The sequence below is a fragment of the Borborobacter arsenicus genome (assembly GCF_003934165.1).
GTDB classification, from domain to species: domain Bacteria; phylum Pseudomonadota; class Alphaproteobacteria; order Rhizobiales; family Rhizobiaceae; genus Pseudaminobacter; species Pseudaminobacter arsenicus.
Window position 1 is genome coordinate 450237 of the sequence record NZ_ML133508.1, and the last position, 57671, is coordinate 507907.

47 protein-coding genes, 1 tRNA gene and 1 pseudogene (2 of these 49 cut by a window edge) are annotated in these 57671 nt (G+C 62.3%); 26 read left to right on the top strand and 23 right to left on the bottom strand.

The features are described from left to right. The 3 genes in view from proC to EET67_RS02290 are tightly spaced (at most 56 nt apart) and all read right to left on the bottom strand, a layout consistent with a single transcriptional unit that may run on beyond the window. On the bottom strand, positions 1–170 hold the 5' end (the start) of the coding sequence (proC, locus tag EET67_RS02280; protein WP_128624565.1) for a pyrroline-5-carboxylate reductase. 646 nt of this gene lie to the left of the window's left edge; only the first 170 of its 816 coding nucleotides appear in the window; its start codon is at positions 168–170; the stop codon falls past the left edge of the window. 56 nt (positions 171–226) lie between these two features. Next, positions 227–1546 (bottom strand): O-antigen ligase family protein, encoded by a 1320-nt coding sequence (locus EET67_RS02285; RefSeq protein WP_128624566.1) that lies wholly within the window; start codon positions 1544–1546, stop codon positions 227–229. Then, positions 1515–2513, bottom strand: a complete 999-nt coding sequence (locus tag EET67_RS02290; protein WP_128624567.1) for a glycosyltransferase family 2 protein — start codon at positions 2511–2513, stop codon at positions 1515–1517. Before EET67_RS02290 ends, EET67_RS02285 begins: the two co-directional genes overlap by 32 nt. 273 nt (positions 2514–2786) lie before the next feature. On the opposite strand from EET67_RS02290, the gene EET67_RS02295 reads away from it, so the two are divergent. The 3 genes from EET67_RS02295 to EET67_RS02305 are packed head-to-tail and all read left to right on the top strand — an operon-like array spanning position 2787 to position 5652. Then, positions 2787–3962, top strand: a complete 1176-nt coding sequence (locus tag EET67_RS02295) for a glycosyltransferase (protein ID WP_128624568.1) — start codon at positions 2787–2789, stop codon at positions 3960–3962. Next, positions 3959–4744: a WecB/TagA/CpsF family glycosyltransferase gene (locus EET67_RS02300; RefSeq protein WP_128624569.1), complete on the top strand. Its 786-nt coding sequence runs from the start codon at positions 3959–3961 to the stop codon at positions 4742–4744. The genes EET67_RS02295 and EET67_RS02300 overlap by 4 nt, the downstream gene beginning before the upstream one ends. 56 nt (positions 4745–4800) lie before the next feature. Then, positions 4801–5652, top strand: a complete 852-nt coding sequence (locus EET67_RS02305) for a DUF6492 family protein (RefSeq protein ID WP_165899773.1) — start codon at positions 4801–4803, stop codon at positions 5650–5652. Here EET67_RS02305 and EET67_RS02310 read toward each other — a convergent pair whose 3' ends face one another. Further along, a complete protein-coding gene (locus EET67_RS02310) occupies positions 5653–6948 on the bottom strand; it encodes a lipopolysaccharide biosynthesis protein (protein ID WP_128624571.1) in 1296 nt (431 codons plus the stop codon). It abuts the gene before it with no gap. A gap of 166 nt (positions 6949–7114) precedes the next feature. Here EET67_RS02310 and EET67_RS02315 point away from each other — a divergent pair, with 166 nt between their 5' ends. The 3 genes from EET67_RS02315 (at position 7115) to EET67_RS02325 (ending at position 11248) form a co-directional block, all read left to right on the top strand. After that, positions 7115–9184: a GumC family protein gene (locus EET67_RS02315; protein ID WP_128624572.1), complete on the top strand. Its 2070-nt coding sequence runs from the start codon at positions 7115–7117 to the stop codon at positions 9182–9184. Between the two features lie 115 nt (positions 9185–9299). Continuing rightward, the gene (folD, locus tag EET67_RS02320; RefSeq protein WP_128624573.1) at positions 9300–10199 is read left to right on the top strand and encodes a bifunctional methylenetetrahydrofolate dehydrogenase/methenyltetrahydrofolate cyclohydrolase FolD; all 900 of its coding nucleotides are present in this window, start codon (positions 9300–9302) and stop codon (positions 10197–10199) included. A gap of 86 nt (positions 10200–10285) precedes the next feature. Continuing rightward, positions 10286–11248 carry a GlxA family transcriptional regulator gene (locus tag EET67_RS02325; RefSeq protein ID WP_128624574.1) on the top strand — a complete coding sequence of 321 codons (963 nt, stop codon included), beginning with the start codon at positions 10286–10288 and terminating at the stop codon, positions 11246–11248. Positions 11249–11303: 55 nt separating this feature from the next. Here the strand turns inward: EET67_RS02325 and edd are convergent, their stop codons facing one another. Genes edd through zwf form a run of 3 tightly spaced genes read right to left on the bottom strand, consistent with a single transcriptional unit; the run spans position 11304 to position 15357 of the window. Further along, positions 11304–13124 carry a phosphogluconate dehydratase gene (gene edd, locus EET67_RS02330; protein WP_128624575.1) on the bottom strand — a complete coding sequence of 607 codons (1821 nt, stop codon included), beginning with the start codon at positions 13122–13124 and terminating at the stop codon, positions 11304–11306. 60 nt (positions 13125–13184) lie between these two features. Next, positions 13185–13883 carry a 6-phosphogluconolactonase gene (gene pgl / locus EET67_RS02335; protein ID WP_128624576.1) on the bottom strand — a complete coding sequence of 233 codons (699 nt, stop codon included), beginning with the start codon at positions 13881–13883 and terminating at the stop codon, positions 13185–13187. Between the two features lie 4 nt (positions 13884–13887). Next, complete coding sequence (gene zwf / locus EET67_RS02340; protein WP_128624577.1) at positions 13888–15357, bottom strand: glucose-6-phosphate dehydrogenase; 1470 nt, start codon at positions 15355–15357, stop codon at positions 13888–13890. A 195-nt stretch (positions 15358–15552) separates the two neighbouring features. On the opposite strand from zwf, the gene EET67_RS02345 reads away from it, so the two are divergent. From EET67_RS02345 to EET67_RS02355, 3 genes and pseudogenes are all read left to right on the top strand, one after another. After that, complete coding sequence (locus EET67_RS02345) at positions 15553–17028, top strand: aldehyde dehydrogenase family protein (protein WP_128624578.1); 1476 nt, start codon at positions 15553–15555, stop codon at positions 17026–17028. Positions 17029–17193: 165 nt separating this feature from the next. Continuing rightward, entirely contained in the window at positions 17194–17943 is a 750-nt protein-coding gene (locus tag EET67_RS02350; protein WP_128624579.1) for an SDR family oxidoreductase, read from the top strand. 92 nt (positions 17944–18035) lie between these two features. Continuing rightward, positions 18036–18638 (top strand): annotated as a pseudogene (locus EET67_RS02355) (cell wall hydrolase); the annotation flags it as partial. Positions 18639–18701: 63 nt separating this feature from the next. Here the strand turns inward: EET67_RS02355 and EET67_RS02360 are convergent. Next, positions 18702–19988 (bottom strand): NAD(P)/FAD-dependent oxidoreductase, encoded by a 1287-nt coding sequence (locus EET67_RS02360; RefSeq protein ID WP_128624581.1) that lies wholly within the window; start codon positions 19986–19988, stop codon positions 18702–18704. 154 nt (positions 19989–20142) lie between these two features. Further along, complete coding sequence (locus EET67_RS02365; protein WP_245450682.1) at positions 20143–21447, bottom strand: glutamine synthetase family protein; 1305 nt, start codon at positions 21445–21447, stop codon at positions 20143–20145. Here EET67_RS02365 and EET67_RS25965 point away from each other — a divergent pair. Then, entirely contained in the window at positions 21332–21592 is a 261-nt protein-coding gene (locus EET67_RS25965) for a hypothetical protein (RefSeq protein WP_245450689.1), read from the top strand. The two genes, EET67_RS02365 and EET67_RS25965, sit on opposite strands and share 116 nt — an antisense overlap. 93 nt (positions 21593–21685) lie before the next feature. Here the strand turns inward: EET67_RS25965 and EET67_RS02370 are convergent, their stop codons facing one another. From EET67_RS02370 to aceA, 3 genes are all read right to left on the bottom strand, one after another. Then, the gene (locus EET67_RS02370) at positions 21686–22129 is read right to left on the bottom strand and encodes a response regulator (RefSeq protein WP_165899774.1); all 444 of its coding nucleotides are present in this window, start codon (positions 22127–22129) and stop codon (positions 21686–21688) included. Positions 22130–22376: 247 nt separating this feature from the next. Further along, positions 22377–22619 carry an SMc00767 family acetate metabolism repressor gene (locus EET67_RS02375; RefSeq protein WP_128624583.1) on the bottom strand — a complete coding sequence of 81 codons (243 nt, stop codon included), beginning with the start codon at positions 22617–22619 and terminating at the stop codon, positions 22377–22379. Positions 22620–22663: 44 nt separating this feature from the next. Beyond that, positions 22664–23953, bottom strand: coding sequence for an isocitrate lyase (gene aceA / locus EET67_RS02380; RefSeq protein WP_128624584.1), 1290 nt, complete (start codon positions 23951–23953; stop codon positions 22664–22666). Positions 23954–24232: 279 nt separating this feature from the next. Here aceA and EET67_RS02385 point away from each other — a divergent pair, with 279 nt between their 5' ends. The 9 genes from EET67_RS02385 (at position 24233) to EET67_RS02425 (ending at position 33167) form a co-directional block, all read left to right on the top strand. Beyond that, positions 24233–25669: a helix-turn-helix domain-containing protein gene (locus EET67_RS02385; protein WP_128624585.1), complete on the top strand. Its 1437-nt coding sequence runs from the start codon at positions 24233–24235 to the stop codon at positions 25667–25669. Positions 25670–25722: 53 nt separating this feature from the next. Next, complete coding sequence (locus EET67_RS02390; RefSeq protein WP_128624586.1) at positions 25723–25980, top strand: type II toxin-antitoxin system ParD family antitoxin; 258 nt, start codon at positions 25723–25725, stop codon at positions 25978–25980. After that, entirely contained in the window at positions 25980–26279 is a 300-nt protein-coding gene (locus EET67_RS02395; RefSeq protein ID WP_128624587.1) for a type II toxin-antitoxin system RelE/ParE family toxin, read from the top strand. Before EET67_RS02390 ends, EET67_RS02395 begins: the two co-directional genes overlap by 1 nt. 154 nt (positions 26280–26433) lie before the next feature. After that, positions 26434–27387 carry a DMT family transporter gene (locus tag EET67_RS02400; protein ID WP_128624588.1) on the top strand — a complete coding sequence of 318 codons (954 nt, stop codon included), beginning with the start codon at positions 26434–26436 and terminating at the stop codon, positions 27385–27387. 156 nt (positions 27388–27543) lie between these two features. Next, on the top strand, positions 27544–28935 hold the full coding sequence (locus EET67_RS02405; protein ID WP_128624683.1) for a glutamine synthetase family protein: 1392 nt from the start codon (positions 27544–27546) through the stop codon (positions 28933–28935). 119 nt (positions 28936–29054) lie between these two features. Beyond that, on the top strand, positions 29055–30152 hold the full coding sequence (locus EET67_RS02410; RefSeq protein ID WP_128624589.1) for a polyamine ABC transporter substrate-binding protein: 1098 nt from the start codon (positions 29055–29057) through the stop codon (positions 30150–30152). Between the two features lie 71 nt (positions 30153–30223). Next, positions 30224–31366 carry an ABC transporter ATP-binding protein gene (locus tag EET67_RS02415; protein WP_128624590.1) on the top strand — a complete coding sequence of 381 codons (1143 nt, stop codon included), beginning with the start codon at positions 30224–30226 and terminating at the stop codon, positions 31364–31366. Between the two features lie 4 nt (positions 31367–31370). Then, complete coding sequence (locus EET67_RS02420; protein WP_128624591.1) at positions 31371–32336, top strand: ABC transporter permease subunit; 966 nt, start codon at positions 31371–31373, stop codon at positions 32334–32336. A gap of 9 nt (positions 32337–32345) precedes the next feature. Continuing rightward, positions 32346–33167: an ABC transporter permease gene (locus tag EET67_RS02425; RefSeq protein ID WP_128624592.1), complete on the top strand. Its 822-nt coding sequence runs from the start codon at positions 32346–32348 to the stop codon at positions 33165–33167. An 11-nt stretch (positions 33168–33178) separates the two neighbouring features. Here EET67_RS02425 and EET67_RS02430 read toward each other — a convergent pair whose 3' ends face one another. After that, positions 33179–35047 (bottom strand): AsmA family protein, encoded by a 1869-nt coding sequence (locus EET67_RS02430; RefSeq protein WP_128624593.1) that lies wholly within the window; start codon positions 35045–35047, stop codon positions 33179–33181. A gap of 230 nt (positions 35048–35277) precedes the next feature. On the opposite strand from EET67_RS02430, the gene EET67_RS02435 reads away from it, so the two are divergent. Then, positions 35278–37236 carry an acetoacetate--CoA ligase gene (locus tag EET67_RS02435; protein WP_128624594.1) on the top strand — a complete coding sequence of 653 codons (1959 nt, stop codon included), beginning with the start codon at positions 35278–35280 and terminating at the stop codon, positions 37234–37236. A gap of 707 nt (positions 37237–37943) precedes the next feature. On the opposite strand, the gene EET67_RS02440 is transcribed toward EET67_RS02435, so the two are convergent. From EET67_RS02440 to EET67_RS02450, 3 genes are all read right to left on the bottom strand, one after another. Beyond that, a complete protein-coding gene (locus EET67_RS02440; protein ID WP_128624595.1) occupies positions 37944–39659 on the bottom strand; it encodes an ABC transporter permease in 1716 nt (571 codons plus the stop codon). Between the two features lie 71 nt (positions 39660–39730). Continuing rightward, positions 39731–40780: a Fe(3+) ABC transporter substrate-binding protein gene (locus tag EET67_RS02445; RefSeq protein WP_128624596.1), complete on the bottom strand. Its 1050-nt coding sequence runs from the start codon at positions 40778–40780 to the stop codon at positions 39731–39733. Between the two features lie 304 nt (positions 40781–41084). After that, positions 41085–44498 (bottom strand): ATP-binding protein, encoded by a 3414-nt coding sequence (locus EET67_RS02450; RefSeq protein ID WP_128624597.1) that lies wholly within the window; start codon positions 44496–44498, stop codon positions 41085–41087. A gap of 249 nt (positions 44499–44747) precedes the next feature. Between EET67_RS02450 and EET67_RS02455 the strand changes: the two genes are divergently transcribed. The 3 genes from EET67_RS02455 to EET67_RS02465 all read left to right on the top strand — a co-directional run bounded on the left by EET67_RS02455 (position 44748) and on the right by EET67_RS02465 (position 48444). Continuing rightward, positions 44748–45212 (top strand): phasin, encoded by a 465-nt coding sequence (locus EET67_RS02455; protein WP_128624598.1) that lies wholly within the window; start codon positions 44748–44750, stop codon positions 45210–45212. A gap of 277 nt (positions 45213–45489) precedes the next feature. Continuing rightward, a tRNA-His gene (locus EET67_RS02460) sits at positions 45490–45566 on the top strand. Positions 45567–46080: 514 nt separating this feature from the next. Further along, the gene (locus tag EET67_RS02465) at positions 46081–48444 is read left to right on the top strand and encodes an arylsulfatase (RefSeq protein ID WP_128624599.1); all 2364 of its coding nucleotides are present in this window, start codon (positions 46081–46083) and stop codon (positions 48442–48444) included. A 129-nt stretch (positions 48445–48573) separates the two neighbouring features. Here the strand turns inward: EET67_RS02465 and EET67_RS02470 are convergent, their stop codons facing one another. Further along, positions 48574–48840, bottom strand: coding sequence for a hypothetical protein (locus tag EET67_RS02470; protein WP_128624600.1), 267 nt, complete (start codon positions 48838–48840; stop codon positions 48574–48576). A 324-nt stretch (positions 48841–49164) separates the two neighbouring features. On the opposite strand from EET67_RS02470, the gene EET67_RS02475 reads away from it, so the two are divergent. Then, positions 49165–49404 carry a hypothetical protein gene (locus EET67_RS02475; protein ID WP_128624601.1) on the top strand — a complete coding sequence of 80 codons (240 nt, stop codon included), beginning with the start codon at positions 49165–49167 and terminating at the stop codon, positions 49402–49404. A 972-nt stretch (positions 49405–50376) separates the two neighbouring features. Here the strand turns inward: EET67_RS02475 and xseA are convergent. Both xseA and EET67_RS02485 read right to left on the bottom strand, forming a co-directional pair. After that, positions 50377–51945, bottom strand: a complete 1569-nt coding sequence (gene xseA, locus EET67_RS02480) for an exodeoxyribonuclease VII large subunit (protein ID WP_128624602.1) — start codon at positions 51943–51945, stop codon at positions 50377–50379. Positions 51946–52027: 82 nt separating this feature from the next. Next, a complete protein-coding gene (locus tag EET67_RS02485; protein ID WP_128624603.1) occupies positions 52028–52981 on the bottom strand; it encodes a LysR substrate-binding domain-containing protein in 954 nt (317 codons plus the stop codon). A gap of 182 nt (positions 52982–53163) precedes the next feature. On the opposite strand from EET67_RS02485, the gene EET67_RS02490 reads away from it, so the two are divergent. Next, the gene (locus EET67_RS02490) at positions 53164–53457 is read left to right on the top strand and encodes a DUF1127 domain-containing protein (RefSeq protein WP_128624604.1); all 294 of its coding nucleotides are present in this window, start codon (positions 53164–53166) and stop codon (positions 53455–53457) included. A gap of 101 nt (positions 53458–53558) precedes the next feature. On the opposite strand, the gene EET67_RS02495 is transcribed toward EET67_RS02490, so the two are convergent. The 4 genes from EET67_RS02495 to EET67_RS02510 form a co-directional block, all read right to left on the bottom strand. Further along, complete coding sequence (locus EET67_RS02495; protein WP_128624605.1) at positions 53559–54431, bottom strand: DUF937 domain-containing protein; 873 nt, start codon at positions 54429–54431, stop codon at positions 53559–53561. Between the two features lie 170 nt (positions 54432–54601). Continuing rightward, complete coding sequence (locus tag EET67_RS02500) at positions 54602–55975, bottom strand: glutamate--cysteine ligase (RefSeq protein ID WP_128624606.1); 1374 nt, start codon at positions 55973–55975, stop codon at positions 54602–54604. A 194-nt stretch (positions 55976–56169) separates the two neighbouring features. Continuing rightward, positions 56170–56904, bottom strand: a complete 735-nt coding sequence (locus EET67_RS02505) for a 16S rRNA (uracil(1498)-N(3))-methyltransferase (protein WP_128624607.1) — start codon at positions 56902–56904, stop codon at positions 56170–56172. A 31-nt stretch (positions 56905–56935) separates the two neighbouring features. Then, positions 56936–57592: a hypothetical protein gene (locus tag EET67_RS02510; protein ID WP_128624608.1), complete on the bottom strand. Its 657-nt coding sequence runs from the start codon at positions 57590–57592 to the stop codon at positions 56936–56938. Between the two features lie 76 nt (positions 57593–57668). Here EET67_RS02510 and EET67_RS02515 point away from each other — a divergent pair, with 76 nt between their 5' ends. Then, positions 57669–57671 carry the beginning of a type 1 glutamine amidotransferase gene (locus EET67_RS02515; RefSeq protein ID WP_128624609.1) on the top strand. Its footprint extends 708 nt past the window's final position, so 3 of the gene's 711 nt are visible here — the first part of the coding sequence; it begins with the start codon at positions 57669–57671; the stop codon falls past the right edge of the window.

The following is a 57671-nucleotide window of genomic DNA, read 5'->3' on the forward strand; positions in this document are numbered from 1 at the left end:
GACGCATCGCCACCGACGGCGCTGCCGAGCTTCTGCGCGCGCGCACGCAACTCTTCATTGGGCTCGATGACAAAGGTTTCCGCCGGCTGCAGCCGGCCCGATTTCAGCCAGCCGGCGAGCATGGCGTATCCCATATTGCCGCAACCGGCGAGCACGACTTTCACGGTCATTTCGATCCTCCAGATCGGTTCTCCTTATCCCCTCTCGCAGAGGCAGGAAAGACCCGTCAGCCGGCGTGGCCGCTTCGTACCGGAAAACGTGCCACCAGCCTCAGCCCGATGATGCTGAAGACAAAAAGCAGCCAGACCGGGTCGGCGCGGCGGAAGAAGAAGCTCTCCAGAAAGGAATTCAGCGCCGTAAACAGCAGCGTCATCATGAAGAAGTCGCCGAGATAGATATTTTCCTTGCGCAGCGGGATGCGCAAATAGTCCCGTGTCGGCGCGACGAAGAAGGCCCAGCATGCCGCAATCAGCGCCGGAATGCCCATGGTCACCGCGATATCGAGATAGCCATTATGGCCGTGCACCATGGTGCGGATGTCCCAGGCGCGGTCGAAGGGTTGGTCGGTATTGGTCAGGAAAGGCGTGCCCCAGAAGCTTTCATAGCCATAACCTAGCCAAGGGCGTTGCGCGATCATTTCGCCGCCGAATTCCCACAGCGTCGTGCGGCCGGTATAGGTCAGGTCCGGCACGATCTGGTAGGCGAGTTGCTTGAGCGGATCTATGAAGACGATGCCGAGCGTGCCCAATGCCGTTACGATGATGGCGAAGAGAAACAGGATCGGCGTCAGGACGCGCATGCCGATCATGCCCGGCAGCGCCACCATCAGGATCGAGAAAGGTACCAGCCCCGCCGTGGTCTTGGAACCGGTGTTCAGCATGAAGATCATGGCGCCGGCGAGAACGACCCCGCCAACGCCCTTCCAGCCGCGCCGGAACAGATAGAGCCCGCCAAAGCTCAGACAGGCCATCACCGGCCCGGCGATGTTCTTGTGCGTGAACACGCCGCGCCACAGGCCGGCATGCTGCGGTTCGGCGGAATCCGCCAGATGCTTCGCCTCGTTGGGGAATATCACCAGTCCGACATAGCACAGGGCAAGAACGGTCAGTCCAGTAAAGGCGATGACGGTGGAGAAGGCTTCGGCATCGCGTGGGATCGCCAGCACGGCAGCCATCACCAGAATGCCGATCAGCGTGAAGGAGGCGGCACGCAGGGCCTCGTCGGGACTGGTCGCATTGAACGCCGACAGCAGGAAAAACCCGATCACCAGCAGAAAGGAGGGGCCGAACAGGGCCGGCAGCACCCGTCGCTCGGCAAAGGTCAACAGCGAAAAGACGGCAAACCCGCCAAGCCCGCCATAGCCAAGCTGGTTGACGACATCGCCGCCAGTGGTCGTCAGTTCCGCGCCGCTCGGCTGGAATGGCCGGAACGACACCATCACCATCGTCAGCAGGATCGCCGCAATTGCCGTCGCGATACGATCGCGCGGGAACGCGTCCGCTATGGTGGCGTGCTCAGTTCTTTTCAGGCTGCCGGTACTGCTCATTGGCATATCCGAACTCCGCCATCACCCGCCCGAGCGCCACATAGATCGGATAGAGCCCGACGGCGGGCCAGCCGGATTTTGCCGCCCATGAGGCTCCGCGAAGCGGCGACAGGCCGAGCAGGGCCAGGCTTTTCAGGAACACTTTGGTATTGGCAAAAGGCGTGCCGGCCCGCTTCTTCTTTTCCACCAGCGTCGAGATGACGCCGTTGCGCAGGCTGCGCTTGCGGATCCAGTCGGCCTCCACGCGCCGTGCAGGTATGGTTTCGTAGACGGGAGCCTCGGCGCACCAGCAAAGCTTGAAGCCGCGCTGCGCTGCCCTGCTCAGGAAGTCCGAATCCCCGCCACCCATGAAATTGAACTTCAGGTCGAGGAAGGGCGGACCCATGGCCGCCAGAACGACGCGCGAAACCAGAAGATTGCCGGATGAGTAAAGCGCGCGCACACGCCCGCTCTGCGTATAGGGAGGAGCAAACACCGGATGGCGCGCCCATTTCTGATGCGCCGCCTCGGCGAATACCGGCACCTGCGGCCCGCCGACGATGTCGGCTTCCAGCGTCTCGGCCGTCAGGCACATGCGTTCCAGCCAGTTTTCGTCGGCGACCTCGTCATCGTCGATCACCAGCAGGTGACGGAAAGCCGGAAAATAGCGGATTGCCGTTTGCCAGCCAGCATTGTAGGCGCTGCAATTGCCGCGTTGATGCGCGATGATCACCATGCCGCTGAAATGCCTGCTGTCGAACAGCGGCACCGCTGCCTGCGCGCCTGCACATGCCTCCGCCTCGTTTTCCATGACAATTACGGCAAAGCGCCGCTGTGTCTGCTGTGCACGCAGCGATTCCAGCGTCGCAAGCAGTTGCTGCGGCCGCTTGAATGTCGGCACGGTCACCACCGCTTCGATCGCGTCGCAATCCAATCCGGGTGTCTTGCCGGCAATCGATATGGCGCCGTCTGATGGCATAAGTGTCATACGTCACACATCTCGAAACCAGAGCATCGGACCGAAAAGTGGAAGCCGGTTATTCGGAATAATCCGATGCTCAGTCAAAGTGTTAGAGCGTCCTTTGTGCGTCTGGTTGGACGCACGGGCTCTAAGTCCACAGCTAACACTGACGGCGATAACGATCCGTTAAACACCTTTCGCGGATCAACTGCGGCCGGCAAGGATCGAGTCAATCTCGCCCGGAAGCTTAATCAACGGTTCACTGCGCTCTGCTAGCGAGTGCAGCATAGGACAGCCATGATGCATCTTCTATTTGCAACGTCGATCGTGCCCGACGGCGCGCTTGGATCGGGTTACGAGATCGCCAATGCGGCGATCATCGACGCATTGCGCCGATCCGGCGCCAGGGTCACGGTGCTCGGCTTCTGCTGGCCCGGCAAGCAGCCTTCCGATCCGCAGAACACTGTCGTGCTCGGTCAGCTCGATGTCCGCACCGACACTGCAAGCGCTGGGCAGAAGTTTGGCTGGCTCGCCAAGGCGACGCTTTCAGGCCTGACCTTCTCCTCCGTCAAGCTGCGGGCCGTTCCGGCCGATCAGATCAGGCAGGCGATCAAAAAGGCAGGCCCCTTCGACGGCTATGTCCTGAATTCGGTGCAATTCGCCGGCGCTTTCGAAAATCTCTTCGAGAACCTGCCATCCATCTTCGTGGCCCATAATGTCGAGCACCAGTCGGCGCTGGAAAACGCCGCCGCCGCGACTGGCCTCCTGCAGCGCTTTCTCTACCGGCGCGAGGCTCGGCTGTTGAAGAGGCTGGAAGAGCGTCTTTGCGCCAAGGCCCGCTTTGTCTTCACTCTGGCGGAGGAGGATCGTGCCGCGCTCGGTGTAGAATCTGATGAAAGATCGGCCGCCCTGCCGCTGGTCACACGCGCCAAGGCGCCGCGTCTGGCTGTCGGTCGCCGGATCGATTGCGATGCCGCGCTGATCGGCACCTGGACCTGGCAGCCGAACCGGATCGGTCTGGACTGGTTTCTTGGCGAGGTCGTGCCGCATCTGCGCAAGGATTTCCGCATCAGGATAGCCGGTAGCCGCCCGGCCGATCTGGCTTCGTTGCATCCGGGGGTCGAATTCGTCGGCCGCGTGCCGGACGCGGAAGCGTTCATCCGCAGCGCTGCGGTGGTGCCGCTGATCAGCCGTGCGGGCACCGGCGTCCAGTTGAAGACCATCGAGACATTCGAATTCGGGTTGCCTTCCGTGGCCACGCGCAATGCGCTTCGTGGTATCGATCATTTGCCGAAAAATTGCGTGGTCTGCGACGATCCCGTCGCCTTTGCCAGGGCGCTGGAACAGGCCGCCGACGCCAGGAGCGATGCCATCGACGGTTCCGCATTCCATCGCCGCCAGCTTTCGGCGCTCGACGCACGGATAGCGCGGGGCCTGGAAACGCTCGGCCACTCACGCCATGAGATCGCTGCATGAACATGCATGCCACCGCACGTTCCATTCCCGGTGTCGCCGCCTCGAAGAATATCCTCGGCATCGCTGTCGCCAGCATCGATTGGGGCGAGGCCATCGCCCTTCTCAAGACCAGCCTGGCCGAGCGTAGATTCACCAAGGTCAGCTTTCTCAACGCCCACAACGCCAATATCGCTTGCGCCGACCGGGAATTCGCCAAGGCGTTGGATGATTTCCTGATCCTGCCCGACGGCATTGGCGTCGATATTGCTGCAAGGCTCCTCTATGGCGCGCCATTTCCCTCCAATCTGAACGGTACGGACTTCGTGCCCGGTTTCCTGCGTGCTACCACCCGGCCGCTGACGGTGGGGCTTCTCGGTGCATCCCGGCGCAATGCCGATGGGGCCGCCCGCAAGCTCTCCGCGCTTGCTCCCCAGCACAGCTTCGCCGTCATCCATGACGGCTATTTCTCGCCCGAACAGGAGCCGGAGATCGTCGCGCGCATCGAGGCGCTGCGCCCAGACGTGCTTCTGGTAGCCATGGGCGTGCCCCGGCAGGAACTGTGGATCGCCCGCAACATGACCGAGCGCCATTGCACCCTTCCCATTGCGGTGGGGGCTCTGCTCGATTTCCTGAGCGGGGCAGTACCCCGCGCCCCGGCCTGGATGCGCCGGCTGCGGCTGGAATGGGTGTTCCGGCTGCTGATCGAGCCACGGCGGCTCTGGCACCGCTACATCGTCGGCAATCCGCTGTTTCTCGCGCGTGCACTGCGCCAGAAGCTTCGCGGCTCGAAGGCCGTTTCTTGAACAGCCCTTCACACGATCCACAGGCGAATGCATCCTCGCCAACCTTGACTGCGGCAATGGTGACGGCGAGCTATGCGCCGGATTTCGAGCGCTGCCAGCTGTTGTGCGAAACGGTCGATCGCCATGTCACCGGCATGGGGCATCATTACATTCTGGTCGAGCACCGCGACGTCGCTCTCTTCCGCCAGCTCGAAACCTCCAACCGCAGCGTGATCGATGAGCGCGACCTGCTGCCGAAATGGCTGCATGCATTCGATGACCCGCTCAGCCTGTTTCGGCGCCGCATCTGGCTCAGTTCCAAGACGATGCCGCTGCGCGGTTGGCATGTGCAGCAATTGCGCCGCATCGCCATCGCAGGGCATGCCGGCGAGGATATTCTGGTGTTCTGCGATTCCGATGTGGTGTTCCTCAAGCCGTTCGATTGCGCCGCTTTCCGGCAGGGCAACAAGGTCCGATTGTTCCGGCGCGACGACGCGCTTCTGGCCGGCGGCCATGACACCCATCTTGCATGGTCCAGAAACGCGGCGAGGGCGCTCGGCATCGCCAGCCCAGCGACCTCGCCACATGACTATATCTCCACGCTGATCGCCTGGCGCCGGCAAAGCGTGCTCGACATGTGCGCACATATTGAAGCTACCCATGGCCGGCACTGGATCGAGGTGATCGGCGCGGACCGCCGATTCTCCGAATGCATGCTTTACGGCCGCTTTGTCGACGAGGTGATCGGCGGGCGCGGCCATTTCCACGGGGGCCAAGAATTTTGCCGCGTCCACTGGACCGGCCAGCCTTTGTCCGATGCCCAATTTGCAGCTTTCGTGGCGGACATGATGCCGGGGCAGGTCGCCATCGGCATGCAATCCTTCATCGGCACCGATCTCGCCCAGATAAGGCGACTGGCAGACGCTTGATCAGATCGCTTTTGCTGGCAGCCGCAGCGCCGAATAGGTCAGCAGCGCGGAAGCCAGATAGAGCAGCGCGAAGACCGCGTTGAGCGACCATACAAGTTCCGCCGGCTCATAACCGCGCATAAGCACCCATGCCAGCAGCAGCGCCTTCAGCCCGGCCAGCAGGGCGAGGTTGATTGCCCGGATCAGCGTCTGGCCGCGCGCAAACAGCAGTTCGGCCTCATATTCGACCAGATTGCGCAGGCCCGGCACGCAGATGGCCAGCGCCACCAACGGCGCTGCCTCGGCGACATTGCTGCCGAGCGCTTTGGGGAAGAAATGCAGGATCACCGCGAGGCCGATCAGCGCCAGCGTCGATACCAGGAACACGCCAAGCTCGATGCCAGCGCGTATGCGCAGCCGCGCCAGCAGTTCCGGCGCACGCATCATCTTCTGCACCAGCATCATCGAGAAGGTGCGGATGGGGATCGCGGTCAGGTCCACCAGCCGCATGATGATGGCATAGAGACCGGCAAGATGCGGGCCGCCCATGGCAAGCACCAGCAGCTTGTCGAACTCCATCTGCAGATAAAACAGCACTTCCGCGCCAGCGACATAGATAGAATCCGCTAGCCGCCGCCTATAGAGCGGTATATGCAGGCGCAGCCTCTGGCGCGGATAGAAGAAGCCGAAGGCGATCGCCGCCGACAGTGCATTGGCCGCAATGTAGAACAGCGACCATTCCGCTATGCCTTGCGCCGGCCAGAACATGAACATCATCGCCAGCAGGGCGCGGATCAGTGTTCCAAGGATCGACATGACGGCGGCGCGACCGAAGCGCCCCAGGCCGTTATTTACGATCAGCGCCACCTCCACCGGCCGCCACAACAGCGCTTCGGCAAAGACGACCGCGGCGAAGACCGAAAGGGCGAGATCGCCGGCAAAAAACAGCAGATAGACACCGTAGGATGCCGCCGCCAGCAGCGGCAGCGAAAGCACCGAAAGCAGGATGAAGCCGGCGGTGAAGGTGCCGATCAGGTTCCGCCGGATTGTTGCGGTGCGGTAGAGTGCGGAAATGAAGCCGAAGGCAAGCAGCCGCGACAGCATCACGCCGGCGGCCGAAGCGGTGGCGAAAAGCCCGAAATCGGCAAGCGACAGCGTATTGGCCAGCGCCACGAAATAGATCAGCGAAAACACCAGCCTTCCGCCCGAACCGCTGATCGCCGAAAAATAGTCGCGCACCAGCCCGCGCCGTTCCGTCAGGAAGGCGACGAGGCGCGCGCCAAGCCGTGCGGGTCCGATATTGCTGGTCTCGGTCATCGGCGCAAAAACTAGCGGTGAAAGCTTAATGCGCCGTTCGTCAGCTTGGCTCTCGCTATTGCGCGAGTATAACAGGCAAAATTAACCTTTTGTTTTCCATGCCTGTTTAGCGTGACTTAACGATCGGCGCCCCGGTCGCGCGCCCGTTTGGAAGTTCGGCAGCCAGATGTTTGACCCTGAGAACCGCGATGACCAAAAGCCCTCGCTGCTGGCGTTCGGCAGCACGGGCGACGCGCGCGCGCAAAAGCCTTCTTCCGCCTCGCTCCTTGCGATGGGCGGACAGGAAGATGTTGCCGAACGCCCGCAACGACAGGAGCCGGCGGTTTCGGTTTATCGGAGCAGGCGCGAGGTGCTTGCCGAGCCACCTGAAAAAAACCGCAAGGACAGCGGCTTGTCCGCGCTTGTTCGCCGCTTGCCGGATATTTTGGGAAATTGGGTGAGACGCCCGGCGGCAGACCACCCCGCGCCGATGGCGCATGATAACATGTGGGAAGGTCCCGCAGTTGCTGAAGAGGCGCCACTCGTGCCCTCAGCCGCCCGCGATGACGCGACAGGGCCGGAAGACGACCAGCAATGGAAGCCGCTGATCGACCCGATGAAGGTCTTTGGCGGCATCGCCCGCTCCAAGCTGCTGATCGTGGCAACCACGCTGCTTGGCGCCTTGATCGGTGTTGCGATTGCACTTTCGACCCCGAAGAAATACGAGGCCTCCACCGAATTGCTGATCGACCCGCGCGATCTCAAGATCGTCGAGCGTGATCTCACCCAGGCCGGTTTCTCCAACGAGGCCACGCTCGCCATCGTCGAGAACCAGGTTCGCGTCATCACTTCGGGCACGGTTCTCAACAAGGTGGTCGAGGAACTCAAGCTTGATGAGGACCCGGAATTCAACGGCACCGGCGGGGGCGGTCTTTTTCCCGATATCCGTTCGCTCTTGTCGCGTAGCGCGGCTGGCGACGATCCGGGGCGTCGCCGTGCCATCGCCATCACCCATCTTGCCGAAAACCTCAGCGTCGCGCGCGGCGGCAAGACCTTCGTCGTCGTCATCGGCGTGACGACGCAGGACGGCGAAAAGTCCGCTTTGATCGCCAACACCATGGCCGATGTCTTCCTCAAGACCTATGGCGAACTCCAGTCGGATACCGCCGGGCGCGCAACCGAGGAACTGACCTCGCGGCTGGACGAGTTGCGCGCAGGCGTCGAGGCGGCCGAGCGCAAGGTGGAGAACTTCAAGGCCGAAAACGACATCATCGATGCGCAGGGCCGCCTCATTACCGACGACCAGATCCTGAAGCTCAACGAGCAGCTTTCGGTGGCCCGCGCCCATACGCTGGAATTGAACGCCAAGGCGGCATCGACGAAGGACATAGATGTGGATTCCGTTCTCGGCGGTGCGCTGCCCGAGGAGGTGTCGTCATCGACCATGACCGAACTGCGCACGCAATATGCCGCGCTTAAAAGCGAGGCCGACCGGCTGGCTGTGCGGCTCGGCCCTCGCCATCCGCAGCTTCAGGCGGTGGAGGCGCAGCTTGCCGGCGCGCGTACCCAGCTCAGCAACGAACTGCGCCGCATCATCGCCTCGGTGCAGACCGAACTGAAACGCGCTGTCCAGCTCGAACAGGAACTCGCCTCGCGCCTTGCCCAGCTCAAGGTCCGTCAGGGTGATGTCAGCAACGAGCTTGTGACCTTGCGCGAACTGGAGCGCAACGCCGCCTCCCAGCGGGCAGTCTATGAGGCGTTCCTGTTGCGCGCCCGCGAGACCGGCCAGCAAAAGGACCTCAACACCGCCAATATGAGCGTCATTTCCGTCGCCTATCCGCCGCTTCGGCCCAACGGGCCGTCACGCAGCACCATGGCGTTGACCGGGCTGATGCTGGGCTTGTTTGCGGGCATCGGCCTGGGTGGGATGCGTGGCGCCTATGAAAGCTTGCGCGATACCGCCAACGAGCGCCGCCGCCGCTTGGGCAGGACCGGCCGGAGCAGGGCTGCGGATAGGCATCGAGAAAACCAGCCGGCCAATCCTGGCCGGCCAGTCGAGGACCCTTACCCGTTCCGTGAGCCGGTTTCGGTCACCGGTCATATCGTCGGAAGAGTGGAACGTTCCGATCCGTCCAGCTATCGGCCCGACCTTGATTCCTCACAGGCGCCGATCGAGGAAATTCGCGCCAGCCTGCGCGATTTTCGTCGCGACGTTGAGGAGCTTGCACAGTCGCGCACCCGCCGTCGTTATTTCTGACCCCTTGAACCTCCGGTATTGTCGCTGTAGCGGCAGGCTTGGACGCGGCTGGGATTGCGTCGCGGGCATTTTCCGACTATGCATATGAGCGAAAAATAATTCATTGGAGGAAAGTTTGGCTGAGCTCATTGACGGGAAGGTGGTTGCCGAAAGCGTTGTGGAAAAGGTCAAGCAACTCACGGCCGAATTGACAAGCCGGCATGGCGTAACGCCGGGTCTGGCGGTGGTGATTGTCGGCGAGGATCCCGCAAGCCAGGTCTATGTCTCCTCCAAGGGCAAGAAGGCCAAGGAATGCGGCTTTAATTCCTTCCAGCACACGCTAGATGCCTCCACCAGCGAAGAGACGCTGCTCAAGCTCATTGGCGATCTCAACGCCGATTCTTCCGTCCACGGTATTCTCGTTCAGCTGCCGCTGCCCGACCATATCGACGCCGGCAAGATCATCCAGGCGATCGCGCCCGAAAAGGACGTCGACGGCTTCCATTTCATCAATGTGGGCAAGCTCGGCACCGGCGAACTCGACACCGCCTTCGTTCCTTGCACGCCTGCCGGCTCGATGCTTCTGATCGAGCGCGTGCGCGGCAAGGACCTGTCGGGGCTCAACGCGGTGGTGGTCGGCCGTTCCAACATTGTCGGCAAGCCGATGGCTAATCTGCTGCTTGCCGCCAATTGCACCGTCACCATTGCCCATAGCCGCACCAAGGATCTGCCGGGGCTCTGCCGCACCGCCGACATTCTGGTCGCCGCCGTCGGCCGGCCGGAAATGATCAAGTGCGATTGGGTCAAGCCGGGTGCCACAGTCATCGATGTCGGCATCAACCGCATTCCTGCGCCTGAAAAAGGCGAGGGCAAGTCTCGCCTGGTCGGCGACGTCGATTTTGCGGGGGCCGAAAAAGCAGCCGGTGCTATTACGCCGGTTCCGGGCGGTGTCGGCCCGATGACGATTGCGCTTCTGATGGCCAATACGCTGGTTTCGGCCAGCCGGGCCGCAGGCGTGGAGCGTCCGTCCTTCTGATCCGGGCGTGTTAGCCGACAGGCAGGCAAGCAGCCAACCATAGGTCGGGCTTGCCTGTTCTTCCCGTTCGGGTAGAAATGCCGCTCATGTCCGATCTCGTGCAGGGCGGCCGGCAGTTCGCGTTCCTGCTGGTCGACAAATTCTCCATGTTTTCGCTGGCGGCGGCAATCGACACGGTTCGATCCGCCAACCGGCTGCTTGGTCACGACTATTATGGCTGGACCACGGTTTCGGCCGATGGCGATTCGGTGATGGCCTCGAACGGCCTGCCGCTGAAGATCGACTACAGCGTCGCCGACATCCCGCCGGTCGACATCCTCTTTGTTTGCGTCGGGCTCACCACCGAATTTCCCGGCAAGAGCAAGGTGCTCGGCGCACTGCGCAATTGGGGTCGGCGCGGCGGCACGCTCGGCGCGCTTTCGGTCGGCTCCTATCTTCTGGCCGAGGCAGGCCAACTCGAAGGCCATCGCTGCACCATCCATTGGGAAAACCGCGCCGGATTCACCGAGCGCTTTCCCGACATCGAGTGCACTGGCAATGTGTTCGAGATCGACCGCAAGCGCTACACCTGCGCTGGTGGCACCACCTCGATTGATCTGATGCTGGAGATCGTACGTACCGATTTCGGCTCCAACATCGCCAATGGCGTCGCCAACCAGTTCCAGCATGAGCGCATCCGCTCCGCCGGCGACCGCCAGCGGGTCGGGCCCGAGCGCGACCTTACCGGCAAGTCCGAAAAGCTGCGCAAGATCGTCGAACTGATGGCCGACAATCTCGACGAGCCATTCTCAGCCGTCGAACTCGCCCGCTCGGCCGGCTTGTCGGTGCGACAGGTGGAGCGCCTGTTCCTGCGCCATCTCAATGTGACGCCAGGCCGCTATTATATGCGGCTTCGCCTCGAGCGGGCTCGTGAGCTTTTGCGCCAGACCAATATGCCGATCCTCGACATCGCCATCGCCACCGGCTTCACCTCGCATTCCTATTTCGCGCAAAGCTACCGGCTGCAATTCGGCCGCCCGCCCTCCGAAGAGCGCCGCACGACCTATTGAGGCGCTCCCCTTGATGGGGAGGGTCGATCCACGTAGTGGATCGGGGTGGGGTGAATCAATTACCGAACGCACTTGCCCCTTGATCCGCCCGCCCAGCCACCTGCCGGAACACCGCGAACAATTCGCGGCCGCAGCCATATTCGTTTTCGCTAAGGTCGATCAGCAGCACCTTGCGCTCCTGGAGTTCGGCTTCGCTCACCAGCACCTCCAGCGTGCCTTTCTCGGCGTCTAGCCGCACAATGTCGCCGGTACGGATCTTGCCGATCGGCCCGTTCTCCAACGCTTCGGGCGTGACATGGATTGCTGCCGGAACCTTGCCGGACGCACCCGACATGCGCCCGTCGGTCACCAGTGCCACCTTGTGCCCACGGTCCTGCAGCACGCCGAGAATGGTTGTCAGCCTGTGCAATTCCGGCATGCCATTGGCGCGCGGTCCCTGGAAGCGGACGACGGCGACGAAATCGCGGTCGAGTTCGCCCGCCTTGAAGGCATCGTTCAGCGCCTGCTGGCTGTCCAGCACCACGGCCGGTGCCTCGATCACCCGCCGTTCGGGCTTGACCGCCGAGGTCTTGATGATGGCATGGCCGAGATTGCCCGAAAGCACCTTGAGCCCGCCGCTGGGCTGGAAGGCCTTGGCAAACGGCGCCAGAACCTCCTCGTCACCGCTTGCCGCAGGTGCGGGCTCGCGGCTCACGCCGCCGTCCTTGGCAAGCTTCGCCTCCACCGCATAGGGCCGCAGCCCTTCGCCCCACACCGTCTGCACGTCCTCATGCAGCAGGCCGGCATCGAGCAGTTCGCGGATCAGGAAACCCATGCCGCCGGCAGCCTGGAAATGGTTCACATCGGCAAGCCCGTTGGGATAGACCCGCGCCAGTAGCGGTGTGGCATCCGAAAGGTCGGAAATATCCTGCCAGGTCAGCCTGATCCCGGCCGCTGCCGCCATGGCGATCAGGTGGATGGTGTGGTTGGTCGAGCCGCCGGTTGCATGCAGGCCGACCACGCCGTTGACGATGGAGCGCTCGTCGATCATGCGGCCGACCGGCGTAAAGGCATTGCCGAGCGCGGTGATTGCCAGCGCCCGCTTCGTCGCTTCTTTGGTCAGCGCGTCGCGCAGCTTTGTTCCTGGATTGACGAAGGAGGCGCCGGGCGTGTGCAGGCCCATGATCTCCATCAGCATCTGGTTGGAGTTCGCTGTGCCGTAGAAGGTGCAGGTGCCGGGCCCGTGATAGGACTTCGATTCCGCCTCCAGCAGTTCGGCACGGCCGACCTTGCCTTCGGCAAAGAGCTGGCGCACCTTCGCCTTCTCGTCATTGGGCAGGCCGGACGTCATCGGCCCGGCCGGAATGAACACCGCTGGCAGATGGCCGAAGGAAAGTGCGGCGATCAACAGACCGGGCACGATCTTGTCGCAGACGCCCAGGAACACCGCTGCATCGAACATATTGTGCGACAGGCCGATTGCCGCCGCCATGGCGATCACGTCGCGCGAAAACAGCGATAGTTCCATGCCGGGTTGGCCCTGGGTCACGCCATCGCACATCGCTGGCACGCCGCCCGCCACCTGCGCGATACCGCCCGCCTCGTGTGCTGCCTGCTTGATCAGTTGCGGATAGGTTTCGAAGGGCTGGTGGGCCGAAAGCATGTCATTATAGGCGGTGACGATGCCGAGATTGGGCACTCGGTCACCGCTCAGTGCCTCTTTCTCGCCCGGCGCACAGGCAGCGAAGCCATGGGCGAGGTTGCCGCAGGAAAGCACACTGCGATGGACCGTTTTTCCGGCAGCGCCTTCGATCCGCTCCAGATAGATGTCGCGCGATGGTTTTGAGCGCTCGCGAATGCGCTCGGTGATGGCCTCGATGTCTTTTCTCGCGCCCATGGTGGTCGCTCCTTGCAATCATATGCAATCCGGCCGGCGCTCCAGCACAACCGGATGAAGTTACGGTGTCCAGTAGATTCCTATCGGCGTCTTGGCGTGGTCGAATACCGCCCGCACCGGCAGATGCTTTTGCACCCCCAATGCCGCCTCCAGCACCGCGCGCTTTTCCTGGCCCTCGATATGCAGAGCGACGAAGCCCGCCTCGACGATGCGGGCAAGGGTCAACGTCAGCCGTGGCTCGATGCCGCTTTGCGTATGCGCCGGCAGCACATTTGCCTTCGCTGCGGGATTAAGCAGGGCGGGCAAGGTGTCGGCATCCGGAAAAAACGAAGCGGTGTGGCCGTCAGTGCCCATGCCGAGCACAACGGCATCGAGCGGCAGCAGCCGGGCCACTTCCTTATCCGCCAGCCTTGCGGCTTCCTCCACGGTATCAGCCCGGTGATAGAGCCCGACAAACCTGGCCGCCGCTGCCTCATTCTGCAGCAGATTGGCGGCCACCAGCCCTGCATTGGAGCGCGGCGAGGTCGGCTCCACAAAGCGCTCATCCACCAGCGTCATCGTCACCTTCGCCCAGTCGAGCCTTTCATGCGACAGGGCGCGGAAGAACAGGCCGGGCGTCGTGCCGCCGGAAACGGCAAGCGTTGCGGTGCCGCGCTTGCCGATCGCCTCGCGCAGCACCTCGGCGACCCTGCCGGCAAGTGCTGCCGCCAATTCGCCGCTTGCGGCGAATTCATGCCAATCGCCCTGCACCACACCCATCCCGTCAGCTTTCGTGCCAGGTGCGGCCGTCGCGTTCGATCAGCGCGATCGAGGCCGAAGGCCCCCATGTGCCGGAGGTATAGCCTTGCACCTCCTGCCGGCTGTCATCCCAGGCATTGTGGATCGGGTCGATCCAGGCCCATGCCGCCTCGACCTCGTCGCGGCGCATGAACAGCGTCTGGTTGCCGCGAATGACATCCATGATCAGCCGCTCATAGGCGTCCGGATTGCGTTCGCGGAAGCTCTCGGCAAAGCTCATGTCGAGTGGCACATGGCGAAGCCGCATGCCGCCGGGGCCGGGGTCCTTGATCATCAGCCATTGCTTGACACCTTCGTCGGGTTGCAGGCGGATGACGAGCTGGTTGGCGCTGATATTGCCCGCACTTTCCTCGAAGATCGAATGCGGGATCGGCTTGAATTCGATAACGATTTCCGAAACCCGCGTCGCCAGCCGCTTGCCAGTGCGCAGGTAGAAGGGCACGCCAGCCCAGCGCCAATTGCCGATCTCCGCTTTGAGCGCGACGAAGGTTTCGGTGGTGGTGCCGCTGTCACCAAGTTCTTCGGCGTAGCCCTTCACCGGCCCATTGGCTGAAGCACCGGCGCGATACTGGCCGCGCACCGTCACTTTCGGCGCCTCATTGCCGTTGATGCGCCTGAGCGAGCGCAGCACCTTCAGCTTCTCGTCGCGCACCGCATCCGCCTCCATCGAGGCGGGCGCTTCCATCGCCACCAGGCACAGCAGTTGCAGCATGTGGTTCTGCATCATGTCGCGCAGCGCACCGGCCTTGTCGTAATAGGTCAGGCGGTCTTCCAACCCGACGGTTTCGGCCACCGTGATCTGCACGTGGTCAATATGCGCCGAGTTCCACAGCGGTTCGTAAAGCGCATTGGCAAAGCGCAGCGCCATCAGGTTCTGCACCGTTTCCTTGCCCAGGTAATGGTCGATACGGAAGATCTGTTGCTCGGAAAACACCTTGCCGATCTGGTCGTTCAGCGCCCGCGCCGAGACAAGATCGCGTCCGATCGGCTTTTCCATCACGATGCGCGAATTCGGCGTCACCAGCTTTTGTTCTTTAAGATGGGCAGAGATATCGCCGAACAGCGCCGGTGCGACGGCAAGATAGAAAGCGCGTATGGACTGGCTATCGCCGATTGCCTTCTTGAGATTCGCAAAGCCATCGCCCGAAATGGCATCAACCGCGACATAGGATAGCCGTTCGACGAAGCGATCGAGTTGCTTGGCGTCGATTTCCTCGGCCTTCACATGGTCGGAAATCGCCTTGCGTGCGAAGCTGCGATAGTCTCCATCCGTCATCTTGGCGCGCGAGGCGCCGATAATGCACGTCGGATCGCAGAACTGGCCGGCCTGCTGTCGTTGGAACAGTGCTGGCAGCAATTTGCGCTCGGCAAGATCCCCGGTGCCGCCGAAAATGATGAAATCGAAGGGGTCGACGGGAATGATCTGGCTGGTCATCTGAGTTCCGTTCTGCGGTGCGCACGAGCAGGTTGCGTATAATATAATCGATTTAAATTTACCAGTGCCATGGCGTCGTAACTTCGACCTTGACACTGGTCCATGAGCGCCTTGTGCTTGGTCGATGGAAGCCTGCGCTGCTTTGCGTCAGTAAGACATAGAGCCACAGCCAGCCAATTCCAAAGGAGATTGACCATGGGCACGCATCTTTCCCGAACCGTTGCCGAAGGACAGGCCTTCATGCAATTCATCGACGGCAAGCTGGTCGATGCCCTGTCGGGCGAACGGATCGACGTGCTCTGTCCGTCGGACGGCAAGGTCTTCGCCTCCATTCCGGCTGCCGGCAAGACCGATGTGGATCGTGCGGTGAAGTCGGCGCGCCAGGCCTTCGATGACGGCCCCTGGAGCCGCATGCCGGCCGTCGAGCGCGGCCGCTGCCTCACCCGCCTGTCGCTGCTGATCGAAAAACATGGCGAGGAACTGGCCGCGCTCGAATCGCGCGACACCGGCAAGCCGATCCGTCAGGGCAAGGCCGATGTCGCCGGCACCGTGCGCTATTTCGAGTTCTATGGCGGCGCCTGCGACAAGGTGCATGGTGATACCATCCCCTTCCTTGAGGGCTATACTGCGCTCACCCTGCGCGAGCCGCATGGCGTGGTGGCGGGCATCATCCCCTGGAACTATCCCATGCAGATATTGGGCCGGCTTGCCGGCGCCGCCCTTGCCATGGGCAACACGCTGGTCGTCAAGCCGGCGGAAGATGCCTCGCTCACTTCGATCCGCATTGCCGAACTGGCGCGGGCGGCCGGCATTCCGGCCGGCGTCTTCAACGTCGTCACCGGCTATGGTCGGGATGCCGGGGCAGCGCTGTCGTCCCATCCCCTGGTCGATTACGTCACTTTCACCGGTTCTCCGCTTACCGGCACTGCCATCCAGCAGGCTGCGGCGATCAACAATCGCGGCGTCACCATGGAGCTTGGCGGCAAGTCGCCGCAGATCGTCTTTGCCGATGCCGATCTGGATGCCGCCCTGCCGGTTTTGGTCAATGCCATCATCCAGAATGGCGGCCAGACCTGCTCGGCCGGCAGCCGCGTACTGATCGAAAAGCCGATCTATGAGCAACTGGCGGCAGCTCTTGCCGAGCGCTTCTCAAAATTGGTCGCCGGCCCGCATGATGCCGATCTCGACCTTGGCCCCCTGATCAATCAGAAGCAGAAGAACCAGGTCGCCGGCATGGTCGTAGCGGCAAAGGAGGCCGGCATTCCGGTCTTGGCTGAAGGCTCGATCCACGCCAGCGCGCCGGCCGGCGGTTACTATCAGGTGCCGGTGCTGTTCGGCTCGGTCGATCCACAGGCGGTAATCGCCCGCGACGAGATCTTCGGCCCGGTGCTTACCCTGTTTGCCTTCGAAGGCGAGGAAGAGGCGATAAGGCTTGCCAATGGCACCGATTTCGGCCTCGTCGCAGGTGTATGGACAAGCGATGGCGGGCGCCAGCACCGGGTCGCCAAGCGGGTGCGCGCCGGCCAGGTCTTCGTCAACGGCTATGGCGCCGGCGGCGGTGTCGAACTGCCCTTCGGCGGCTTCAAGAAATCCGGCCATGGCCGCGAGAAAGGCTTTGAGGCGCTCTACGACATGTCCGCCACCAAGACCGTTGTTTTTAATCACGGCTAGGTCAGCGCCGCCCCTCATCCCCCTGCCGGGACCTTCTCCCTGCAAGCGGGGAGAAGGGGAACGCGGAGAGGTTGGCGTTTAGCCCTCCTCGCCCCGCTGCGGGGGAGAGGATGCCGGCAGGCAGGTGAGGGGCAGCATGGACGGAAAAGCAAGGAACTAGAGTCGATGGCACGCTTGAGAGACAAGGTCGCAATCATCACCGGTGCGGCGTCGGGCTTCGGCGAAGGCATGGCCAGGCGCTTTGCCGAGGAGGGCGCCAGGGTGGTGGTGGCCGATCTCAATGCCAAGGGTGCCGAGCGGGTTGCGAGCGAAATCGGCGAGGCGGCGATTGCGGTGCAGACGGACGTGTCGCAGCGCGCCGAGTTCGACGAGATGGTTGATGCAGCCATGAGCGGCTTCGGCCGCATCGACATCATGGTCAACAATGCCGGCTACACCCACCGCAATGGCGACATGCTGGCGGTGGAGGAAGAGGTCTTCGACCTCATTACCGCGGTCAACATGAAGGCGATCTACCACGCCGCCCGCGCCGTGGTGCCGATCATGGAAAGCCAGGGCGGCGGCTCCATCATCACCACCGCCTCGACCGCCGGCCTGCGCCCGCGTCCCGGTCTCACCTGGTACAATGCCTCCAAAGGCTGGGCGATCACCGCCACCAAGTCGATGGCGGTCGAACTGGCGCCCAAGAATATCCGCGTCAACTGCCTGTGCCCGGTCGCCGGTGAAACCGGCATGCTGGCGCAGTTCATGGGCGAGGATACGCCTGAATTGCGGGCGAAATTCCGTGCCTCGATCCCGCTCGGTCGGCTGTCCACGCCGCTCGACATCGCCAATGCCGCGCTCTGGCTTGCCTCCGACGAAGCCGAGTTCATTACCGGTGTCGCGCTCGAGGTCGATGGCGGCCGCTGCATCTGAAGCCGGGCTTTCCGGCGTCGCCATTATTTAGCCGGAAAATTCCTCATTCTGTCTGCCGGGCGGAGCGGCTGACATAAGGATGGGGACGCTTCGTGATCCAGGAGAGGTGGCGCGCCGTTTCGGCGTTCGGTGCTGTTGTATCCGTTTGTCTTGTTGCCGGCTGTACGACCCAGGGGAAGACCGACGACATCAAGACATCATCCATCGGCAAGGCATCCGGCAAGGCCTATGCCTATACGGCAAGGGACAAGGAGTGCCTTGCCCGGGCGATGTTCTTTGAATCCAATCGGTCGAGCCGTGCCGGGCTGGTCGCGGTTGGCACCGTGGTGATGAACCGGCTGCGTTCCGACCAGTATCCCGATACGATTTGCGGGGTGGTCGGCCAGAAGGGCCAGTTCGCTCCTGGTGTCTTGTCGCGCCGCATGAATTCCAAGGCGCTGCCCGATGTCCAGAGCGCGGCCACCGCGGTGTTGAAAGGCGAGCGCCATCCCGCGGTTGGCAAGGCGATGTTCTTCCATCAGGCGGGGCTCAAATTCCCCTACAAGAACATGCATTATGTGCTGACGGCCGGCGGCAACTCCTTCTATGAGAAACGCAGCCGCCGCCGCGCGCCGCAGCCGCAGGTCGAGACCGAGATCGCTTCGGTGGCCAATCCTCCGGTTCCCGCATTGTCCTATGGGGCCGCCAAACCCGAGGATGCCGATGCCATTGGTGCGCTGATCCTGGCGGAGGACCGGCCGGGGGTGGATTGAGGTAGACTATATCCGGTCGCGCAGTGCGTACCAGTTGAGCGCCAGGAACAGCAGCGGCGCGCGCAGCATGGTGCCGCCCGGAAAGCGTGGAATTTTAAGGTCTTCCAGAAGCTTGAGGCGGTCGCGGTTTCCCGCCACCGTCTCGGCATAGAGCTTGCCGACGAAATTCGACAGCATCACCCCGTGGCCCGAATAGCCACCGGCTGAAATCACATTAGGCATCACTTCGCGCACAAAAGGCGTGCGCGGCAGGGTGATACCGACATAGCCGCCCCAGCCATGGGTGATCTCGATATCCTTAAGGTCGGGATAGATTTCGGCGATCTGCCGGCGGATCTGGATATGGATGTCCTTGGGGTCGTCGACCGCATAGATCTCGCGCCCCCCGAACAGTAGCCGCCCGTCTTTCGATTTGCGGAAATAGCGCACGACAAAGCGGGAATCGTCCACTGCCTCGCCGCCCGGAATGACCGGGCTGCCGGTGCCCAACGGCACGGTCGCGCCGATGAAGGAGCCGATCGGCATGATATGGGCTGCAGTCGTCGGCTCCAACCCACCGCCATAGGCATTCACCGCGACCAGGCATTTGTCGGCGGTGATCGTGCCGGTCGGCGTCGTCACCCTGACCTTGCCGCCGGCTGAGACGATGCCGGTCGATGGCGTCTGTTCGAACAGTTGCGCCTCGGCCTCGGCGGCCACACGCACCGTGCCGATCACCAGTTTCAGCGGATGGATGTGGCCGGTGCCGGTGTCGCGGATGCCGCCATAATAGGCTGGGGAGCCGAGCCGCTCTGCTGTCTCCTTCGCATCCATGAACGAGATATGTTCATAACCGAAGCGGCTTGCCATGATGTCGGCATGCGCCCTGTAGGCGTCGACATAGCGCTTCTTGTGCGCCACCGACAATTGGCCTGGCATGAAGTCGATGTCGATTGCATGGGCTGCCGCGAAGTCAAGCAGATGCGCCTTGGCCTCCTCAGCAAGATCGAACAGCGCCTTGGCGCGGGTCAGGCCCAGTTCCGCTTCCGTCTCCTCGGCCCAGGCGCGCTGGCCCGTCCCCATCTGCCCACCATTGCGCCCGGATGCGCCGTCGCCGAAGCGTAACGCCTCGATCAGCACGACATTTACGCCGGCCTTGGCCAGATGCGCTGCCGCCGACAGGCCGGTAAATCCGCCGCCGACGATCACCACATCGGCATTCCTGTCGCCGTCCAGCGCCGGATAGGTCGGCCGTTCACCGGCGGTGGCTTCGTACCAGGAGTGGCCGGGGGATGTGAGGGAGTGGTGGGACATGTGTTGTACGTCAATCAGTTGAGGTCGGGAGTTGGCAACAGGGCAGTCGGCAGTCGGCAGTCGGAAAATTCACTATCGCTCAACGCTCCGGACAGGAAACACGTCGGGCATGGCATGTATCCGACTGCCGATTGCCCATACTGCCGACTGCCCCTCACACATTCAGCAACAAAAACTCCCGCTCCCACGGGCTGATCACTTCCATGAAGGTCTCAAACTCCGCCCGCTTGATCGCCGCATAGGTGGTCGCGAAGGGTTCGCCCAGCACCTCGCGCAATTCGGTGTCCTGTTCGAACAGGTCGACTGCTTCGAGCAGCCCGCGCGGCAGGTCGATCTCGTCCTCATTGGCGGTAGTGCCGACAGGCGCGTCGGGCTTCAGCTTGTTCTTCATGCCGATCAGTCCACAGGCAAGCGACGCCGCAACCGCCAGATAGGGATTGGCGTCGGAAGAGGGGATGCGGTTTTCCAGCCGCCTTGCCGCCGGGTCGGAGCGCGGCACGCGGAAGGCGACGGTGCGGTTGTCATAGCCCCATTTGGTGTTGACCGGTGCGGAGGCGCCCTGCGTCAGCCGCCGATAGGAATTCACATAGGGCGCAAACATCACCAGCGCGTTGGGAACATGGCGCTGCATGCCGCCGATGAAGTTGAAGAAGGTCTCGGTCTCGCCGCCATTCTCGTCGGAGAAGATGTTCCTGCCGGTCTTCTTGTCGAGGATCGACTGGTGGATATGCATGGCCGATCCTGGCTGGCCCTGAATCGGCTTGGCCATGAAAGTGGCGTAGGTATCATGCTTGAGCGCGGCCTCGCGGATCGTGCGCTTGAACAGAAACACCTGGTCGGCCAGTTCGATCGGGTCGCCATGGCGCAGGTTGATTTCCAGCTGCCCCGCGCCTTCCTCGTGGATCAGCGTATCGATCTCCAGCCCCTGGCTTTCGGAGAAGTGGTAGATGTCGTCGATTAGTTCGTCGAACTCGTTGACGCCCGCAATGGAGTAACCGGCGCCGCCGCCGATCGCCCGGCCGGAGCGTCCCACCGGCGGTGCCAGCGGATAGTCGGGGTCGGGGTTCTTACGCACCAGGTAGAATTCGATCTCCGGCGCCACCACCGGCTTCAGGCCACGCCTGTCATAGGCCGCCATCACCCGCTTGAGCACGTTGCGCGGCGTGAACTCGACCGCATGGCCGTCCTGGTGGACGAGGTCGCAGATCACCTGTGCGGTCGGATCGTCCTCCCATGGCACTGCGGTCAGCGTCGACAGGTCGGGCATCAGCTTGAGGTCACCATCATCCTCCGGGTAGGAGAATCCGTTGCCGTCCTCCGGATAATCGCCGGAGATCGTCATCATGAATACTGCCGAAGGCAGCGCTAGCGATGTGTTGGAAGTGAATTTGCTCGACGGCATCATCTTGCCACGCGCCACGCCGGCCTGGTCAGGCGTGATGCATTCGATGTCCTCGATGCCGCGCCATTCGAGCCATTCGCTGACTTCTTTCCAGTTCTTGACACCACGGAGGTTTTTTACGAATGCAGGCGTCCGCGCGCGCCTCCCGGCTTTCGAGGGGCGGACTTCCTTCTTAGAGGCAGGCATCAATCACCAGATTTGATTTCGGAATATCAACTATAGCCGGGTCGCGCGACAGAAGGGAAGGGGGCGCGAAAGCAAGATGAACTTGCAAGGTTGGGCTTGCTCTACTGCCTCAAGTCGTTCCGGAGCACCCTCCTTGGCTCTCCAATAGCCGCTCCACGACAGGCTGCAATTGCTCCGGGGTAATTGGCTTTGCGACGACGGCGTCGATCGTTGCGGTTGCTTGCAGCACCTTCCCACAGCCTACACGGGTTGAAAGCAAAATGACGCAAGGCATCTTTCCACCGCTCATCCGGCGAAGTGTGGCAAGCTGCGCCATCAGCCCGTCGCAGTCCTTGTTGCTGGCGCCGCCGTCGAGAATTACGGTCCCCGGCACGATCCTCCGAAGCGTTTCCATGGCCGCTTCCGGGGTCTCTGCTATTGGCTTGAGGCCCGACCGCTCGACAATCTTGGACACCACGACCCGGTTGATCGGTGATCTGCCGACCACTAGGGCCCTATGCACGTCGATTTCCGGCGGCGCTGCCTGCTGATCATTGTCCGGCAAACCGGACATCGTGCCGCGCATCGCATTGAGACGTGATTGGATCATTTCTGCCGCACCCGACGCTCAATTTATAGTTGAGGGCGGCCGCAGATAAGCTTAACGCCGACATGGATGTCAAGCGCAAAAGAAGAAGCGGGAGAGGCCGAAAAATTTGCCTTTACAGTACGTTAAGTAGGTAATGCCATTCAAGAAATATCGCCTGCATGAAAACATGCAGGCGATATGCAGGTTTCTGCGATTTATCTTGCGGATAACATCAATTACCGCTCGATTGGGTCACGATAACCGGGATCAGCAGGTCGCCCCAATTGCCGTTACCGCCATGGTGCCTGGCCGAGCGCACCAGCTCGACCGAAACCCCGGCCTCGACCGCCTTCATCACCGACTGATTAAGGCGATGAAGGTCATTGGCCACGATGCGGATGACCGCCTGCTGGTCGGCGCTCATGGCTGACGATTGTTCCTCGGCGCGTTCCTTGACGCGAGTCTTTGGAGGCATTTCTAATTCTCCCACTGTGTTCGTGCCTCGTCTTGATCGCCGGCCTATTCGGCAGCCGGGCGGAACTGGGCGTGCTCGGTCGATTCCTTCATCGCTGTTGTCGACGACTGTCCGCCGGTGATCGCCATGGACACGGCGTCGAAATAGCCGGTGCCGACTTCGCGCTGGTGCTTGGTCGCCGTATAGCCATTGGCCTCGGAGGCGAATTCGGCTTCCTGGAGCTCCGAGTAGGCCGCCATCTGCCGATCCTTGTAGCCACGTGCCAGTTCGAACATACCATGGTTCAATTGGTGGAACCCGGCAAGCGTGATGAACTGGAACTTGTAGCCCATCGCGCCCAACTCGCGCTGGAACTTGGCAATCGTCGCATCGTCGAGGTTCTTCTTCCAATTGAACGACGGCGAGCAATTATAGGCAAGCAGCTTGCCCGGATGCGCCTTGTGCACGGCTTCGGCAAACTTCCTTGCCTGTCCGAGATCCGGCTTGGAGGTCTCCATCCATATCAGGTCGCAATGCGGCGCATAGGCGATGGCGCGCGCGATGCAGGGCTCGATGCCGTTCTTCACCTGATAGAAACCTTCGGCGGTGCGCCCGGCCTCATGGTCGACAAAGGGCTGGTCGCGCTCGTCGATGTCCGAGGTCAGAAGCTTCGCCGCTTCGGCATCCGTGCGGGCGACGATCAGCGTCGGCACGCCCATGACGTCGGCGGCAAGCCGCGCCGCGTTAAGATTGCGGATGTGCGCAGCGGTCGGGATCAGAACCTTGCCGCCGAGATGGCCGCACTTCTTTTCCGACGCAAGCTGATCCTCGAAGTGGACGCCGGCAGCACCCGCCTCGATGAAGGCCTTCATGATCTCGAAGGCGTTGAGCGGGCCGCCGAAGCCGGCTTCCGCATCCGCCACGATCGGGGCGAACCAGGTGTCGACCGACAGGCCATTGCCTTCCGCCGTCTCGATCTGGTCGGCGCGCTGCAGCGTGCGGTTGATACGCTTGGCAAGCTCAGGCGCGGCATTTGCCGGATAGAGCGACTGGTCCGGATACATTGCTGACGCGGTGTTGGCATCGGCGGCAACCTGCCAGCCCGAAAGATAGATCGCCTTCAGCCCGGCGCGAACCATCTGCATGGCCTGATTGCCGGAAAGGGCGCCGAGAGCGTTGACGAAGTCTTCCTCGTGGATGAGCTTCCACAGCCGGTTGGCGCCGTTTTCGGCCAGGCTGTACTTGATCTGCACAGAGCCGCGCAGCCGCTTCACGTCTTCCGGCGAATAGGGGCGCTCGATGCCGTCGAAACGACCTTCCGGGGCGGATGGAACGAGATTGTAAAAATCGGTCACTGTGATCTCCCTGCAATCATGAACACTACGCTGCGAGGCAAATTCTCAAGTCGCTAACGTGTTACTGAATTTACATTGCGCTGCGATATAGGCGAGGAAAATCGGGATTTCTCGTTGAAAATTGAGGAAAACCTGTATTGTGTTTGACAGTGTGGCGTTGTAAATCTGTAAAAGATGTAAAAGGCAGATTTCGACACCAGGGCAAAAAATTCGTGTCAATATTGTGTAAATCACCTGTGATGGTTCTATGTCGATCGGCCTGGTTTGCGGAGCTTTCCGGTGGCTGAACAGAAGATCTTTGCCGGTCCGCGTATCCGCCGCATCCGCAATGCCAAGGGCCTGACGCAGACGGCGATGGCCGAGGGGCTCGGCATCTCGCCGTCCTATCTCAACCTCATCGAGCGCAATCAGCGCCCACTGACAGTCCAGCTCATTCTCAAGCTTGCCTCGGTCTACAAGGTCGAGCCGGACGAGTTGCAGGGCGAGGCGCGCGGGTCGATTTCTGCCCTTAAGGAAGTGTTCGGCGACCCGTTGATGGCCGGCGAACTGCCCGGCGACCAGGAGTTGATCGAGATCGCGGAAGCAGCACCCAATGCGGCTGCCGCCGTTGTCAAACTCTATCGCGCCTATCGCGAGCAGGCCACCCGCCTGTCCGATCTGTCGGAATTGCTGGCGCGGGAAGGGCGCACGACAGCCCTTTCTGGTGCGCGCCTGCCGATCGACGAGGTGCATGAGGTGTTCGAGCGCCGGCCGAACCATTTTCCGGCGCTTGAGGAAGAGGCGGAGGCCTTCACCGCGCTTCTTGATCCCGGTGACGACCTGTTCGGTGCGCTCAAGGCATGGCTGAAGCGCGAATATGGCATCGTCGTCAAGGTACTGCCGGTCGCCACCATGCCCAATTGGCGGCGCCGCTACGATCGTCATTCGCAGCGCCTGTTTCTCTCCGAGCGGCTGTCGCCATTCGATCAGTTGCGCGAAGTGGCGATGGAGGCATCGCTGATCCGCATGTCGGTGGCGGTCGCGGCCGAGATCCAGGCGCTGAAACTCTCTTCCGACGAGGCGCGCCGCCTAGCGCGCTTCGAGCTTGGCCGCTATGCCGCCCATGCGCTGATGATGCCCTATCAGGCCTTCCAGGCGGCGGCCTTGCGCGCCCGCTACGACATCGACGTGCTGAAATCGCGTTTCGGCGTCTCCTTTGAACAGGCGGCAAACCGGCTGACCATGCTGCAGCGGCAGGGCAGCGCCGGCGTGCCCTTCTTCATGCTTGAGGTGGACAATGCCGGAAACCGCTTCCGCAAGGCCGGCGCGCAGGGCTTTCCGCAAAGTCGCTTCGGGGGAGGATGCCCGAAGCTGCCGGTCCATGCCGCATTTGCCCAGCCGAGCCAGATCATCGTCGAGGCGGTGGAAATGCCCGACGGTGCCGAATTCCTCTGCATCGCCCGCACGCTGGAAGGGCCGCAAGGCGCGTTCAACGAACGCCCGCGCCGCACCGCGATCCTGCTGGGCTGCGACATCGCCTTTCGCGAGGAGATCGTCTATGGCGCCGCCCTTGCCGGCGCGCCGGGAAAATCCGGACAGGTTGCGGCAACGCCGGTGGGCCCCGCCTGCCGTCTGTGCGAACGCACCGGCTGCCTTGCTCGCGCCGAACCGCCGCTGACCCGCCCGCTCGGCTTGGACGAAATGGTGACCGGGCTCTCCGCCTTTGATTTTCAGTAAGGGTATCGATAACAAAAATTGACAAAGATTGTTATCAATCCTACGTTTTCACCATGAACATCTCGCTGACGAAGGAACTTGAGGAATACGTCGCCGCGCAAGTCCGCTCGGGGCATTACTCCTCTGCGAGCGAGGTCGTCCGGGAGGCGCTGCGCGGCCATCTTCGCGAGAAGGCCGAACGGGATATTCAAACACGCATTGCAAGGGCACGGGCTGACGTGCAGGCAGGCGATATAGCCGAGGCAACCCCGCAATTCTTCGAGGAGGCCAGGCGACGGATTCGCCGGAGCGCGGGCGGCAAATCCCGCTGATGGTTCATCGGGTCTATTTCACCCGATCTGCGCAAGACGATTTCCAGTCGATCATAGATTTTATTGCCGCCGACAATCCCGGTCGTGCGTTGTCCTTTGTTGATGATTTGCAGCGCCGGGCCGTGAAATTGCTGGCTGATTTCCCAAGGACTGGGCGCCAGTATGGTTCCTTTCATTATCTGGTCTTCGGCAACTATATTCTTGCATACGACATCGATGATGCGGCGAGAGCCGTTCATATTCTGCTTGTCACGGAAGGTCACCGCCTTTGGCAGGAGTTGCTTACGGAGCGGTCGTAAGACCTTGGCTAAGGCAACGATGGATTCGAACGGGTGACACAACCATAAGCGGCCGTTGGATCAGGCCGCTTCCTTTCCTTTGGGCTACGCGATTGGCAACGCTACGGTCGCTTAACGACATGCGCCGCTGTTTTGCAGAGACGATAGTCGAGCCATGACCCAGACTGCCATTTCCCAACCTTCCGCCACACCCCAGGTCTCGCCCAATGCCGAGCGGCTTGGAGCACTGCTGGTCTTCCTTTCGGCGCTGTGCTGGAGCTTCGGCGGCGCCATCGCCCGTTTCGTGGAGATGCAGGACAGCTGGGCCGTCATCTTCTGGCGCTCCGCCTGGGCGGCAGCCTTCCTCATTGGCTTCATGCTGTGGCGTGATGGCGGGCGCGGCACGCTCAGGCTGTTTGCCAGCATGGGCCTTCCGGGCCTGGCGGTGGCGCTCTGCTTTGCCAGCGCCTCCACCGCCTTCGTGGTCGCGCTTTCCTACACCACCGTTGCCAATATCCTGCTCATGCAGGCCGGCGTGCCGCTCTTTGCAGCGCTGCTGGCCTGGGTGCTGTTTCGCGAGCGTGTGTCGGGGCCGACCTGGATTGCGATCGCGGCTGTCATTTTCGGCGTCGCCATCATGGTTTCGGAATCGCTTGGCGGCAATGTTTCGCCGATCGGCGATGGATTGGCGCTGCTGATTGCCGTGATGTTTTCAATCGCCACCGTGATCACGCGGCGCTTCGCCCATGTACGCATGACGCCGGCGACCTGCCTCGGCACCATCTTTGCCGCGCTGTTTGCGTACAGCCAGGCCGAGGCATTGGCGGTGTCGCCGCGCGACATGGGCTTCCTGTTCGCTTTCGGCGTGCTCAATCTGGGCGTTGGCCTCGCCTTCTTCGCTACCGGCGCGCGAATGGTGCCGGCTGCGGTTGCCGCACTGCTGGGCACTTTTGAGCCGATCCTGGGACCGATCTGGGTCTGGCTCAGCCATGGCGAGGTGCCGAGCACCCGCACGATTGTCGGCGGGGCGGTCGTTTTTATCGCGCTGCTCGTCCATATCGGGCTGGAGTTCAAGCGCCAGTCGCGGCCCGCCAAGCCCGGCGTCACCGGCGTGCCGTCGCCCCATTGACAGAACTGTTACAGTGTAGGCAGGTTATGTGATCTGCAACTGCTCAACAGGTACATCTTGCGAGAATCACTAGCCGGAAGCGCACAAACCGGAACCAAGACTCTTCCCATCGGCGGTACATCCTTCTCCTCACCGAATACCGTCGGAAAAAAGCGACTGCCAGAAATTCCCCCGGCCGAAACAGCCAGCAAATCCCCTTTCATTTCTGCCGAACACGAGGCCGAATACCGGGCCTTTGTCGAAGCGCATCCCGATATTGAGGCGGTCGAGTTCCTCATCGTCGACCCCAACGGCATGCTGCGCGGCAAATGGGCGCCCGGCGATGCGCTCAAGAAGGCATTCCAGGACGGCGTTAACTTCCCCATGTCGCTGCACGGGCTCGACGTCTGGGGCCGCGAGGTCAGCGAAACCGGCCTGCATATCGAAACCGGCGACAAGGATGGCTATTGCCGCGCCACCCGCGGTTCGCTCTCCATCGTGCCCTGGGCCAAGCGCAAGACCGCGCAGGTGCTGCTGCAGACCTTCACGCCCGAAGGCGAACCCTTCATGGCCGACCCGCGCCAGGTGCTGAAGCGCAAGGTCGCCGAGGTCAACGAGAGGGGCTATTTCCCGGTCGTCGCCTTCGAACTCGAATTCTATCTGCTCGACCCGGAGGTCGAATGGGATGACGGCATGCCGGCCCCGGTCGGCGCCACCGCCGGCCCGGACCGCCTGCGCATGTATGGACTCGACGACCTTGCCGAGCATGCCGAGCTGTTCGACATGATCCGCGATGCGGCAGCCGCCCAGAACCTGCCGATCGACACCATTATCAAGGAAGCGGCACCCGGCCAGTTCGAGGTCAATCTCAAGCACCGCGCCGATCCGCTGCGGGCTGCCGACGATGTCATCATGCTGGAGCGCATCGTCATGGGCTGCGCCCGCGCCCATGGCCTCACGGCAACCTTCATGGCCAAGCCGTTCCTGGAATATGCCGGCAACGGCATGCATGTGCATGCTTCCGTGCTCGACCGTGACGGCAACAACATCTTCAGCGGCGATGCGGGGCGCAAGCGGCTCGAATCAGCCATCGGCGGCCTGCTCAAGACCATGCCGGAATCGCTGCTTTTGTTTATCAACACCTGGAACGGCTTCCGCCGCATCACGCCGGGCTCCTATGCGCCCACGCGCGCGGTCTGGGGCGAGAACAACCGCTCGGTCGCCCTGCGTATCCCGGTTTCATCCGAAGAGAACCGGCGGCTGGAGCACCGCATCGCCGGTGCCGACGCCAATCCCTATCTGGTCATGGCGGCTCTCATCCAAGGCATTGTCGAGGGCATCGAGAACAAGGAGGTTCCGCCTCCGCCGGTTGTCGGCAATGCCTATGACGATGGCGGACTGTTCCTCCCCGACGACATGGACGAGGCGCTCCAGCTCATGGCCCGCAGCTCGTTTGTGGAACGCGCATTGGGGCCGCTCATGGCCAAGGTCTATCAGGACCTGAAACGCGCGGAAATCCTCGCCTTCTGGGCGGAAATCACCCAGCTGGAGCGCACCACATACCTTTGATCGGCGCGCGCTGTTTCATGCTTGTCGCAATCGGCGAACACCAATAGGCTAAATTCTGAATATCCCGGATGGATGGTCCGTAAACCGGGAAAATGGAACACTGAAAGGGAGATCCCAGAATGCTTCACAAGGCGCTCTTGCTGTCCGCGTCATCGGCTCTGGCAGCATTGTTCGTCGTGTCGGCCAGCGCCCAGGAGCGCGTCGTCAACGTCTTCAACTGGTCTGACTATATCGACAGTTCGATCATCGACGATTTCACCAAAGAAACCGGCATCAAGGTCGTCTATGACGTCTATGATTCCAACGAGATTCTTGAGACCAAGATGCTGGCTGGCGGCAGCGGCTATGATGTGGTCGTGCCGACGGCGAGCTTCCTGCAGCGCCAGATCCAGGCTGGCGTCTACCAGAAGCTCGACAAGTCCAAGCTGCCAAATCTGCAGAACATGTGGGATGTGGTCACCGACCGCACGAAGATCTTCGATCCGGGCAACGAATACTCCATCAATTATATGTGGGGTACGGTCGGCATCGGCTACAACAAGGCCAAGATCCAGGAAGCGCTCGGCACTGACAAGATCGACAGCTGGAGCGCGGTCTTCGATCCCGAGAATGCCGCCAAGCTCAAGGATTGCGGCATCAACTTCCTCGATTCGCCGACTGACATGATCCCGGTCATGCTTGCCTATCTCGGCCTCAATCCCGACAGCCACGAGCCGGACGATATCGCCAAGGCGGAAGAGGCGTTCCTGAAGATCCGCCCCTTCGTGCGCAAGTTCCATTCCTCCGAATTCATCAACGGCCTGGCCAATGGCGACATCTGCATCGCGGTCGGCTGGTCGGGCGACGTCTTCCAGGCGCGTGACCGTGCCGACGAAGCCGATCAGGGCGTCGAGCTTTCCTATGTCATCCCGAAGGAAGGCACCCAGATGTGGTTCGACCAGATGGCCATTCCCGCCGATGCGCCGCATGTGGCCGAGGCGCATGAATTCCTGAACTACATGATGAAGCCGGAGGTCATCGCCAAGTCCTCCAACTATGTCTTCTACGCCAACGGCAACAAGGCGTCGCAGGAATTCCTCGATCCGGAGGTCCGTGACGACCCGGCAGTCTACCCCAGTGAGGACGTGCTGGCCAAGCTGTTCGTGAACACCACGCTTGATTCGAAGACGCAGCGTGTGTTCACCCGCGCTTGGACCAAGATCGTAACCGGGCAGTAGACATCGGCGAGGGCCCTGCAGCATCTGTAGGGCCCTGTCGCAGGCGACGAGCGAATGAGGCGGAGAGGTGCATGAAATCGCTTGGAAGCATTCGCAGGAGCTTCGCGCCGTGGAATGATCCCGATGCGAAGCCCTATATCGTCTTTGAAAACGTCACCAAGCGTTTTGGCGATTTCACCGCCGTCAACAATCTATCGCTGAAAATCTACGAGCGCGAGTTCTTCGCACTGCTCGGTGCGTCGGGCTGCGGCAAGTCCACGCTGCTGCGCATGCTGGCCGGTTTTGACGAGCCTACGGCGGGCCGCATCCTGCTCGACGGGCAGGACCTGCGCGGCATCCCGCCCTATCGCCGGCCGGTCAACATGATGTTCCAGTCCTATGCGCTGTTTCCGCATATGACGGTGGAGGCCAACATCGCCTTCGGCCTCAAGCAGGAGGGTATGGCCAAGGCCGACATCGAAAAGCGCGTGGCCGAGATGCTCAAGCTGGTCAAGCTGGAGCGCTTCGCCAAGCGCAAGCCGCACCAATTGTCGGGCGGCCAGCGCCAGCGTGTCGCCTTGGCGCGCTCGGTCGCCAAGCGCCCCAAGGTGTTGCTGCTGGACGAGCCGCTTGGCGCTCTGGACAAGAAGCTGCGCGAGGAAACGCAGTTCGAACTGATGGACCAGCAACAGGAACTCGGCCTCACCTTCGTCGTCGTCACCCATGACCAGGAAGAGGCGATGACCATGGCCGACCGCATCGCCATCATGGACAAGGGCGAAGTGATGCAGGTGGCGACCCCGGCCGAGGTCTATGAGGCGCCGAGTTCGCGCTTCGTCGCCGGCTTCGTCGGCAACGTCAACATGATCGAGGGAACGGTGTCCGGGCGCGAGAATGGCGTCGCGCGCATTTCCGACGGCAACGGCCTGACGATCAAGGCCGAAAATATCGGGGACGCGGCCGCAGGCAGCGCAGTGGCCTTCGCCATCCGCCCCGAGAAGATCAAGGTCTCGTCGCGCAAACCGGACGATCCCGGCGTCAATGTAGTTGAGGGCGAAATCTACGACATCGCTTATCTCGGCGACATGACCGTCTATCACGTCAAGCTGGCCGACGGGCAGGTGGTCAAGGCCAGCGCCTTGAATGCCTCGCGCATCACCGATGACCCGCTGACCTGGAATGACCGGGCCTTCATCTCCTTCCGGCCCGATGCGGGCGTCGTCCTGACGAGATAGAGCCATGTCCGACACTGTCCTCGCTGCCGCCCGGCCAGTTGCCTCACGCCCTTCGGTGCTCAGCCGCACCTTCCAGGCCATGTACGGCCGGCTGGTCATCATCATCCCCTATCTGTGGCTGCTGGTCTTCTTCCTGGTCCCGTTTGCCATCGTCTTCAAGATCTCGCTGTCGCAGACGCAGATCGCCATGCCGCCTTACGCGCCGGTGTTCAGCCTCACCGACGGCTTTGGCGGGCTGCTGGATCAGCTAAGGCAGCTCAGCATCGACAACTATCTCTGGCTCACCGAGGACGCACTCTATTTCAACGCTTATGTCTCCAGCGTCGTCATTGCAGCCGTCTCCACTGTCCTGACCTTGCTGGTCGGCTATCCGGTCGCCTACGGAATGGCGCGTGCGCCCGAATCCTGGCGCCCCACGCTCTTGATGCTGGTCATCCTGCCGTTCTGGACCAGTTTCCTGATCCGCGTCTACGCCTGGATCGGCATCCTCAAGCCGGAAGGCCTGCTCAACCAGTTCCTCCAGGGGATAGGGCTCATCAACGAGCCGTTGATCATCTTGAACACCAATGCGGCGATCTTCATCGGCATCGTCTATTCCTATCTGCCTTTCATGGTCCTGCCGCTCTATTCCGCGCTCGAGAAGATGGACTATTCGCTGATCGAGGCGGCCAAGGATCTTGGCTGCCCGCCGATCAGCGCCTTCTGGAAGATCACCTTCCCGCTGTCGTTTCCCGGCATCGTCGCCGGCTGCCTGCTTGTCTTCATCCCGGCAGTGGGCGAATTCGTCATTCCCGACCTCCTTGGCGGCTCGCAGACGCTGATGATCGGCAAGACCTTGTGGAACGAATTCTTTGCCAATCGCGACTGGCCGGTTTCGTCGGCCGTGGCGGTCATCCTGCTCTTGCTTCTGGTGGTGCCGATCGTGATCTTCCAGCAGTCTCAGGCCCGCGCGATCGAGCAGGACCGATAGGATCAGCCCATGAACGCCAGGTGGAGCCCCTTCAACGTTGCCTCGGTCACGCTCGGCCTGGCCTTCCTGTACCTGCCGATCGTCATCCTCATCATCTTCTCCTTCAATGAATCGCGGCTGGTGACCGTTTGGGCGGGTTTCTCGACCAAATGGTATGTCTCGCTGTTTTCCAATCGCGGCCTGATCGATGCGGCCTGGGTCACGCTGCGCGTCGCCCTGATCTCTGCCTCGATCGCAACTGTTCTGGGCACGCTGGCTGCCATCACGCTGACGCGCTACACGCGCTTTCGCGGGCGCGTCCTGTTCTCCGGCATGGTGTTTGCGCCGCTGGTCATGCCGGAAGTCATCACCGGCCTGTCGTTGCTGCTGCTCTTTGTTGCAATCGGGCTCGATCGCGGCTTCCTGACGGTGACGTTGGCGCATATCACCTTCTCCATGTGCTTCGTCGCCGTGGTGGTCCAGTCGCGCCTGCTCACCTTCGACCGTTCGCTGGAGGAGGCGGCGATGGATCTCGGTGCGCCGCCGGTAAAGACCTTCTTCCAGGTCACCCTGCCGGTCATCCTGCCGGCGATCATTTCGGGCTGGATGCTGGCCTTCACGCTCTCGCTCGACGATCTGGTGATCGCCAGCTTCACCTCCGGACCGGGCGCCACCACCTTGCCGATGAAGATCTACAGCCAGGTCCGGCTGGGCGTCACGCCGGAGATCAATGCTGCCTGCACCATCCTCATCGCCGTGGTCGCGCTGGGTGTCATCGCCGCTTCGCTGGTCAACAAGCGGCGTGAGATCCAGCGCCTGCGCGACGAGCAGATGGCGCAACGTGGTGCTTGATTAGCTTCGGCCTATTCTTCCGGCGCCGGGGGGGCTACTGCAGGCGGCTGTACGGTTACCGGCGAGATGAAGGGCGCATTCCACGATCCGCCGACGAAAAACGTCACCGGCGGCGTGGCGCCATTCAGCTTGGCTGCCTGTTCAGGCGTCAGCAATCCGCCTGAAAGCGCCAGGCCGCGTCCGACATAGGGCACGATACCGCTCAGCCACAGCTTGCCCTGCGTGGTGCGCGCCTCGGCCTTTTCGAGCCGGACCACGCCGCGCGAGATACTGGCCTTGAGTTCAAGGCCCTGCATGGGCAGTGGTGCCTTGGCAACATCGGCAAGCGCGAAAAAGCCGCCCTCGGCGCTGCGTTTGAGAAAGCTCGCCAGATCGAAATCCGACAGCGCGCCTTCGCCGAAGCTTGCCGATATGGAGCCCTGCGCATTCTCCAATATCGAATTCCAGGCTCGGCCCGGCCCCTTGAGGATGACCGAAATCGTGCCGCGGCCGATCGGCACGAAGCGCGTCATGCCGGCCGCGGTGCCGAAGGCACCGCCATCGATATCGGCGGCCAGCAGGCGCATTTCAACCTGCGTGCCTTCCGGCTTGCGGTCGAACCTTATGCTGGTCTGGACATTGCCGCCGAAGGCGGCGGCATCGGAAATGTCGAACACCGACAGCCCGCTCTTGATCTGGACGGTCGCCGCGACTTCAGCGAGCTTGATTGTACCGGCGGTGGCCTGTGCCGCCGAAAGGCGCAAATCCAGATTGATCCGGTCCGAAAACGCCTCGTCGATCTTCGCCGGCCCTTCATCGGCGCCCGGCGTCAGCGGTGTGAAGGCCGGTACGAAGGATTTGAGGTCCAGCGTCTCGAAGGCCAGCGTGCCCGACAGGATCGGTACATTTTCGCCCAGGGCAAGATCGAGGATGCCGGTTGCCGGATTGCCGTCGAGATTGACTTCGGCATTCTCGAATTTGATCCGCTTTGCATCGCCTGCCACCTGGCCGGCAACCGAGACGGCGCCTATGGCGGTGGTGCCAGGCGTTCCTTCCGGGCGTGACCATTCCAGCATGCGGCGCAGCGAAGGAGCAGTGAACTTCGCCTTGCCGTTGAAATACGGGTTGTCGTTGGTCTTCACCACGCCATCGAAAGAGGCGGTGACCGGTGCCGAAGTCACGGCAATCGTAAAGGGGGCCTCCTCGCCGGCAAAAAGCCGCAGCGGCTGGGTGGAGGAAGCCTCGAGCGTCACCGTCTCGCCGCGCCAGATACCGTGGCCGGCGACGCTGGCCGCCTTTTGCAATGCTGGCCAGCTCATCTTGCCGGTAATGCCAGTCAGGATTTCGCTATCCTTTCCATCCGCAAGGACAGTGACGCGTCCATCGGTGACCTCGACCGTCCCGAAAGGCTTTGACGAGATGTGTGCGGTCGCGGGCGCTTCCGCATTGGCCGAAACCGCTTCGCGCGTGGCGTTGACGGAGCGCGCGATACGCCCGCCCCCTGGAAGCGCCAGCGCATAGCTTCCGTCTTCGGCCCGTTCGACACGCAGCGTGGGCCGAACGAAACTGGCAGTCGAAAACACCACCTCGCCGCGAAGGGCCGCGAGCGCCGACAGCTTCACCTCGACGCGTTCGGCCGAAATCACCGACGTGGTGTCGGCTTGCCCCCACTTTGCCAGCGTCACATTGGTCAGGATTGCGCGAAAGCTCGGCCACACCTCGATCTCGGGGGCCGTGCCGATCGTCACGCGATAGCCGCTCCACGAGCTCATTTCATAGGCGATGCGGTCGCGTACAATCCGTGTCGAGGCGAGCAAAGGCAGGGCTGCGATGATCAGGGCAACGACCAGTGCCGCCGCGCTTATCGCCCAGATGCTGCGTCGAATCAGAGGAGACGGCATTGTGCCTCGTTCACGCTGTTTCAAGCGCCATTTCAATCATATCAGTGCTGCCCGATCTCAGCTATCTGCTGCAAATCGGTTGCCGCAGCTTTAGCGGACATCGACCGCATTTCAACCCTTTGTCGCCGTCTCACGACATTTGCGCACAAGCAGGGGCTGCAACCGCGACATTATCTTGCGCGACCGCAGTGCAGCATGCATAACGACAGCGCTGTTGAAAGGATGGATTGATGACCGCTTTGTCTCCGCTATGGAAGCCTTCTGCTCAGCGTGTTGCCGATGCGGCACTTACCCGTTTTAGGGCAGCGGCCTCGGCCAGAGCGGGCACCGAATTTACCACCTATGCCGAGCTGCATCGCTGGTCGATCGAGGAGCGCGAGGCGTTCTGGCGCCTGGTGTGGCAGTTCTGCGGCGTCGTCGGCGAGCCCGGCGAGAAGGTGCTGGCCGATGGCGACAAGATGCCGGGCGCGGCCTTCTTTCCCGAGGCGAGGCTGAACTTTGCCGAGAACCTCCTGCGCCGCACCGGACCTGAGGATGCCATCGTCTTCCGGGGCGAGGACAAGGTTGCGCGCCGGCTGTCCTGGGACGATCTTCATGCGCTGGTGTCGCGCCTGCAGCAAGTGTTCCTGTCGCTCGGCGTCAAGCCGGGCGAGCGCATCGCCGCGATGATGCCCAACATGCCCGAGACGGTCGCCGCCATGCTGGCGGCCACCTCGATCGGCGCGGTGTGGTCATCCTGCTCGCCCGATTTTGGCGAGCAGGGAGTGCTCGACCGCTTCGGCCAGATCGAGCCGGTCGTCTTCATCGCACCCGACGGCTATTACTATAATGGCAAGGAGATCGACGTCTCGGCCAAGGTCGCGGCGGTGGCCGAAAGGCTGCCTGGCCTGCGCAAGGTGCTGGTGGTGGATTATCTCGGCCGGGCGGGTGAGGCGGCATCCGGCATTGGCAATGCCGAGGCGCTGGAGGCAGCAATTGCGCCCTTTACCCCCGGCAAGGTTACCTTCGAGCGCCTGCCTTTCTCGCATCCGCTCTATATTCTGTTTTCGTCGGGCACCACCGGCATTCCCAAATGCATCGTCCATTCGGCCGGCGGCACGTTGATCCAGCATGTCAAGGAACTGCGCCTGCATGCCGGTGTCGGCGAGGGCGACCGCTTCTTCTATTTCACCACCTGCGGCTGGATGATGTGGAACTGGCTGGTCTCCGGCCTTGCCGTCGGCGCCACGCTGCTGCTCTACGACGGCTCGCCCTTCTATCCGGACGGCAATGTGCTGTTCGATTTCGCCGATGCGGAAAAGATGACCTATTTCGGCACCTCGGCGAAGTTCATCGATTCGGTGCGCAAGGCGGGCCTCAGGCCGATGGATAGCCATGACCTCTCCAGCGTGCGCACCATCTCCTCCACCGGTTCGCCGCTGTCGCCGGAGGATTTCCGCTTCGTCTATGACGGCATCAGGAAAGACGTGCACCTGGCGTCGATCTCGGGTGGCACCGACATCGTCTCCTGCTTCGTGCTTGGCGTGCCGACCGAGCCGGTCTGGGAGGGCGAGATCCAGGCGGCTGGGCTCGGCATGGCGGTCGATGTCTGGGACGATGCAGGCCACCCGGTGCGCGGGGAGAAGGGCGAACTGGTCTGCACGCGCGCCTTCCCGGCTATGCCGATCGGCTTCTGGAACGATCCCGACGGCGCCAAATATCGCGCCGCCTATTTCGAGCGCTTCGGCAATGTCTGGTGCCATGGCGATTTCGCCGAATGGACGGCGCATGGCGGCATCGTCATTCATGGCCGCTCGGATGCGACGCTGAACCCCGGCGGGGTGCGCATCGGCACGGCGGAGATCTACAACCAGGTCGAGAAGATGCCCGAGATCGCCGAGGCGCTGTGCATCGGCCAGGATTGGGAAGGCGATGTGCGTGTCGTGCTGTTCGTGCGCCTTGCCGAAGGGGCGGTGCTGGGCGAGGCGCTGGAGAAAGCGATCCGCACGAAAATCCGCACCGGCGCCAGCCCGCGCCATGTGCCGGCCAGGATCGTCGCCGTCACCGACATTCCGCGCACCAAGTCGGGCAAGATCACCGAGCTTGCGGTGCGCGATATCGTCCATGGCCGCGCCGTCAAGAACATGGAAGCGCTCGCCAATCCCGAAGCGCTCGAGCTCTACCGGGACTTGCCGGCACTGCAAAGCTGAGGGCCGGAGCTGTCATACCGTCTTCCGGGGCGGCGGCCAACGCTCCCGTCGTCATCCCGGCCAAGGGAGTGAAACGACCGCGAGCCGGGACCCATTCCTCGACGGCAACGGTTATCGGAATGGGTCCCGGATACGCTGCTTGCTGCGCTGCGCAGCATTCCGGGATGACGGGAAACGGTCGGCCGTGATCGCCGCCGCCTAGAGCCTTTCATGGTCATACGGAAGCGTTTTGCCGGAGGGAATTCGGGAACAAGGTCGAGGGCTTCGGCGCCGGGCGTACCGGGGTACGGCCAAGTCCGAAGCCCGAAGGATTTGGCCCGAATTCACCCGGCCCGCAGGGTTTGCCGCTGGCGGGCGCCCGCGGCGTCGGCCGGACTTGGCCGATGGTCCACATCGGCCGGCGCCGCCCTCCTGGCGGATCGCCTCGCCATCGGACAAACAGAACTGCTTTCGTATAACCATGAAAGGCTCTAAGCGAAACATGCTTAACCAAGCGTAACCGCGAAATTTACCGAGATTTCATGAGTGGTACACTTTCGTAAATTCATCTTCATTCCGGTAAGGGTTTATTAAGGGTTGGCCGCGATATTCCTCGTTAACTTGAGGGAGAAATCCCTTCCCCGTCTTTCGGGGAATCCGTTTCGATCAAGTCCCCGTTGTGATCTAAATCAAAACTCAGGCGTTCCCCTCCGGAACGCCTTTTTTGATCACATCAAGGCTTCGCGGTCGCGCGCCAATGCCCTCGAAAGCAGGATCACCGGCACCAATGCCGTCAAGATGATCAGGATCGCCGCCACCGCGCCTTCTTCCGGTACGCCGCGCGAGGCGTTTTCATAGACATAGGTTGCCAGCGTATTGAAGCCGAAGGGCCGCAACAGGATGGTCGCCGACAGTTCCTTGATCGTATCGACGAACACCAGCACGATCGCGGTTAAGATTGCGGGTTTGAGCAGCGGCAGCAGCACCCGGCTGGCGCTGCGGCGCGGCGTATAGCCGAGGCTGCGCGCGGCTTCATCGAGATTGGCGGGCAGTTTTTCGATTCCGGAGCGGATGGCGCCTTCGGCCAGCGCCAGGAACCGGATGGAACAGGCTATGATCACCGCCGCGGCCGAACCGGTCAGAAGCAGCCCGGTCGAAAAACCCCAATATTGCCGCGCCAGCATATCGATGCCGTTGTCGAAGCGTGCCAGCGCAAACAACAGCCCGAGTCCGAGAATGCCGCCCGGCAGCGCATAGCCGACTGAAGCGAGCCGCACCGACGCCGTGATGGTGCGCGACCGGCAAAGCCGCACTGCGTTGATCAGGAACAGCGCCAGCATCACCGCTATCAGCGCGGTGATCGCCGCGGTCACGATGCTGTTGGCGAAGGCAGAAGCGACCTCAGGCGAACTGAACTGTTCCAGCCGTCGCGAGGCATATTGGCCGAAGACGAACAGGGGGATGCCGAAGCCGGCCAGCACCGGCAGTCCGGTCGCCAGCACCGCCAGCCAGGCATGGAAGCCGCGCAGTCTGACGCGGGGAGGGCGCGCGCGCATATGGGTGGCCCGCCCGGTATGGAAGCGCTGGCTGCGGCGTGCCCATTGTTCGGCCGCAAGCAGCATGACGACCAAGAGCAGCATCAAAAGCGCGATCTGCGCGCCGCCTTCCAGGCTGCCGCGATTCAGCCAGGTCGCATAGACCGAGAATGTCAGTGTGCGCACGCCCAGATATTCGGCTGCACCTATATCGTTGATCGTCTCCATCAGCACCAGCGCCACGCCGGCAACGATCGCCGGCCGCGCCACCGGCAGCAACACCCGCCAGAACACCTTTGCCTGCCTGGCGCCGAGCGTGCGCGCCACATCGGCAATGTTGCGTCCCTGCATCAGGAAGATGATGCGGGTGGTCAGGTAGACATAGGGATAAAGCACGCAGGACAAGACGAAGGCCGCACCCGGCGTCGAGCGTATATCTGGAAACCAGTAGTCGCGTATGGTCTGGAAGCCGAAGATTTCGCGCACCAGCCCCTGCACCGGGCCTGTATAGTGGAAGAACTCGCCGAAGGCGTAGGCTGCCAGATAGGGCGGCACTGCCAGCGGCAGCACCAGCGCCCAGGCCAGCATCTTGCGCAAGGGAAAATCGAAGCCAACCACCAGCCAGGCGCCGGCAACCCCGATGATGGTGGTGGCCACCGCCACCAGTGACAGCAGGTAAATGGTGGTCAGGCTCGATCCGGGCAGCACATTTTCGATCAGATGCGGCCAGGTGTCGCCACTTCCCGACAGCGCGACAAAGCCGAGCGACAGGATCGGCAGCAGCACGACGGCACAGGCAGCCAATGCCGTGAGATGTGCCGACAGATGCCGGTTGCCCTTGACGCGCGGCTGCCTGCTTCGCGCCAAACTCTCCAGATGGGCCTTATCGATGCGTTGGATTCCCGACACGGATCGCTCACATCAAATACGGAAAAGCCGGACCTGCAAGGGCCCGGCTTTTCGACTGTGGTTCAGACGGCTCAACTGGCCGGGCCATCGTCGAGGCCGACGCGGTCCACCATCTCGGAGGCGGCCTTGCGGTTCTTGGCGATCTCGACCAGCGGCAGTGTATCGGCCTTCAGTTCACCGAATTCCTTGACCACCGGCGAAGGCTCCAGACCCGGCTCGACCGGATATTCGAAGTTCTTCTCGGCATAGATCTGCTGGGCTTCGTGGTTCGACAGGAACTGGATCAGCTTCACGCCATTGTCGCGGTTCGGCGCATATTTGGCGAGCGCCGCGCCTGAAATGTTCACATGGGTCAGGCCGTTCTCGAAGGTCGGAAACAGCACATTGATGCCGTTGCCCCATTCCTTCTCCTGCGGGTCCTTCTCATTGGTGCGCATCAGGCCGACATAATAGGTGTTGCCGATGGCGATGTCGCATTCGCCGGCGGCGATCGCCTTGGCCTGGGGCCGGTCACCGCCTTCCGGCTTGCGTGCCAGATTTTCCTTCAGGCCCTTCATCCATTCCTCGGTCTTTTCGGGGCCCCAGTGCGCGATTGCGGCACCGAAGAGAGCGAGATTATAGTCATGCTGGCCCGAGCGCATGCAGATCTTGCCCTTCCACTTCGGGTCGGCCAGGTCGGCATAGGTGATTGCCGTGTCCTTGACGCGCTCCTTGGAGGCGTAGACGACGCGCGCGCGCTTGGTCAGGCCGAACCAGTGGCCTTCCGGGTCGCGATATTCGGCATCGATGTTTTCATTGATCGTGGCGTCGTCCAGCGCCTGCGTCACGCCCTTTTCCTTGGCGGTGGTCAAGCGCGCGACATCGACGGTCATGATCACGTCGGCGGGCGAATTCTGGCCTTCGGCAAGGATGCGCTCCTCAAGACCCTTGTCGAGGAACAGAACCTCGGTCTTGATGCCGGTCTCGGCCGTGAAGGCGTCGAGCACCGGCTGGATCAGTTCAGGCTGGCGGTAGGTGTAGACATTGACCGTGCCGTCGGCCAGCGCCGTGCCGGCAAACAGTGTGGCAAGGGCAAATGCGGCATATCCGGCAATGCTGCAGCGAGGGTTCTTGGAAGGCATGTCTGTCTCCTGACCAATGGGGTTCAAGGCCCCAGGGATGTGTCGGCTGGCAGCTCCGCCAGCCACCGCTGATCTATTGGGACAAATAGCCAGGGACGTCAATACAAAGGCTAATGATTTCAATAGTTTAGAATTGTTCTAAACTGGAGAATTTTACGCAGCTTTTCAACGGTTTGAGGCATGATTCGCGACGGTGGCGCGGTTTTCTCAACGGCCATGTCCAGCGCATTTCGCCATCGTCTGGGTCGTAATGTTTATTTGCGCTTGGCGCGAACGCATTTCCGCGTTGCAATTTCCCGTCTTGTCAGTCGGCCAGCACCCTGGTCGTAGGGAAGGTCACCTCGACCAGGGTTCCTTCGCCGGGTGTGGAATTGATGGAGAATTTGGCGCGGTTGGCCTCCACCATCGCCTTGGTCAGCGGCAGGCCGAGACCGGTGCCGTCGCCGCGCGCGCGCTTCAGCGCATTGATCTGCTTGAAGGGCTTCAGCGCCTGTTCGATCTCGGCCTGTGTCATGCCCACGCCGGTATCGCGCACCCGCATCACCACGTCGCCGCTCATCTCATAGGCGGTGGAAACGATCACCTGCCCGCCGGCCTGCGTATAGCGCACCGCATTAGACAAAATGTTGAGCGCGATCTGGCGGATGCTGCGCCGGTCCGCCACCACGTCGGGCAGCTTTGAGGCAAAGCTGGAGCGGATGATGACCCGTTCGCGATTGGCCTGCGGCTGCATCATGGCAACTGTTTCGGCCAGCGCGTCGTTGAGCGAAACGGCCTCATGCGCCATTTCCTGCTGGCCCGCCTCGATCTTGGAAATGTCGAGCAGGTCGTTGACCAGGTCGAGCACATGGTTGCCCGAGCGGTTGATGTCGCGCAGATAGTCGCGATAGCGGTCATTGGCGATCGGGCCGAACTTCTCGTCGACCATCAGTTCGGAGAATCCGATAATAGCGTTGAGCGGTGTGCGGATCTCGTGGCTGACCCGCGCCAGGAAGTCGGTCTTCTGCGAGGAGGCGCGCTCGGCCATGGCGCGTGCCTGCGTCAGGTCTTCCTCGGCCCGCTTCCACTGGGTGATGTCGCGCAGCACCGCGCAGAAGCCGCTTTCATTCGGCAGCCTGCCGATGGTCATGAACAGCGGAATGAACCCGCCCTGGGCCTCGCGTCCGATCACCTCGCGCCCGTCATTGAGCACGCTGGCGACGCCATGTTCGGTCAGGCCACTGAGATAGTCGCCGGCCGCGCGCTGGCTTTCCATGGCAAACAGTGAGGTGAAGGGCTTGCCCACCACCTCGTCGCTGTCGAAGCCGAACAGCGCTTCGGCCGGCCGGCTGATCGAGCGGATCGTGCCGTCATTAGCAATCAGCACCACCCCGTCCGTCGCCGTGTCGATGATGGTGCGCATCTCGGCCACGCGCGCCCGCAATTCCGCTTCGCTGGCGCCCTGCGCGGGTGGCGGCGCAGTCTCTTCCTCGTCTCCGGTTCGCCGCACCACCAGCATCAGCGCCTTGCCGCCGTTCCACGGCACCGAACGCAACAGCGCCTCGATGGGAAATTCCAGCCCGTCGCCGGTTCGCATCCGCAATTCCTGATGCGGCGCCTCCGCCTCGTGGACCTCGTCATAAGTTTCGGCAAACAGCGCATCGAGCCCGCCGGCCGCCTCAAGTTTCGCGACTGACGCATAGGCCGTAAGCGTCAGGAACTCCTCATTGGCATAATGCAGCACATCGCCGGAATGGATCAGCACCGGCACCGGCAGCTTTTCCAGTATAGACGTGTCGGTGGCCCTCGCCGGGCGCTCGCTGCCGTCCTCGGCCGATTCGGGCGAGGGTGCTGCGCCAGACCTGTTGCTGTTGGCATGGCGGGCCGGCGCGGTTTCCGGTGCTGTGTCCTCGTCTGCCTCATGCGCGGCCTGGCTGGTGGCACTGTCTTGTTCCACCGACTCGGCCTGGGGCTCATCTGCGGTCGGTAAGGATTGCTGTTCCTCAGGTTTTTCTTCCTGCGCCGACTCGCCCAAATCGGCGGGCTTGCCCTCCGCCTCCCCGGGTGCTTCCATTATATCGTCGGCACGATCGGGAATCAGAACGCCTTCCCGGTTCTCCTCCGCTTCGTCCTGCGCCTGCGCCGTCTCGGTTTCCGTCGGCAATACCCCGTCACGGTCTTCCAGCACCGCTTCGGTCGGCTTGCCGGCGTTTTCGTCCGCTCCGGCAGCGGTGTCCCGATCCTTTGTCGCCTGCGTGTCTTTCAGCGCCTTGGCGGCGGCGTCGCCATCCTTTTTCAGCCTTTCGCCGATTTCGCGAAAGGCGCTGCGCTCGACGCTCGACAGGCCCTTCTCCGGCGCTGCCTGCGGGCGATGTTCGGCAAGTCGAATCACCTTGTCGGAGAAGCGGCGGTCCGGCTTGGGTACGATCGCCAGCGCCGGCACCTCGCCGTGGAACGGGTCCGCGGCCTCCGGCGCTTCCTCTTGCGTCTCATCGGCTTCTGCGTCGGGGGCAGGGGCCTCGACATGCGCCGTTTCGGGGGCGGGCACGTCTTCCGCCGGGCGGGCAGGTGCCACCAGCACCAGACCGAGCGCTTCCGGGTCCTTCACTGCATCGCCCGCGCGAGCGACACCGAAGCCGCGAAAGCCCTCGAAATCCCGGCTGCGGCTATAGACCGGCAAGGCCGCTAGATCGACCGGGATCTTCACGTCCGTCCCGGCCACCGGCCACAGCACCGACCGGCCCGACCATGTATCGCGTCGCTCCAGCAGCCCGGAAATCTCGCCGGAAGGGTCGAGCCCGAAAGTGTTGGCAACGTCGCGGAAGCGCCGCCCAACGACATCGGCGGCCAGTTCTCCCACCGCATTGGCGAATTCATGGGAAATGGCGCTGAACCGGCCATGCGCATCGGTGCGCCAGACAAACCGCACCGGCGCCGCGTCGCGGTCCACTGCCACGCCTGTGGTTGCGCCTTCATCTTGTGCCGGTGGCGTGGGCATGTCCGTCTGCCCGCTGCTGAAATACCAATAGTCGTGCTGGCTGGCAGTGCCATCCGTGCCCGCATTGGCGGCTTCCTGCCGTTCGGCCACCACCACCAGCAGATGGAGCGCCGGCTCGTCGGTCAGGCGTGCCATTCCGGCGGGAAACTGGCCGCTCGCGCCCTTGATCATCTTTTTCACCAGGCGGTCGCGCTCGTCGGCTGCTTCGCCGGCCAGATCGGCCAGCACCTGTGTTGCGATGCCGAGCTGCGAAAATCCCGCCGAGGCGACCTGGATTTCGCCCTTCGCATCCACGAAGGCGGCGAATTGGCCAGGCTCGCTCAACCCGCCAATGGCGCGCTCCATGATCTCCTCGTCACCGAAAGTACCAATCCGCCCGGCCGGTGCGGCAAGCAGGATCGCCTTTTCGCTGTCGGGCAGCAAAATCTCGCCCATGGTGAAATTCACCGCCCGGCTTTCCATGCCGATCGTCAGGCGTACCAATATGCTGCGGTCACGTCCGATATTGGGAAAGCCGCTCGTGGCCATGATCTGGCGCCGGGCGACCGAACCCAGCAGCGGCGATTCGCCGATGATGGCTTCGATATGCGGATAGCCAAGCAGGGTGGCGCCCGGCCCGTTGGCCCAGATCACCTGCTCCAGATCCGTCGAGAGTATGGCCAGCGCCTCGCCGCGCGCGAACCGCTCGCGCACGTCGTCGAGGACGGCCACATCAATGAACGAATACGAAGCTGACGCCATGGATCGAATGCATCTCCGCGCAGGGCCGGCATCCTGCAATTAACCGATCGTTAATAAAAGCTGGCGGCCCGAAGGTCCAGAAAACAGCGCGTTTTGCCAGCCGAAAAGCGGCGATGTGGTTAATTCCGGCCGCTAATTTTGGTGCATCGCAATAAATATGTTGCAATGCAGCATAAGCCGCGCTATACCACGCTCAAGCATGAACGAGGCAGCCTTCCGCAAAGCCTGTCCTCCTGAAAGGATGTAAATATGTCCAAGACTGCAACCAAGACGTCCGAATTTGCCGAAAACGTCGAGTTTCCGAGCTTCGACGCTTCCAAGGCCACCGACCAGTTTCGTGCCTTCGCCGAAAAAGGCGTCGAGCAGACCAAGGAAACCTATGCCAAGCTGAAGACTGGCGCCGAAGACACCCAGAAGGCCCTCGAATCGACCTTCGAGACCGCCCGCGTCGCGTCCAGCGACCTGTCGCTCAAGACCATTTCCGCCCTGCGCGCGAATGCCGAGGCCAGCTTCGCGCATCTTGAGGCGCTTGTCGGCGTCAAGTCGGTGTCTGAGCTGATCGAGCTCCAGACCGCTTTCCTGCGCAAGGGCGTGGAGACCGCTGTCGAGCAGGCCAAGGAAATCCAGGCCGCCTCCAGCAAGGCCGCCGAAGACGTGGCCAAGCCGATCAAGGGCGTGTTCGAGAAGGCCTTGAAGGAACTCAAGGTCGCCTAAGACATTCTTCGGCCAGGCATGGGGCCGAACCAGGAATACCCGAAGCACGGTTCCTCCTCCCACCTGACTTCGGGTTATGGCCGGTAACTCCTCCCACCGGCCACACATAAGGAAAAGACCGGCTCCTCCCGCCGGTCTTTTTCTTTTTGGGGCACACTTTGTCTCACCTGCGGCACCTGCGGCCAAAATGAATGCCGCGCCGCCGCCAAATGTCTTGAAATGTCCGTCGATAGTCCGTATTGGAGCGCTGCGCGCGTCAATGGCGCCCGCATGGTTCGCGGTTGTAGCTCAGTTGGTTAGAGCGCCGGATTGTGGATCCGGAGGTCGCTGGTTCGAGCCCAGCCAACCGTACCACCTCTTTCAGCAATAAAATCAGCCATTTGACATCTTTCGGCCTGCGTTGCTGCGGCATTTTATGCCGCAAACGCACACCCTGGGCCACATAAGACTGACGGGCCGGGATCACGCGCGCGACGGCGCCGGCAAGGCTCTCGTTAACTGTAACGTACTTGCTTTCATCGGTCGCCTGTGACCGGCTATCGACAGCTGCGCGGGGTGGCAAGGGAGGTATCGGGATGTCGCCTCCAATTTTTGTCGCCTGCTCCACTTATGGGATATTTTCCCCGGGCCGGTCTATGCGCATGTTCAGAAGCTCCGCGTTGGCACTCTTGCCGGCCACCGCGCCGGACGAAACCGACGGGCGCGCAATGCGGCAGCCCAGGTTTCCGTGGTCTGGCCGACGCGCTCAGCAAGCTCGGCAACAAGACACTCAAGATACAGCACCGTCGTGGCACGGGCGATGAATGCCGTCGATCCACTGAATGAAATCAATTTGGAAAGTAACTTGACCCAGAGAGGAGACGAAGAAATGTCGCTCAAGGAATATAAGACTGGTCAGAGTTTCCCTGGTGTAATTGGCAGAACATTCGACGTCTCGCAGCCGGCATGGCCGGCGCCGAATCGCGCGAAGGACGGCGCGCCGAATGTGCTGTTCATCGTGCTGGATGATACCGGCTTTGGCCATCTTGGCTGCTACGGCAGTCCGATCAACACACCCAACATCGATGGGCTTGCAAAGGACGGGCTGCGCTACAACAACATGCACACGACCGCCCTGTGCTCTCCCTCGCGCTCCTGCTTCATCACGGGGCGAAACCACCACTCGAACGGCATGTCGTGCATCACCGAAGGCTCGGTAGGCTATCCCGGCGGCAACGGCTACATTCCGTTCGAGAACGGTTTCCTTTCGGAAATCCTGCTACAACACGGCTATAATACATATTGCCTCGGCAAGTGGCACCTGACGCCGTCGGAGCAGACGTCCGCGGCCGGGCCGTATGACCGCTGGCCGCTGGGTCGGGGGTTCGAGCGCTATTACGGTTTCCTCGGCGGCGACACTCACCAGTATTATCCGGAGCTCGTCCGCGACAACTCGCAGACCGAGGCGGAGAAGACGCCGGAAGAAGGCTATCATCTCACGTCGGACCTGGTGGACAGGGCCAAGGCCATGATCGCCGACGCCAAGCAGGTCGCGCCCAACAAGCCGTTCTTTTTGTATTTCGCGCCCGGCGCATGTCACGCGCCGCACCATGTGCCCAAGGAATGGGCGGACAAATATAGCGGCAAGTTCGACAAGGGCTGGGATGCCTATCGCAAACAGGTGTTCGAAAAGCAGAAGGAGCTTGGGATCATCGCGAAGGCAACCAAGCTCTCGCGCCATGATCCGGATGTGCAGGACTGGGACAGGCTGACCGCCGATGAGCGGAAGCTGTTTGCGCGCATGATGGAAGTGTTCGCCGGATTCCTCGAACACACCGACCATTACATCGGTGAACTAATCGCCTTCCTGAAAGAACTGGGCGAGTACGAGAACACGCTGATCATGTTGATCTCCGACAATGGCGCCAGCGCTGAGGGCGGACCGACCGGATCGGTCAACGAGAACAAGTTCTTCAACAACGTCCCCGACAATCTGCAGCAGAACCTCGCCGCCATCGACGATATCGGCGGTCCGAAATACTTCAACCATTATCCATGGGGCTGGACGCACGCGGGCAACACGCCATTCCGCCGCTGGAAGCGCGAGACCTATCGCGGCGGCGTTTCGGACCCGTTTATCGTCTGCTGGCCGAAGGGTATCAAGGCGAAGGGCGAGGTTCGCACGCAGTACTGCCACGCTATCGACATGGTGCCGACTGTGCTCGATTGCCTCGGCATCGAAGCGCCGGTGCAGATCCGTGGTGTGACGCAGTCGCCCATCCAGGGCTTCAGCCTCAGGTCATCGTTCGACAACGCCAAGGCCGAGTCCCTGCACAAGACCCAATATTTCGAAATGTTCGGTCATCGTTCGCTCTATCATGAGGGCTGGCGCGCCGTCTGTCCGTGGCCGGGCACGTCTTTTAGCGAATCAGGTCTGGGGTTCGGGGCGCCGATGGACGGCAAGAAGCTCACGGAACTCGATGCGAAGGGCTGGGAGCTTTACAATCTGAACGACGACTTTGCCGAGACCGATAACCTCGCCGACAAGGAGCGTGACAGGCTGATCGCGATGGTCGGCTTGTGGTATGCGGAGGCAGGCAAATACAACGTCCTGCCTATCGACAGCCGTGGCACGCTGCGCTTGGCGGATCCGCGGCCACAGATTGCGGTCGATCGCAAAAAATACATCTTCTACCCCGGAACCCAGGTGATTCCAAGCAACGCCGCGCCGCGCCTCACAAACGTTCCGCATACGGTATCGGTCCACGCCAGTATCCCGAAAGGTGGTGCCGAGGGTGTGCTGTTCTGCATGGGAGGCAATGACGGGGGCTTTGTTTTCTATATCAATGGCGGCAAGCTGACCTATGGCTACAACTATGTGGCCGACCAGCGCTTCAAGATAGAGGCGAAAAACGGCGGCATTCCTGAAGGCGACCATGTCTTCACGTTCGAGTTCGCGCCAACCGGCAAGCCCGACATCCCAAAAGGCAAGGGAGTACCGGCGAACGTCAAGTTGTTCGTTGATGGCAAGGTTGTTGGCGAAGGCAACCTGCCGGTGACCATCCCGATTTCGCTGGGGCTGGGAGGCGGCCTTGTGATGGGGGCCGACACTGGTTCGCCCGTAATGCTGGCTGAGGATTACAAACCACCCTTCGCCTTCACAGGCAGTATCAAGCGGTCGCTGGTCGATATTTCGGGCGAGCCGATCGAGGACCTGGAAGCAAAAGTGCGCATGTACCTTGCGCGGCAGTGAATCGCTCTGGAGTTCTTCCGCAAAGGGAAACGCCAGGGGAGGGTCGAGAGAAAACGACCGAGGATTTACCCGCAACTGGGCGGCTCTGCGCCAGCCGCCCAGGCCTGCCTCACAAGCTGAAGGCGGTTGCTATGTGTCGTTCTTTCGCTGGCGTACCAGAAGCGACCAGGTGACGAGCGAGAGGAAATAAAGCGCCAGTCCGCCCAGCGGCATGAACATGAAGGCCGGCACCATGGCGCACGACTTGGCATCGGAACAAGGGATCATGCCGATACCGACCAGGATGGAGCCGATCATATAGGCGACGGCCAGGCTGCCGACGAAGAGCCCGAATATTGACGCAGCACGCAGCAGCGAAATGAACAGATATTTTGCACCTGCGGAAAGTCCCGGCATCGCACGCCTCCTCGAATCGCCGCCCGCTGCATTTTATAGCGATTCGTGTTCAGAGGGGGCGTCCTGACGGGACTTCCTCTCCTTGGACCGGAAGAAGGAGGACCGCCGCAACGCTGACGCCTTCACCCCCGCTTGCAGGGAGAGGGTAGGGGTGAGGGGCCGGTTCAGGTGTCCGCAGGATGTGGGCCCTTTGGCTGGGTACAGCGTCCGTAAGAGCGCGACCGCCGCACCTGACTGCAATCGCCCGGCCCGGCTCGTGCGTGAGGAACCTTGTCGTTGGGGCCCTTTGGTGGTTAGCTATCGGATGCAGATAGGGGGTTAAAAATGGCAAAGCACCCTGTAATCAGCTGCCCGATTTGTGAGAGGCGGGCAAGGCAGACAAGAGCCTATGACGGTTATCTCGATATCCATTGCTCGCATTGCGGCCATTTCCAGATATCGGAGACCTTTCGCGAACTCGTCTCCACGCATTCTCTGGATGCAAGGCAGCGGGCGCTGGAAGGAGCGGTAACCAGAGCACGCTACGGCTTTCTTCCACTCGTCACCAGTTACGACTTGCCATAGCACTTTCAATAACCGGCATACCGGGCCCCGTGCGAGCCGACAATCAGCTCGCCGAGGGACAACCCCTTGCCCCTTGCCTCGACGAGCCTCTTGCCCCTGATCAAGATCAGGACCTGACAATCAGCTCGCCGAGGGACAACCCCTTGCCCCTTACCTCGACGAGCCTCATGCCCCTGATGCCCGTTACGGCATCAAGGCCGGCGGTTTGCCGGCACTCTCCACAATGCAAGGGCCGTGCCAGAAAAATCCGTCCCGAAATCGGGCAGATTCACGTCTCGGTCGTGCAAGCCTGTCCGGAGTTGGCACGAAGATGAAACAGCCGCCTGACCCGAAATGAGCCGGCGGCTGGCAGAGTGACGGAAGTGCGTCGTCCGACGACGCTGGGAGGACCGGCAGGTTCAGTAGTTTGTGCGTGCGGCGTGGTACCAGATCGCAATATCCACCCCGGCAATGGCCAACACGAAAAGCCACTGCACCCAGGCCGTTTGCGCGATCAACTTTGCTCTTTCGCCGATCATTTTCCCTCCGGTCCCGTCTGGATCAGATTGAAACCTGCGCAGCTTTTTCCTGATCGACCCGATCCGCGCGGGCAGCCGATATGCAAGAGATCGGGGAGTTGAGAAGTCTCATGTGAGGGACCGCGACAGTCTTTGGGCTTATGGCCTTGGACATGCACTGGCGCCTCCCCGATTTTCCTGCGTTCTCAATAGAACACTGTCCACCACAAGAGGATGACAATGCCGGCGCAAAAGAGAATGCCCTCGACCAGGTTTCTGATGCCAGAGGCCTGATACCAGTCCATGAGAAAATCCGTTTTCGCCCGGCCGCTTGCCTCGTCCGTTTGCCGAACTGGGTTAGGCTGCCTGTCGTTTTCGATTGGTGCGCTGATCTATAGGTGATCGGTCGTGCGTCGCAACCCCCCGAATGGGGGGTAAACCGGCTTCCGGCTACGCCTGATGCACCGCGGAGAGGTCAAAACAGGCTGCCTTGCGCTCCGGGGTCCTTGGGGCGTGAGGCGGGTCTTGGCTGCGGCTTTGGTGGCCGTGCGCCGCCTTCGTGCGCAGTCACGCCCACCTTGCCATCGGCAAAGGTCAGCGAAAGGGCCGCATCCGGCACCACTTCGCCGGCGCGTTTCACCAATGCGCCGGCCTCGTCCGTCACCAGCACGAAGCCGCGCTCCAGCACCGATTGATGCGACAATGTCGTCAGCAGCCGGTCGGCTTGCGTCAATCGAAAGCGCATCCTTTGCAGGCGTATCGTGGCGGCATGGTCCAGGCGCCGCTGCAGGCCGGTCATCGCCTCGCGGAAGCCCGCATGGCGGCGGGTCAGCGGTTCGGGCGATATCCGTGCTTGTACCATTTCCAGCCGGCGGCGCTTGTCGCGCAGATCGGCGTCGATGCATCTGGGCAGTTGGGCCGCCACCCGGTCAAGATGGCGGCGCGCTTCGGCCGCGCGCCGCGCCAGCATGGAAATTGTCAGCCGTGCTCCGCTCAGCCGCGCCCGCTTGCGTTCGGTGCTGACTTCGAGTGCGCGCGAAAGGCGGCTGGTCGCCTCGTCGAATCGGCGGCGCGGCAATGCCAGCAACTGATCGGGCAAGGGCAGGGCGCGGGCGGCCGCCCGCAGTGCCTGCCGCTTGCGGTCGAAATTGCGTGTTGTGCAAGCGGCAAGCCGCGCCGCCAGGCTGGCAAGGTTCGCTTCCAGCTCCGCCTTCACCGGCACCGCCAACTCGGCTGCACCCGTCGGCGTCGGCGCACGCATGTCGGCGACGAGATCGATCAGCGTCCAGTCGGTCTCATGCCCGACAGCCGAAATCACCGGGATGTCCGAAGCTGCTACTGCGCGCGCCAAGGCTTCGTCATTGAAGCCCCAGAGGTCTTCCAGGCTGCCGCCGCCGCGTGCCACGATCAACAGGTCCGGCCGCCTGATCGGTCCGTCCGGCGGCAGCGCGTTGAAGCCCTGCACGGCTGCCGTCACTTCCGCACCGCAGGTCTCGCCCTGCACCCTGACCGGCCACACCACCACATGCAGCGGAAAGCGGTCGGTGATGCGGTGGAGGATATCGCGGATCACCGCGCCGGTGGGCGAAGTCACCACGCCGATCACCTTTGGCAGGAAGGGCAGCGGCCGCTTGCGCTCGGTCTCGAACAACCCTTCGGCTGCCAGCTTTCGCTTGCGCTCTTCCAGAAGCGCCATCAGCGCCCCGGCACCCGCCGGCTCCAGATTGTCGATGACGATCTGGTATTTGGACGAGCCGGGATAGGTCGTCAGCCTGCCGGTGGCGATCACCTCCATCCCTTCCTCGGGGCGGAATTTCAGCCGGCTCATCGTGCCCTTCCACACCACGGCCTCCAGCCGGGCACGGTCGTCCTTCAGGCTGAAATAGGCATGGCCGGAGGAATGCGGGCCGCGATAGCCGGAGATTTCGCCACGCACGCGCACATTGCCGAAGGCGTCCTCGACGGTACGCTTCAGCGCGCCGGAAATCTCGCTCACCGTATATTCGGCGGCGTTGGTCTTCGATTCGCTCAAGAGATCGCTCATGGCGCGATTGGCACCCTTCCGCCCTGCCGGGTCAAGGGGCGGCTATGCACGCAATCGGCATTTGTACCGGCCTTGTCGACCGTCACCAGCCCGGCATCAGGTTTGCAGGCTTGTGCCGCCTGCCGCGCATCGCCGACAGTGCTGCCAGATCGAAGGCCGGGGCCTCTTCGGCGCTAGGCACCGAGATATTGTCCAGGCTTTCGGCGATGTGCCGGGCCAGCGCTTCGACGATTTCGCTATTGGCGGTGTGGCCGCGCATGATGCCGATCTTGCAGTCCGGCAGAAGCCCGAAGCCGTCGCTTTCGCCCAGCACCCGCATGCCCGGCCGCAGCGCGCATTCCGGCAGCACTGAAAGCGCCAGGCCGGAAAGCACGGCCGCCGCAATCACGGTTGCAGAAAAGCTGGTGAACAGCACGCGATAGTCGCGGTGCATCCGGTCGAGCACGTCGCAGGCCGAGCGCCGCCACACGCAATTCGGCCGGCCGAAGGCCATCGGCAATATTTCGCGCTCATGGGTCGCGTGGTTTGCGGAAGTCACCCACAGCAGCGGCTCGCGCCGCACCACTTCGGATTGCCGCGCATCATTATGGGTCACCAGCGCCAGGTCGAGATTGCCGCGCTTGATATGCTCCACCAGCCCTGGCGTCGGCTCGCAGATCACGGTCAGTTCGACGCGCGGATTGGAGCGGGCAAACCGCGCCATGATCTCTGGCAGGAAGCGGTCGGCATAGTCGTCCGGCGTGCCGATGCGGATCTGGCCTTCAAGGCTGCGATCGTCGAAGGCGGCCAGCGTTTCACGGTTGAGATGCAGCAGGCGCCTGGCATAGGAAAGCAGCCTTTCGCCCTCCTCGGTCAGCCGGTTGCTGCGGCCGTCCTTTTCGAAGAGCGACTTGCCGATCCGCTCCTCCAGCCGGCGCATCTGCATGGAAACGGCCGACTGCGTGCGATGCACCTCGTCGGCGGCCCGCGTGAAGCTGCCGGTGTCGCAGATCATGACGAAGGTCTGCAGTTGATCGAGATCGAGTGGTGCAGCCATAAGTGTCATCCATCATAAATCCTGATGCTAAAGATTAAAAACATTCGTTGGATTAATCAATAAGTCGCTGCCATATTCGCAAGCGTCCACACAGGATCGACGTTGATTTGCCGCCAGGCCGCATTCCCGATGCGACATGACGCCAGCGCCATCCGCCTGCGTGGCTTTTGAGGAGAACGGCCATGACCATATGCGATGAAGCCCATGAAACGATGCGCATCGAGACGCGTCCGGCATTCGCGGCGCGCGTCATTGGTGCTCTGTCCAACCTCTACCGCACGTGGAAAAATCGCCGCCAATTCTATCGGCTTGGTGAAATGTCGGATGCCGAGCTTGCCGATATAGGCCTGGTGCGCTCCGACCTTCATTTCGTCGTCGATCTGCCTTTTGGCGTCGATCCGACCACGCATCTGAATTCTATCGTGCGAGCCCGCACCGAGCTTTCCGTAGAGGATATGGCGCGCCGGGCCCACTGATTTCGTTTCTGCAGGCTCCCACACTCCCACCGGTTATCCCCCCGGCTTAGCCTGCACACTGCCCGGTCCGCGAGGACCGGGCATTTTTATTTGGCGGCTGGCTACCGGTGTCGGTCCATGCCCCGGGTGAACTGCTCGAAGATCGACTCCACGCTCTTCTGGTAGTCGTCGCGCTGCTTGGCTCCGGTCTCGAACATCTTGCCGAAGAGATCGTCATAGGGGTTCTGGGGCCGGCCGGCCGGCCCCGTGTCCGCCTGCGGCTCCGGTTGCCTCTGGCCTTGGCCACCGCCCAGCATCTCCTCGAATATCTTGCCGAGCGGATTGTCGCCATAAGGGCTTTGCGCCTGCTCCTGCGTGCGCCCACGCGGCTGCGGGGCCGGTTGCGCTTCGCCGCCGAACATGCCCTCGAGAATCCGGCCGAGCGGATTGTCCATCGGGTTCGGTGATTGCGGCTGCCCGCCGCCGGTGCCCATTCCTCCGCCCTGCCGCATCATCTGCTCGATGATCTCGCCGAGCGGATTGCTGCCGCTGCCGAAGCCGCCGGCCTGCAACTGGCTGTTCGATTGCTTGGCCAGCCCGCCCATGATCATCGAGGCGATCACCGGCAGCATCTGCTTCAGCACCTCCTGGCCAATTCCGGTCGCCTGCGCCGCCTGGTCGGCGACGGCGCGCGACAGATCTTTCGAGCCGAACAGATGGCCCAATATGCCGTTGCCCTCCTTGATGCCTGAGGGCGAGAAGGCATTGGCCGGGTTGTCGAAATATTTGGCGTGCTGGCCGCTGGCCATCGCCGTCATGAAGGCGCCGATGCCATAGGGGTCGGCCGTGTTCTGCTTCAGCCCTTGCGAAAAGGCGGGAAGCAGCGCCTCCACGGCCGCCTGCGCCTGCTGCTGCGACAGGCCGAACTGGCGCGCCAGCGCCTCCATGCCATTGCCTTGCTGCGCATTTGCCAGCATGTCGAACAAGGGAAGCATCTCGGATCTCCTCGGAACATCACGCCGAAGAGCAGCCTAACCCAATCGCTCCGACCCGCCTACCGCAATATTGGAGCATCGGACCGAAAGGTGGTCACCGGCTTTCGGGTAAATCCGATGCTTGAACAAAGATAGATCGCGACCATGCGTCCGATAGGATGCACTGCGATCTAGTAGGCGTATTCCAGAAACACCGGCTCGATCGAATCGCCCCAGCGCGTGTGATAGGCGTTGAGCATTTCCTGCGCGCTGGTCGTGCCGCGCGCCACCACCTCGTCCAGCGTGGACAGGAAGGTGGTTTCGTCAAACCCGTCGCGATTGGTGCGGTTGCGGTTCTTCAATCCCATGCGGGAAATGTCGAGCACCTCGCGCGCCAGTTCGCGCAACGTGGCGCCGCGGAACGTCGTGCCGATGCCCTGCGCCGGCACTGCCTCGCGCATAGCGCGCACATCCTCGTAGGTCCAGTCGGCGGTCAGCGCCTCGGCCGCATCCAGCGCTTGGCTGTCATAGAGCAGGCCGACCCAGAAGGCCGGCAGCGCGCAGATGCGCCGCCAAGGCCCGCCATCGGCGCCGCGCATTTCCAGGAACCGCTTCAGCCGCACATCCGGAAACAGCGTCGATAGATGGTTTGCCCAGTCGCCCATGGTGGGCATGCCGTCGGTAATCTCGTTGCGTGCGGCCCCATCCATGAATTGGCGGAACGTCATATGCGTCATGTCGTGGTAGCGCCCGTCGCGGATGACGAAATACATCGGCACGTCGAGCGCCCAGTCGACATAGTCGGCAAAGCCGAAATCCGGCGAGAAGCAGAAATCGAGCAGGCCGGCGCGCTGGTTGTCGGTGTCGGTCCAGATTTCGCCGCGCCAGCTTTGCAGGCCGTTCGGCCGGCCATCGGTAAAGGGCGAATTGGCGAAAAGCGCGGTCGAAAGCGGCTGCAGCTTCAGCGAAACCTGCATCTTGCGGCGCATATCCGCCTCGCTCTCGAAGTCGAGGTTCACCTGGATCGTGCAGGTGCGATACATCATGTCGAGGCCGTATGCACCGACCTTGGGCATGTAGCGCGTCATGATCTCATAGCGCGACTTGGGCATTTTCGGCGTCTCGGCAAGCGTCCATTTCGGGCTGCCGCCGAGGCCGAGGAAGCGGATGCCGAGCGGCTCGGCGATCTCGCGCAGTTGCGCCAGATGCGCGTTGCCCTCGCGGCAGGTCTGGTGGATCGTTTGCAGCGGGGCGCCCGAAAGCTCGAACTGCCCGCCCGGTTCCAGGCTGATCGCGCCCTGTCCGGTCGGCTCCACCAGCCCGATCACCCGGCCGGCGTCGAGGATCGGGTCCCAGCCCAGTGTCTTCTGCATGCCCTCCAGCAGCGTGCGGATGCCACGCTCGCTGCCATAGGGCACCGGGCCGTTGCCGTCGACATAGAAGGGAAATTTCTCATGCTCGGTGCCGATGCGCCACTTCTCGCGCGGCTTGCAGCCCTGCGCCAGATAGGCGACAAGCTCGTCCATGCCCTCGATCGGCTGGAAATCAGTAGTGTCGCGCGCCATTCTTCATCCTTTCGGCCGCATGAATTCCGGCGCCTGAGGCCGCAAGCGCGGCACCGCAAAAATCGTGCGCGCTTGATGGCGACAAACATCTGGCCGATCAAGCGAAAAAACCTGACGCTACCGTCAACAGGATTTGATTGTAATCCATCCTTCAGTAGCGGGTGACCGCCTTGAGCGCGAACTTTGCCTCGAACTCACCAATCGCCGATTGTCGCCTGGATTACCGCAAGCGCGGCCACCGCTGCCGTATCGGCGCGCAATATGCGCGGTCCGAGCGGAATAGAGGTCACGAAGGGCAGGGCATGGAGTTGCCGCCGCTCGTCTTCAGAAAATCCGCCTTCCGGCCCGACCAGCAGGCCAAGCCTGCGCTCTGCTATTTCTTGCAGGGTAGGCAGTGGATTGTTCGTCTGCGCACTTTCGTCGCAGAAGATCAGTCGCCGCTCCTTGTCCCAGCCGGCCAGCAGGGTTGTGAATTTCTGCGCCTCGCGAACTTCCGGCAGGGCCAGGATGCCGCATTGTTCGGCCGCCTCCACCACATTGGCGCGCAGCCGCTCGATGCCCGGCTTGGCGATCTGAGTGTGCTGGGTGATGACCGGCTGTAGCATGCCGGCTCCCATCTCCACCGCCTTTTGCACCAGATAGTCGAGCCGGCCCTGTTTCAGCGGTGCGAAACAATAGATGAGATCGGGATGCGCGGGCTGCTTGCGTGTTTCCTCCACCACAAGCAGCCGCACCGATTTCTTCGTCCTTGCGTCGATGCGCGCCAGCCATTCGCCGTCGCGGCCGTTGAACAAAAGCAGTTCCGCCCCCTCGTTGAGCCGCAGCACATGGCTGAGATAGTGGCTCTGCTCGGGGCTCGCCTCGATCGCTGCCAGGGCGGCAAGGTCTTGCGGCACGTAAAGCCGTTGCATTTTATAGTTTGCGCGCATGGCGCAGGAATGCGTGAGCGCGCCTGCGCGGTCAAGCCTTCACTCCGCCCGCACTTTCATGCCAGACCGGCTTATAACCGGCCTTCAGCGCCGCGATGGTCGTGGCGGGAGTGGCAAGCCAGATATCGAGCGCGGCGAGCTCGGCATAGTGCCAGGCATCGCCATAGCCGCGAAAGGTCCAGGCCCATAGCCGGCTTTCCCGCTTGGCAAAGCAGCTCCCGTTCTGGAACACCATCGCCCCGTCCGGCAGCTCCTCCAGTTCGCTGCGGTCGATGGCGACCGGCGGCCCGCCCGAGGCTAGGCGCTCGCGATGCAGCCTGGCGTCGATTTCCGGCGCCCTCGGCGGCGCGGTTTCGAAGGCCTCGCCGATGCGCGCGGCAAATTCCCTCGCCCGCTCGCGCCGGCAATAGAAGCAGGGCCGGTGCCCGGCCGAAAGTGCGGTCACTTCGTCAAGGAAGAAAAGCTCGGTCCAGCCGGCACCGCCGCCCGGTGCATTCCGGCCCATCACTTCGCGCTTGCGGCCACGAAATTCGCATTCGCAGATGATCCAGGCATTGGTGCTCCAACGCCTCTTGAGCAGCCGGCGCGTCGTCGGATCATGGATGACGCCGCGGTTTCCCGTGAACATGCCGCGCGCATCGACCGCGTGGATGTCCCCGAACGGATCGACGCGGTTTTGCAGTGGCATATCGGCTTCCTCTTTATGCTGCCCGCAAGCCCATGCTATCGCTCTCGCCGTCATCTGTCAGGCGGGGGCGTTGCCGATG

Bases quoted from the DNA above. Each gene is read 5' to 3' on its own strand.
- EET67_RS02295 (WP_128624568.1), top strand. From the start codon at position 2,787: ATGCATCTTCTATTTGCAACGTCGATCGTGCCCGACGGCGCGCTTGGA.
- EET67_RS02315 (WP_128624572.1), top strand. From the start codon at position 7,115: ATGTTTGACCCTGAGAACCGCGATGACCAAAAGCCCTCGCTGCTGGCG.
- EET67_RS02450 (WP_128624597.1), bottom strand. From the start codon at position 44,498: ATGGCGTCAGCTTCGTATTCGTTCATTGATGTGGCCGTCCTCGACGAC.
- EET67_RS02445 (WP_128624596.1), bottom strand. From the start codon at position 40,780: ATGCCTTCCAAGAACCCTCGCTGCAGCATTGCCGGATATGCCGCATTT.
- EET67_RS02475 (WP_128624601.1), top strand. From the start codon at position 49,165: ATGGCAAAGCACCCTGTAATCAGCTGCCCGATTTGTGAGAGGCGGGCA.
- EET67_RS02395 (WP_128624587.1), top strand. From the start codon at position 25,980: ATGGTTCATCGGGTCTATTTCACCCGATCTGCGCAAGACGATTTCCAG.
- EET67_RS02425 (WP_128624592.1), top strand. From the start codon at position 32,346: ATGAACGCCAGGTGGAGCCCCTTCAACGTTGCCTCGGTCACGCTCGGC.
- EET67_RS02325 (WP_128624574.1), top strand. From the start codon at position 10,286: ATGTCCGATCTCGTGCAGGGCGGCCGGCAGTTCGCGTTCCTGCTGGTC.
- EET67_RS02490 (WP_128624604.1), top strand. From the start codon at position 53,164: ATGACCATATGCGATGAAGCCCATGAAACGATGCGCATCGAGACGCGT.
- EET67_RS02500 (WP_128624606.1), bottom strand. From the start codon at position 55,975: ATGGCGCGCGACACTACTGATTTCCAGCCGATCGAGGGCATGGACGAG.
- EET67_RS02345 (WP_128624578.1), top strand. From the start codon at position 15,553: ATGGGCACGCATCTTTCCCGAACCGTTGCCGAAGGACAGGCCTTCATG.
- EET67_RS02290 (WP_128624567.1), bottom strand. From the start codon at position 2,513: ATGACACTTATGCCATCAGACGGCGCCATATCGATTGCCGGCAAGACA.
- EET67_RS02470 (WP_128624600.1), bottom strand. From the start codon at position 48,840: ATGCCGGGACTTTCCGCAGGTGCAAAATATCTGTTCATTTCGCTGCTG.
- EET67_RS02300 (WP_128624569.1), top strand. From the start codon at position 3,959: ATGAACATGCATGCCACCGCACGTTCCATTCCCGGTGTCGCCGCCTCG.
- EET67_RS02400 (WP_128624588.1), top strand. From the start codon at position 26,434: ATGACCCAGACTGCCATTTCCCAACCTTCCGCCACACCCCAGGTCTCG.
- EET67_RS02430 (WP_128624593.1), bottom strand. From the start codon at position 35,047: ATGCCGTCTCCTCTGATTCGACGCAGCATCTGGGCGATAAGCGCGGCG.
- EET67_RS02510 (WP_128624608.1), bottom strand. From the start codon at position 57,592: ATGCCACTGCAAAACCGCGTCGATCCGTTCGGGGACATCCACGCGGTC.
- EET67_RS02410 (WP_128624589.1), top strand. From the start codon at position 29,055: ATGCTTCACAAGGCGCTCTTGCTGTCCGCGTCATCGGCTCTGGCAGCA.
- EET67_RS02485 (WP_128624603.1), bottom strand. From the start codon at position 52,981: ATGGCTGCACCACTCGATCTCGATCAACTGCAGACCTTCGTCATGATC.
- EET67_RS25965 (WP_245450689.1), top strand. From the start codon at position 21,332: ATGAATACTGCCGAAGGCAGCGCTAGCGATGTGTTGGAAGTGAATTTG.
- EET67_RS02435 (WP_128624594.1), top strand. From the start codon at position 35,278: ATGACCGCTTTGTCTCCGCTATGGAAGCCTTCTGCTCAGCGTGTTGCC.
- EET67_RS02370 (WP_165899774.1), bottom strand. From the start codon at position 22,129: ATGTCCGGTTTGCCGGACAATGATCAGCAGGCAGCGCCGCCGGAAATC.
- EET67_RS02375 (WP_128624583.1), bottom strand. From the start codon at position 22,619: ATGCCTCCAAAGACTCGCGTCAAGGAACGCGCCGAGGAACAATCGTCA.
- EET67_RS02305 (WP_165899773.1), top strand. From the start codon at position 4,801: ATGGTGACGGCGAGCTATGCGCCGGATTTCGAGCGCTGCCAGCTGTTG.
- pgl (WP_128624576.1), bottom strand. From the start codon at position 13,883: ATGGGTGTGGTGCAGGGCGATTGGCATGAATTCGCCGCAAGCGGCGAA.
- EET67_RS02505 (WP_128624607.1), bottom strand. From the start codon at position 56,904: ATGCGCGCAAACTATAAAATGCAACGGCTTTACGTGCCGCAAGACCTT.
- EET67_RS02285 (WP_128624566.1), bottom strand. From the start codon at position 1,546: ATGAGCAGTACCGGCAGCCTGAAAAGAACTGAGCACGCCACCATAGCG.
- edd (WP_128624575.1), bottom strand. From the start codon at position 13,124: ATGGGCGCGAGAAAAGACATCGAGGCCATCACCGAGCGCATTCGCGAG.
- EET67_RS02415 (WP_128624590.1), top strand. From the start codon at position 30,224: ATGAAATCGCTTGGAAGCATTCGCAGGAGCTTCGCGCCGTGGAATGAT.
- EET67_RS02420 (WP_128624591.1), top strand. From the start codon at position 31,371: ATGTCCGACACTGTCCTCGCTGCCGCCCGGCCAGTTGCCTCACGCCCT.
- EET67_RS02310 (WP_128624571.1), bottom strand. From the start codon at position 6,948: ATGACCGAGACCAGCAATATCGGACCCGCACGGCTTGGCGCGCGCCTC.
- EET67_RS02495 (WP_128624605.1), bottom strand. From the start codon at position 54,431: ATGCTTCCCTTGTTCGACATGCTGGCAAATGCGCAGCAAGGCAATGGC.
- EET67_RS02360 (WP_128624581.1), bottom strand. From the start codon at position 19,988: ATGTCCCACCACTCCCTCACATCCCCCGGCCACTCCTGGTACGAAGCC.
- EET67_RS02455 (WP_128624598.1), top strand. From the start codon at position 44,748: ATGTCCAAGACTGCAACCAAGACGTCCGAATTTGCCGAAAACGTCGAG.
- EET67_RS02350 (WP_128624579.1), top strand. From the start codon at position 17,194: ATGGCACGCTTGAGAGACAAGGTCGCAATCATCACCGGTGCGGCGTCG.
- EET67_RS02465 (WP_128624599.1), top strand. From the start codon at position 46,081: ATGTCGCTCAAGGAATATAAGACTGGTCAGAGTTTCCCTGGTGTAATT.
- xseA (WP_128624602.1), bottom strand. From the start codon at position 51,945: ATGAGCGATCTCTTGAGCGAATCGAAGACCAACGCCGCCGAATATACG.
- EET67_RS02390 (WP_128624586.1), top strand. From the start codon at position 25,723: ATGAACATCTCGCTGACGAAGGAACTTGAGGAATACGTCGCCGCGCAA.
- zwf (WP_128624577.1), bottom strand. From the start codon at position 15,357: ATGACCAGCCAGATCATTCCCGTCGACCCCTTCGATTTCATCATTTTC.